Below are 57,671 nucleotides of genomic sequence, written 5' to 3'. Positions count from 1 at the left end.
GCAGGGCCTGGGTCCCCATTTTTGCTACAGGAAACCATAAACATTACAGCAGCAGTCAGTAGCAGCGCATAGGACGCAAAGCGTTTGATTTGTTTCATAATCGAACTTTGTTTTTTTGTTTGTTATTGTTTGGTTGATTAATTTTTTTAGTGAGACTACCACACATTCCGCGGACAGGTATCTCCGTATTTATTACCGAGGAGTATACCGATCATGATTTCATGAGAGCCTTTGCTCACCACATTCAGCGCGGATGCGGAGTAATCATAGGAATAGCCAATATTGATAAGGGAGCTGATATTTACCCCGAACATACCCGCTACACCGTCGTTGATGCGATAGGAAGCTCCCATCCACAGGCGGTCGCGGTACATGAACCGGGCATTTACGTCGAAACTTATAGGGGCGGCAGTGATCATTTTCACCATGACCGATGGCATGACATTCAAATCGTCGTTTAGCCATAACCGATAGCCAGTGGTTAGGAAGAGGTGGGGAATCAACTTACCTTGGTAAGCAGACGCTCCCACCACCTTGCCATTATCAAACCCCAACTTTTGCGGAATAATATTCTGTGCCGATGCACCGGCAAAGAAATTGGCGGAATAGAGCCATAGGCCCAGACTTACATCCGGACGCCAGCGGTTCAGAATACCTGCACTTCCTCCCAGCACGGGATCATTCGGGTCCAGGAATTCCACTTTGCGCGTATCCAACGACACCTGCTGCATACCTAGTCCGATCCCTGCGCTAATACTGGTGCGGGGCGACAGGTTAATATGATGCGCATAAGCACCGGTGATGGAAAAGCGGTTTATAGGTCCTGCTTTATCATTGAGGATGGTCAGTCCTACTCCCGGATGCGCAGGCGGGGTGGTGTACTCCTGCCAGTAGCCGCGCCCACGGGGATTCTCTCCTTCCGGATTAAAGCCTGTCGGCGAAGCCTCCCCTGCAAAATCAGATTTATGCAAGGGACCATGGAGGGTGAAATAGGTAGTCACCGGCGAACCGTTGATGCCTGTCCACTGATGCCGATGGCTCAGTCGCAGATCCCAGTAGTTCTCAATACCCGCGATAGCAGGATTGATGATAAAAGGATTCATGATATACTGGGTATAATGCGGCAACTGTTGTCCGTAACCCAAATGCATGCTGACGATCAGCATACCCATCAACACAATCTTTTTCATGTCACTAGTGTTTTAGGTGAACGGTTATTGCTTCAGCACCGTGAAGGTGGTTCGCCTGTTCAACTGACGACCTTCCGGATTATCGCTGCCATCAGGGTTCGTATTCGGTGCTACTGGTTGCGAAGCTCCAAAGCCTTTCCAGGTGAGGCGCGATTGATCAATTCCTTTGCTGATGAGATATTCCACTACACTCTTAGCACGGGCTTCAGACAGGCGCTGGTTATGCTTATGAGCACCTTTGCTGTCTGTATGGGCACCCAGTTCTATTTCCATAGATGGATGTGCATTCAACATCGCCACAAGCTTGTCCAACGATGTGTAAGAAGCAGGTTGTAAGGTGGCCTGATCGAAATCGTAGTACACGTTATCGATGGTAGTAGCTACTGGCGGCGCTACGATGGGCGTGATGCAGATCGCCGGAGCGTCGTCTGCGTCAGCATCTAGATCTTGTGGCAAACCCAGTTGGGCATCTCCTTTCGTGTATCCGCCAGCGTTAGCTTCCAACTTCAGCGGCATGTATTCAGGAATGGTGAATGCATATTTACCATCCGTACCGGTGGTCAGCGTTTTAATCACTTCATTGCGGCCAGGATCGGTGATCGTTACGATAGCGCCCACTACTGGCGTGCCTCCATCGCAGGAAACGACGGTACCGTTCAGTTGTCTTGGTGCACGATCTTTATGCAGATAGAATAATTCTAGGCAGCAGGCCGCGTCCCTATCGGTGCCGAGTAGCACATCATCTAGCAAGTTGCGGTTGTTACTACGACTGGTGAAGTAGATATCATCTTTCACAGAGTTGACAGGAGCACCCATATTGACTGGCGTCTTCCAATGATCAACAGTACCACGGGCAGCAAAGAAATCATAGCCTCCCATGCCGGTACGGCCATCCGTGGAAAACACCAGCGTGCCGGTAGTGCCATGGTAAAATGGCGCTTGCTCATTACCTGCTGTATTGATGGTTTCTCCCAGATTTGCCACCTGTATGGGTTTACCATTGGCGTCGAGGGTGGCATACCAGAGATCGAAGGCCCCTTGGCCCCCTGGCCTGTCGCTACTGAACAGTAAGTATTTTCCATCAGGCGTAACGAAAGGCTGTTGGGTATTATAGCCTGGCGCATTGAGCACACTATCCAATAAAACTGGCGTACTCCAGGTATTCCCGGACTTGGTGGCCATCCAGATAGCAGCGATTTTACGGCCATGATCCATATGCCAACGAGTGATGTACAACTGATTGCCATCCGGTGAAACCGCTGCACTGCCTTGATGTACATCGGCTGGTTGATCCAATGTCAGCAGGTGAATGTTGGCAGCGTTGCCTGCTTCATAATCTGCGGTATAGAGTCGGTTGATATAACTATGATCTCCGGCAGCTTCATTCGGGCGGGTGGATGTAAACACCAGTGTTCCCGGAGACAGCCACAGGGGCGCATAGCTAGCGCCGGTGGTATTCAAATCCGCCGTGGCTTTGGTGATTTTATAGAGATGCTGATCTTTACGCGCTAATTCACCCGTGATAAACCGGATATTCTGCAGTTCTCTGTTTGCTGATTCGCTGAACTGATCTGTTGTTTTATAACCCTCCAAGAATTGTTGGAATACTTGTCCCGCCAATTCATATTTTCCTTGCGCACGCAATGAAACCCCGTAGTAGTAAGCCGCTAGCGGAAAATTTTCCTTTGCAGACTCCATTACGCTGGCATAATAGGGCGTAGCCTTATCGTAATAATGCAGCAGGCGATAGCTTTCTGCGAGTCGGTAAGTAGCCTCCTCTTCATTGCTAACTTTTGCCTTTGGCTGTTTAGAGGCAGACACGGCCACATAGGGCTTATAGGATTCCTGACGAACCAGTTTACCCTTTGAGCCCAGGTATTTTTCGTAATAAGTAGCGGCGGAATTATAATCGTTCTTTTTGTAGTATTCGTCCGCAGCCCGCAGGTAATTATAGGCCAACTGTGCCTGGGACGACATCGCCATCAACAGTGCAGCAGCGGTGGTGAACATTATTTTTTTCATGAGTTGCTTACAGTTTGGATGATTACAATCTTGGACAAACGAAATCCACTCCCGGAGTTCTTACTTTCTTTCTGCCGATGAACGTCAGCGATACCTCAAAGCTGTTGGAGCCTCTAGCCATTTTGGACAGATCAGAGGTATTGATATCATAGCTGACACCCAGCATCATATTTTTGTAGAGAAAGCCGGCATGCGTCGTAAAAGCATCCTTGTAGCGATAGTTTAGACCTAGCAGTACATCCGTTTCCAGCGCCGCATTGTACTGTCCGTATGCGCCGATCATTTTCTCAGAAGCAGGCCCCTGTTGGAGATAGAGGATATTAGGCGTTACAGAAAAACGGTCGTCTATATTCAATTTGATACCAGCGTGGGCAGTAACGCGCATGGGCATACGTGAATCGCCATAGGCGCTGAACTGGTCTGCTGGCCGGGTCAGGTGCATCACCGAGAAACCGCCATAGATATTGTATTTCTTGCCGGGCGTACCATCATAGTACAGTACACCGGCGCCGGCATCAAAAGAAGCCGCCGAAGTCCGAGAAACCCCATCTGTATAAGGATTCGTAGGATTATAGCCCGTAACAGGATTCCACTGTTCTCCAAAGCTGAATTTAGAAGGATCGAATTTACGCTGGATGAATCCCATCTGCAGCCCGAAGGTAAGCTGATGGTAATGGCTGGCATCCAGTTTCACACCTGTGTAAGCCGCGCTTACGTAGCCCGTAGTGTAGTTATAGCCGGCATCTCCAGCCGCTTGATTCAACACGCTGGCGCCGAAGTTGATACTTTTGGCAGTGGGTATTTCCGCCGCAATACCATACGTTTTAAAAGGGCTGATATTCCCCCATTGGGTACGATAGATGGCCGCAATACGGTAGTCTCCGTCGAATGCGCCGGTCAGTGCCGGGTTTAACCAGGACGGATATACGTAGTACTGGGAGAAGTGAGGGTCTGTCTGCGCCATCAACCGCTTGCCAGCGGTAATGGCTATGAGCATCATGAGCAATGCAGCAAAGTTCTTTCTCATTTACGCAGTATTTAAGTGTTAGTGTTATTTGAGAATTGTCACGTAGCCGGTGAGTGGCGGGAACCCGTTCTTCAGCTTAATCACGTAGTAATAGGTTCCTACCGGTAATATGCCTCCATTGGAACGCCCATCCCACGGTGTGCCATAACCCTGGCTTCTGTATACCCTGGCGCCATAGCGGTTGAATACTTCCACCGTAGCACCTGGATAATCGTCCAGGTTTTTGATCACCCAGGTATCATTGATACCATCTCCATTTGGAGAGAAGGCCGTTGGCGGTTGTACGGGTTTCAATACTTTCACCGTCATCTTATCCGTAGCCGTACAGTTATGTTTTCCGATGGCTGTCATGGTGTACTCGCCATCTTTCATAGCGGTTATTTGAGGCGCAAATACATTCGGGTTCGGGAAGTCGCCCGCTGGTTCCCAGCGGAATTGGAGATGCACAGAGTCATTCGCCGTTGGGCGGAATTGTACCAGCGTACCTTGTGGCACCACAAAGGAAGGACCCGCATCAATCACTGGTTGCAAGTACACCATCACAATACTGTTGAATGGAGCAGATGCACAACCAGAGGCAGACGCCACTTGTAACTGCACCCCATACTCTCCTGGCTGGGTGTATTTCTTCACGGGATTCCTGTCTGTAGAAGTTGTGCCATCGCCGAAGTTCCAGGTCCAGCCCAAGATATTGGCAGTAGGATCTGTACTCTGATCGGTGAAAACATTATCTGTTCCTTGGCAGAGCGTATCCGGAGATACTTTGAAAGCCGCTACCGGCTGGGCAAAGAAGGCGTTGAACGCTTTGGTAGCCGTATTCGCGCAACCAGCGGTAGAAGTAGCCGTCAGGCTGATATTCACAGGTCCGTAACCGTTATAATGATAGGTAGGATCTTTAATGGTAGACGTAGCATTGGCTTCGCCGAAATTCCAATCGTAGGTAAGGGCTTGCGTACCTTTGATAGTGGATTTATTCGTGAAGGTGGCGGTACCTTCCGGCATGCAGACTTTCACCGGCAGGGTGAAATCCGCTACTGGCAATGGATGTACCGTTACCGGTTGTTTTACCGTATCGCTGCTACAGCCTTGTGCGCTGCGGGTAACGAGGGCTATTTTCCACGTGCTATCTTGTGTATAGTTGAACGTAAAGCGATTGCCATTGGTGTATGTCACATTCGTTTTGTTACCGAAATCCCAGTACCAGGAAACCAAGGTGGGATCTGCTTGTGGGAAGATGGTTACTGGTTGACCCAGACAAACATCTGCCACAGTGAATCCGACTGCTGGTTTTGGATGCACTATGATGGTAGTGGAAATAGAGTCTGCACAAGCATCGGTGGTGGTAAATACATACCAGATCGTATGCGTACCAGCACCTGCAGTAGCAGGGTTCATATTACCAGCAGCATCCACTCCAGGGCCGCGATAGTAGCCCGTTCCAGCAACGCCATTCAGTACAGTGCCCTTGTCTACCTTCACTGGTCCTGTTACATTTTCACATACAGGTGTTAAAGCAGCGAAGGCCAATTTAGGTTTGAACTTAAAGACTGTTTTTAGTACTGAATCTTTCGTACAGCCTTTATTGGTAGTCACGGAATATTTGATCGTGTAGTTACCAGCGGTGCCGTAAGTATGCGCAGGACTCTGCACCGCAGCGGTATTTGGATTGGCTGGTGTAGCCGCGGGGTCTCCAAAATCCCATGCATGCGTAGTGAAAGTGCTGTTATCCGTTACGGTGGGTGTACCTGTAAATTGTACGATACCATCTGCAGCAATACAGCCAGCAGGTAAGCTAAAACCAGCAGTAGGATTGGCATTGACAGCTATTGAAATACTTACCGTATCGCTGATACAAACCTCACTTACCTTTACAACATGTTTAACAACGGTGGTACCTGCGGTGGAGAAATTATCTGTTCTAGGAGTGCCAGTGCTATCTTTCAGGACATTGCCATTTCCGAAATCATAATACCATTGCCCTATGGGTTTCGTGCCGCCGAAGGTAGAGTTGTCGGCAAACACTACTTTACCACCCGCACATAATGCCGTCACATCGCTGGTGAAGCTGGCCACAGGTTTAGGCACTACACCGATACCGAAAGTGGTATCCGCCACGCATCCTTCTCCACTAATAGCCGTTAATTTCACGGCATTAGTACCCAGTGTTGCCAAGACTTTCTTCACCGTTTGGCCGCTATCTTTCACATTTCCTGGAAACTCCCAGTACCAGCGGTGTTGCTTGTTCAACACGTTCAGGGTATCCCCTCTCAGATAGATGGTATCCAGTGTACAGCCAGAATAATCCATGGAGAATTTTTTATCCGGCATATCCTTCACACTGATGGTATAACCTACTCTTTCCGTATTGTTACAGTTCTCAATGCTAGGATGGGTGGTTAATACAGGGATATCATATTCTCCTTTTGTATTGAATAGATAAGTTCCAGGAAGGGTATACTTGTAATAAGGAATTCCTTTTACCATGATAGTGCCCGTGCTAACAGGGTTCATCACCGTCACATCTGTAGCAGGTGTGATGAAACCGGCTAGCTCACTCAGTTTCCACACCATTTTAGTTGGCTGGTAAGCCATCAGGATAGAGAGTTCTACCGGCGTATTTGTACAGGTATAATCATTCGTAGTCTTTGTATTATCGTATTCGTTATGGATAGATCCGACGGCATTCAGGTTGTTAACGAGCGTACCGGCGTTATAGGCATAGCTTTCTACAGGACCCATTCCATAAACGGTACCTACAAATGCGGAATCACTGGAGGCTGTTGACTGGCCTACGATAGCTCCCCATCTTTTTACCACGATGGAATAGCCCGCCAGATTAGGATGAGCATAAACATGGTCGAAAGTATTAGCGCCATCAATACGCAGGCTGGTAAGGCCGCCTGTAGGGATAATCAAGGTGAGGTAGTTCACTCGAATATCCTCCTTATTATTCCGATAGAAGCCCACCTTTTTGATCGCTTGTTCAATGGGGCTGATGTATACTTGCTCTGGATCTCCCCACTGCATATTATTGGTGCAGTTGCCGGCGGAGGTCATATACTGCGCTACCAGCACGGGTTTATCTGCCTCAATATAGTCGCCTGTTCTACTTTGATATTCATAGTAGGAAGGACCTGCCTTGACCGTCAGGAGGTTACCATTGACTTTCACCTTCGTATTAGGGTCTTTCACCACTATACGATAAATATTATTCTGTTTTCCAGTAGGGTCATTATCGATGGCATTGGGAGCCGTGAGGTAGCGTTTACCCCAGGTTTCATAACCAAAGATCTGTTGGAGGGCATTATCACCGCTACCGCCCAAACCAGCACAGTTAATGGAAGTACGGCTGCTACCGGAGAATACGGCAACAGGATAACACTCGCCGTTGGAATTGGCAATGGATTTCACTGTCGTTCCCGTCAAATCAAATCCTTTGCTGCTGTTATTATCCGGGTCGAGTTTTCCTACCACTTGGTAGATTTCTCCTTTTTGTAGTGTAGCCGTAAACGGTACTCCTACAGTCCGGCCATTCCTGGTAGGTACAGACGGTGTGATTTCTATCACCGTATTATTTTCCTTGGCGATAACAAACATATAGGAGAAGCAGTTATTGCCGTAGTATTGTTGACTATTGCAGGAGATATAAGAGTAGCCCCAGGTATCTGTGGGCATGAGCATAGTAGCTCCTGAAGAGGCGGAGCCATAGATATGCGCATAGGCCACTATGGGCACATTGCTGACAATATGAATAGCTTTGTTAGTGAAGACGCCTTCCCCTCCTGTTCCTCCGAACCCCGGAGGAGGAGAATAAAGCCTTGCATCATTGGTTCCTGACTTCTGGATCAGATCCGTAGCGATCACCGTATTGGCAGGAATGTTATAGGTTTTGGAATAAGTAGGTCCATAAGATACGGTGACAGTAGCCGCTGTTTCTGCACTGAGGTATAGTACCATTTCCTGGCTATTGGGCTGTCCGGGTTCCATAAATTGGTGAAGTCCGTAGCCAACCCAGAATTCCTTTCCCTTGTTGGAACGGTTCTGGGCTGTGCTTTTAATGGCCACGAACTGCAACACTAACATCGCTGACACCAGGCAGTACCTCCTGATGGAGATACTTGTATGGTTGAATAGGTTGTATATCTGTTTCATGTTAGTAGTGTTGACAGGTTATTGCTTGAGAATTAATTTGCTCACGCAGGTGCCATCATCGAAAGACACGCGGAGCAAATAGGTACCACTGGAGAGGTCTGCGGCTGTCAGTAGCACGCGTTTTCCACCGCCCTGCCAGGTTTTGATCAACTGTCCTGCTATGGAATACAGGGCCAGTTGCTTCATAGACCGAATACCTTCAATGGTACATTGGGCGCCTAACGGGACCGGATATACTTTTAGGATCCTGTTTCTTTCCAGGACGCTGTCTATCCCCTGGCGGCAACTGTGTGCTGCTGCATGGGCCGAAGCCACATGCAGCAATACACCAGCAATTGTGATAAAGAACATCTTCTTCATTACCGTTTATTTTTCGGTTATCGAACCAGGTTTATCACGCCTTTCTTTTCTGTTACAGTGCCATCTACCAGGGTAACGCGGCATACGTAGATGTATACGCCTGAAGGCAACGCCTTACCCTTATAGGTTCCATCCCATCCTTGTTGTTGGCTCAGCGATTCGAATACTTTTTCACCCCATTGGTTGAAGATGGACATATGTATATCGCGGATGATGTATCCATATACAAACAGCACATCGTTCTTTCCATCGTTATTTGGTGTGAAGGTGTTCGGGATATAAATGCCGTCTGGTAATGTTTTGCCAGTTGCAGGGTCAGACACCTGTTCAGCACATCCTAACGCTTTCACGAGGAGGCCATATTCGGTACTTGGCTGCAAGCCTTTCAGTTCATGTATCAGTCCCTCGCTGCCACTGGACGGTGTAATCCAGGTGTTACCACCATCAACAGACACCAAGTATCCTGTAGCATAAGGCACTGCGGCCCATTTGAAGCGCATCGTATGCACGCCCATTGTATCCACTGTCAGTACTGGTTTGATCAGTTTCGGCGTCATTCTCACTACACCTTTCGTTCTGGTACTACCGGCACATCCTTGTGTGGAGCTTTCCACGTATACGTTCACATTCTGGGTCACAGGATTAATCGTATAGTCGTTACCGGAGTGTAGGAGATTACCGCCGCTAGTAGCATCATACCAATTGTACTGGGCGTTAGGTTTCGGATCTTTCACTTGGAGGGTAACGCTGTTGCCTTCGCAAGTCATAATGGAATCCTGTACTAGCACTACTGGCGTTGGATCAAATACATCCACTGTTATGGTCGTATCGCCAATACAACCCTCCTTCGCCACGATGCTCAGTTTCACCTGTTTAGTTCCTGCAGAACGGAAGTATCGGGTAGTATCCTTCGCACTGGAAGTAGTGGTATCGCTGAATTCCCATTTCCATTTCGCGATGCCCACACCGTTGCTGGTAGTGGCATTGCCGACAAACGTTGCCAGGTCATTGATACAGTTGTTGTATGTGGTGGTAATCGTTACTACCGGCGCTGGAATTACCTTCACTGTCAGTACGCTTTCAAAAGTGCTGTTACAGCTTTCGAAGGCAGGATGTGTGATACGAATAGGTATGTAGTAGGTGCCTGGTGCGCTGAAAATGTAGTCAGCATCCAGTACATAACGGTAGTATACCCTTCCGTTTACAGTGATGGAATCTTTTGGAACCGGATTCGTTTGTACCACATCTGCATGCGGAGTGAGATTAGCCACTTCGCTGAGTTTCCATTTGATCTCTACCGGTTTCACTTGAATCAGCATAGAGAAGCGGAACGGTGTCTTAGCACAAGTGTAAGTGTTGGAAGACACGGACGTATCTGGATTATTGACGTTCGTGTAAGAATTGAGGATATTCAGATTCTTCACTAATGTACCGGCGTTGTATCCATAGCTTTCCTGGCTACCCTCTCCATAAACGAAGGCGGTGAAGGCAGAATCACTACTTGCTTTGGAAGCGCCTGGCGTTGATCCCCAACGTTTCACTACGATAGAGTATCCTGGCGCATTGGGATGCGGATACGTATAGTCGAACGTGTTACTACCGTCGATCTGTAGGGAACTGAGGCCATTGGTAGGAATAATCACATTGAGATAGTTCACCCCAATCACTTCCTTATTGGTACGATAGAAACCGACCTTTTTGATACCTTGCTCTACTGGGCTGAGGTAAATCATCTCAGGGTCTCCATCATTGTAGTTGGTACTGGTACAGTTAAACGCGGATGGCATATAGTGTGCTACCATCACTGGTTGATCTGACTCAATCACATCTGGCGTCCTGCTCTCAAATTCATAATAAGCATTACCAATCAGGTTCGTCAACCGCACATTATTTACTTTCACTACGGTGGCAGGATCTTTCACCAGCACGCGGAAAATACCCGTTAGGGTGGCAGTTGCCGAATTATAGGTAGCAAATGGTGAGGTCAGGTATTTCTTACCCCAAGCCTGAGACGGGAAGTTTTGCTGCAGCATATTATCACCACCGCCACTCAGTCCGCCGCCACAATCCAGGGAAGTACGGGAGCTACCGGAGAACACCGCCACTGGCCAACATTCATCTTTATCATTCTTCACAGATCTGATATGGCTACCCGAGAGGTCATATCCTTGTGAGCCAGACATGATGGATCCCATCACTTGGTACACTTCACCTTTTTGGAGAGTAACGGTAAATGGCACGTTCGGCTGGCGTCCCCCTACAGTCGGAACAGTAGGCGTAATCTCTACTTTGGTATTATCATAATGGGCGATTACATAGAGCCAAGAGTAACAGTCGGAACTATAATACTGTTTCGACTGCAACGTCATATAGTCGTACCCGTAAGTACCTACCGGCAATAGCATAGTAGCGCCGGAAGACAGGCTACCGTAGATATGCGCATACGCCACAATAGGCACATCACTTTCAATACTGATACCTCTGTCGGAGATACCTTCATCCATGAGACGCGCATCACTAGCGCCAATTTTCGGGATCAGGTCGGAAACGATGGTTGTATTTGCAGGCACACGGTAGGTTCTTTCCCATGAAGTACCGTTGATGTATACACGTACATTGGCGGAGTCTTCCGCATTGAAGTACAGTACCATTTCCTGGGTATTACTACCTGTGAAGAACTGGTGGTGACCATAAGCCACCCAGAATTTCGTACCCCTATTGGAGCTGTCGGATGGGACAATGATTTGTTTGGTATTGATACCATCTGCTTCCAGACCAGTGAAGTAATCCAGGTAATGGAGACTAGTATCGCTGATGATATTAGCCACTGGATCTACTTTACTGAGGGTATCTGTACTCCAGGCTTTAGTGGTATCCGTCATAGCCAGGCGAATATTTTTCTCGCCATGAACGAAGCCCAGCCAGGAGTCTACATAGAATTGCTTGATATCAAATCCATATTGATTGCTAGATGGATTAGCATCCACATCAACATAGAAATACATGTAAGTAGAATCCTTCGGAACATTAGGTGGTTTCACGCCGGAATACCTGCGCACCGTGAGGTCTGTAGGTATAGACACACCAGGTTTCCAGGTAATTTTGGTAACCGTGTCGGTACCAAACATCCAGGTTTGCGTAATACCTGGAGCTGGAGTAGCCGGTGTTGCTGGGAGTACTGGTGGAATAACCGCTGGATAGAACTCATAAGCCCCCATATCCGGTACACCTTCTGTAAGTACCGTCGGACGTGGATCTCCATTGATGTCCACCGGATTATCTACTGCTTGTACGCCACGGCCATGGATGGCCCATACTGCCGGATTATTGATATCCGGACGCAAATCTGTATTGCTGATAAAGGCCGGTTTATAGACAATAGAGCTCTGCTCTTGTGATTTGGCAGCGCGGTAAGCAGGTAGCGTTGGGTAATCAGTTGCCGGAGCGGCCGTCTGACGCACCAGTACAGTACCGTTTGTATACAGCGTATTGTAATCACTGTTGATATAATCCGGATTGGTCACCAGTAAAGCTCTTCCGCTGCTATCATGTGCGAAGATGTTATTTCTCAACTTCAGATTTGCATCGCTGGAAGAAGTGGAGAAGTAAGCCGCATAGTTATTGGTAGCGCTTCTGGAGCTATTGAGAATTGTATTATTGAAAATATTGGTGGTGCTGGAATAAATGCTGTTCATACCATATGAGTTGGCGCCCAGCGTCTGCACGTTGATAACGTTGTTGATGACACTGCATACACGACCTGCATAGAGGTAGATACCCGTTACATCGCCATAGTTTCCACGCATGGTGATTTTATTCGCAGTGACAGCGGCTTTCTTACCCTGCATACTTGGGTAGTACAGGTAGATACCATTCACCGTTGTTGTAACACCGGTAGCATTTACCAGGTTGCGGGACAGCACCAGGGCAGAATCCGCATAACCACAGTAGATACCATAACCCGTGGTACCCATAGGAGCCGTTAATTCGAGGGTATTTTCCGCAATCACCTGGTTACGTACGTAGTAAGTGTAGATACCATTATCGCGGGAACCTTTGATAATATTCTTTTCTATGCGCAGGTTTTGGCCCAGTACAGAATAAGAGTTATTCCAGTAAATACCCGAAGAACCATTTTTGATGGTGTTACCACTGAGGGTATTGGCATTACCATATACCCCATTCGCGTATATACCTGCCACGTTAGTACTGGTGGTAGTCACCGCAGGCATATCGATCACCATTTTCGTGATGCTGTCGTATCCTGGACCGCGGTCGAATACGATACCACGACCATAAGTAGTGCTGGTAGGTTTTACCGTGATGTTTTTCCAGGTTACATAGCTCACAGAATCCAACATCAACACGTAGTTGAGTGTAGAGGTGCCGGCAGTAGTTAAGATAACATCCGCAGGGTTACCAGTTTTGCTGGTAAAGGTGACGCGATTCGTAGCGGAAGCACCAGGGATATTATGCATGGTTACTTGTTCGTTGTAAGTACCTGCTACTGCTTCGAATGTAACCGGACCAGCGATACCGCATTCCAATTTCAGGGCAGCAGCACTGAAGCTCTGGAAGTTTTGGGTGCTTGCTGGTTGTGCAGGATCGATGGAATAAGTTCCTGCCAACAGTGGATCATTCAGGTTGGCCATTACTACAGTAGAATAGGCTGTATCAGTACCACCGCATACAATTACACAACGGAAATATTTCTTAGCAGTTAATGCAGTACTGAAGGCAGCGGTAAACTGTGGATCACTAGCAACTTCCCAATTGCTTGTACCATCAAGGCTACGTTGCCATTGGTAGGTCTGGTGTCCTCCCCTACTATTACCTGTCAGGTCCAGCTTCACGAAGTTGCCCATACACATCGGCGTATTAGGCGTGATCAGGGAAGTACCTGGTACTGGCGGTTTCACACAATCTGGGATAGTAAATTCCCAAGCGCCAATATCTGGCGTAGTAGTACTACGAACCGCTTTGCGGATATCATCCACAATACCGACTGGTTTACCGGTATTATCTAGTGGAGAGATAGCCGGTTCGAGATTACCGATAGACTGATCCACAAACACTGGCTCAATATCCAATGAATTGCTGTCCAGTTTTGCGCCAGTGCGCCAGTTGGCCAAAGTAGCGTAAGTAGTGGTGGAATACCCTGTGTAAGCAGTATTAGCGCTGCTTTTCACGAAGATATCGTTGTAGTCAGATTTCACCATATTGGCGGTAGACATATACAATCCATACCTGGATCCAGTGCCTGATCTACTTACTTTGAAGATGTTATTATACAGCGATACATCTGTAACAGTTCCACTATGATAGAAACCGTATGATGTTACGCTAGCAGTATTTGTATTATCGTCCAACACAACAGTATTATGCAGGAACTGCGCATAATTGGAGTAATAACTATACAGACCATAAGTAGTACCACCGCGGATATTATAAATCGCGTTGTTAAATACTTTAGAAGGCGCGTTTACATCTCCATCTGAATAGTACAGTCTGAGTGCATACGTAGTAGAAGTGTTGGTTCCCATGGCATCATACAGGTTATGTATCCTGTTGTTGCTAACAGTTACCTTTTGAGAACTTTCCACACTGATGCCATTGGTAGAAGACGCACTAGTACGGCCTGGCCTGGAAAGATCATTGCCGTCGATGGTGATATTGCGGTTATAGTAGACACGGATACCATCGGAATAAAACTCCTTCACGGTATTACCAGCAATGGTAATATTATTGCTATAGTTAGCGCTTTCCGCATAGTTAATGATACCATAGTAACCACCACGGATGGTATTATTGATCAAGCGGATACCATCACACCTATTATAGGTGCTGGTAGTAGCACTAGCGTCAGCGCCGCTGATCACGATACCTGCATAGCTGCTGCTGGTAGCGGTAGAATCGGAGATAATCACACAGCGACTAATTGTATTGCTGTCTGCATCTTTCCACATGTGTACGCCGTATCCATAGTTGGTACCACGGGCATCAATCACCAAACTGTCTATCGTTACGAAATCGGTACCACGTAGTTTGATGGTAGCGCGTTCGTCCGTAGTTTGACCGGTGAAGGCAATCGTGTTGCCGTTACCGTTAAAGGTGATGGTATTTACGACAGAAGTACCTGGGATAGAATCCAAAATCAACTGTTCATTATACGGACCAGTTCCTGGTGCCACATTGAACACTACCGGACCTGCGATACCGCAAGCCATAGCTGCTTTGGCAGCATTGAAGCTAACAAAGTTATTAGAGCTGGCAGGTTGTGTTTTGTTGATAGAATATGTACCAGGCGCTAATGCCGGATTCACTGTAAGCAGTACAGGTACGGAGTAGGCAGTATTGCCACTACAGGTAACCGCTACGCGGTAATACAGTGTAGTCGCCGCCGTTATAATAGTATCTGGGTTTGTTAATGGGTTACCCAGGTTAGTATATGGACCCGCGATATCTGTAGATGACTGCCATTGATAGGTTTGCGCCAAACCGATGGAATTGCCGGAAAGCGACAAGGAGACCTTCATATTTACGCAAACGGGCGTAACGTCCACTTTCGCTGTACCTGGCGTAGGTGGTGAAGTACATGGAGGAGGTGTAAACTCATAAGCGCCGATATCTGGAGTGGTTGTACTACGCACCGCCTTCAGGATATCGATAGGCACAGCAGGCAAGGCCATTCCTTTATTATCGATAGAGGCATTAGTAGGTGTATAATCACCATTTGCTGGATCTGTAAACAGCGGATTGGTCGTATAAGCAGATGCATCTTGGTGAGAGAGCGTCTGCCAGTCGGACAGCTTAGCGGCATTCGCGCCCCAATAGCCTACATAGTTCGTACCAGAGGTCCCTGGGTTATAATAGTTGTTATTATTCGCCAGTACAGTGCTGGTGGCAGTACCGATGTAAATGCCATATTTAGCTCCACCACCTGTTCTGGTGAGGGAGATGAGGTTATTATAAAACTCCACGCCATCCACTTTGGAGGACTGGTAATAACCATAATGGTTATACGAAGTACTAGTAGTAGATGCGCCGTCTATAGAGAGGGTATTATGGTAATAGCGGTTATTGTCGGAACTGCTGTTGTAGATACCATATACGCTACCGTTACCGGTGAGATTATAAATCAGGTTGTTAGAGACTTCATTTTCCAGGCCGGAAAATGCGCCCACACTAGAGAAATAAACCCCATAGAAGGAACTGGTACTAGTGGGCGCACCACCAAACGGATTCGTAATCCGGTTGCGGGTAATTTTCACCCTGGTATTCAGGCTCGTACCGTAGACGCCGTAGAAAGTAGTAACACTACGTCTTATCGGCCTGCTGATGATATTATCCTCTATATTCAGGAGCGAAGCACCACTGAAGTAAATACCATATTGATAAAAATCAGTGATCTTATTATTACGAATGGTTACACCAATATTTGGGATATTGGAACTTCCCATAACAGTAATGCCATAGTAGCCCCCAATGAAGGTATTACCGATGATATTGATACTATCGCAGCTATTATCGCCGGTGCCAGTTGGGGAAGATGTAGAGGTGCTGATAACAATACCTGCATAGTTGGAAGCGGTGTTGACCGTATCCAATACGAAAGTACAGTTAGTGATATTGTTCTTATCCGCATCATTCAGTATATGCACTCCCCATCCGTAGGTAGTACCTGTACCGATGACCGTTTTTAATACTAAACCATTGAAAGTAAAATAGGATGCATTATCAAGTTTTATGATGGCTTTGTTGGCGGAAGTACAGGCAAATGCCAATGTATCGCCATGGCCGTTAAAGGTAATAGTATTCGTAGCGGAAGCACCGGGAACCGCATTAATGACCAGTTGTTCATTATAGGTACCGCTGCCTGCCACTACATCGAAGACAACCGCGTTATTAATCCCACATTTCAGGAAATTATAAGCGTCGTTGAAAGAGGCAAAATTAGTACCGCCAGTAGCAACATTCTTGTTGATTGTGTACATACCGCCCACCAAAGCCGGGCTGGTTACCTGTACCCCATTGGAAGTACCGGAAAGCCCTGTGGCAGCGCAGGTTACCACACATCTGTAATAAGAAGTGGTGGTCTGGCTTTCTGTCACCATCGCGGTGGTATCATTCAAGATATCTGTCCAACTAACGTTATCGGCTGAACGTTGCCACTGGTATTTCAATCCAGAAGCCACCGTACCGCCAGTAACGCTGAGATTAAATTTTTGGTTCAGACAAACGGTATTCGTATTCACAGTAGCCGTACCTGCTGTAGGAGTGCCGGTACAAGCCACTGCGGGCGTCCAGATAAAAGTGATATTGGGCCTAGTGGTCATATCACCTGTATTGGAAGTACTCGTAGTGCCGCATACATCGGAGGTATTATCTACCCGATAAGTATGGGAAGCATTGAATGAAAGCCCAGTAGTGAAGGGTACTTCCGGGTTATGGGTATACCAGTCCCCATCTGGGATGGGATTCTGTCCGTTACAGACTTCCAGTACGATATTATCTGTACCGTTCCAGAAGAACCCTGTAGGGAATGTGAAGGTGTTCCAGCCGCTGACAGGCTGGTAATCGGCTGCAATTCTGCCGATATAGGTGGTCGTTAGCCAACTGTTGGCATCCAGCGTCGTCACGGAAGTGGTACCCATTTTAATGGCATACCCTTCCACAACACCAGTAGCGTTGAGGTTCTTTACAAAGAACTTAACGCCGCCGATCATACCTGGTCCCATTCCGGCAGCTTGTAGCTCCGATGCTCGAATCAGGTACTGTGCTCTCGACCCCTCATAATAATCCTGCATCGGGCACGGATAACCGGTACTGGAATTACCGGTAGAATCGTTCCCGATACGGATATCTGTTTGTGCTGATAGCCGGAAAGCTATCAGCAACAACAGACTGGTAAGGAGAGTTACTGTTAATTTTTTCATTTCAGTTTATTTGGGAATTCTCAATACAATTAGCGATACCAAAAAATCCAGGACTTGCCGTCTGTTGCACTTACCATTGCAAAAATTCTGTCCGTCAGTTGCACCATATAGAAGCCATCTGCATCTCCCATCCTGCGCACGGTATTCAGTGGAGCAGTAGTTGGAGATGGAGCAGTTCCTAACTGGCCATAGATATTGAAATGAATAAAGCCGCTGGCATCCACCGTTGGTGGACCATCGAAGCCAACGCCGTAGTTGAAGGTGAGACCCGTTCCAGCAGAATTGACAACAATCCAAGGCAAGAGGTCTACATCTTCCTGGTATTGCGGCCAGTAACCGATAGAATAAAATCTGGAGGTAGCATGTACATTATAGGCGTCTTCTACCCCATTGACATGAAAGCCATTGTAGCTCTGCCAATAGGAACCATCCGCTAGTGCTAGGTTGTACCAACGCATCGGCGCACCTTTATCGACTTGCAGGGGCAATGCGGTTTCTGTAATCGTAGCTTGCTTGCCATCTACATTACAAGTCATCGAACCATTGTTCCATACCACATTGTCTAGTTTAGAGAAAGGTAGATTTAAGGTGTCATATGGATTCTTCAATACCACGCCTGTCAGTGTGTAATAGAACCTGCTCGATACTAGTTTATATTTCCCGTTCTCCATGAAACCCACCAGCATGTTATGTGAATCTGGGTCCATTCGCAGATCGTACTTGGATTCCGCGGTAGACAAACGTTGGAAGAAGGTCAACATAGACTGCACCTTATTGATAGTACGCGTCACTTTACCTTGATTATAGGCATCCTGTTCTTCCTGTTTGGCTTTCACGAGGTAGGCATAGGTATGATTGAAGCGTCCGCGGAGGCGAATGGTGTCGCCGGATTTTCCATCGAAGGCAAATTCAAAATCTGATTGGAGTCCTACCCCATTAGGGCCACCATTTACATTACCATCTGGATCACTGAGCTCATGCAAGTAGGAATAAGTATCAAAGAGGATACTCGGCTGTTGCAGTGCTTTCAAGCGCCAACTGCTCTCCTTCATGGTAGTGGTGGTAGCGGTGCTCATATCGGAGTACATCTGTACCCGGTTAGAGTCCGTGAACTTCAGGTAAAAACTGAAAGCTCCATTTAATTTGGGGAATACCACCAGATCCCAGCCATAAGGAGCTCCCATGAGTTCTCGCTGGTACATTTGCAGGGTGTCTTTCAGGCGTTGATCGGGCGACTCCGAGAATACAGGATCAATATCTTTTCTGCAAGCCCCCAGTGCCACCATACCGATCAATAAACCGTATATAATTTTTTTCATTCTCAGTCAGTTTAGTAGAGTAATTTTTCAATTTCAGTCCGCGTGCGGTTCTGGAGACTATAGAAATCGATATGCCATACCTTATTGAAATAGTTCACCACAATGGCTTCTTTCGCTCTCAGGCTAGCTTTGGCCGTTGCCTGCGGAGTACCATTGATACTATTGCCGGCTGGAATGGTGTTTACTATTTTGTCGAAGCCTGCTTTACCTTCCACCAGCATGATGGATATCATCTCCACAAAATCATCGTCAAAACCCGACATCGCATAAGCAGTAATAAACCCATCTCTATGGGCATCCGCATCAGAAATGTTATTCCAGTTACCTGTATAGAGACCTGCTGTTACCCGCTTGAAATCCACTGGGTACATGGTATTCTGGTGCAGGATATGTCCGAACTCATGTTCAATGACATGGAACATCTGTTTCACATTGGCAGAATCAGATAGCTTATAGCCAGGCATTGTTTTAGTACGGAATTCATTGATGAGATAGAGCACTACTTTTCTGCCGCCTTCCGCAGTACCAAGGGTTATAGTACCGTTAGCGTTCCAACTGGCGCTGCCAGATAGGATCAGGAATTTGGGACAGTATTTTTTGAAGAAGAGGGAATCTGCTTCCGCGATATAGGTACTGATCCACACTTTACGGATCGCCTCTACCACCGGGATAATTTTATCTTCTTTTGGAGGTACCAGGGTTTTGTTGACTTCAAATTCAAACTGGTCCCATTTGTATTTCACCGCCACATTGAACGGAGCGGTGAGGGAGTCGTACAGGTACTTATCGATCGTACCTGGTTTCCAGGTATCTCCTCCCAGCCCTGGGATATCCTCCACGATGTCCATGGTATCACGCTTACTGCACGAGAACAAGCAGCAGCAAGCGATTAAAAGCAGGAGTGATTTCAGTTTCAACATAGTATTAGATTGTGGTTGATATAGAATTTATTTCCTGGGGTTCATTTCCAGGCCACTATTGACGGCCGTCTGCGGTAGCTGAAATACCCGCATATCATCTCCTGGTTTCAGTTGCAATACTTTGCCATCATACGTGTTGTGGGTAACGACCGCATCATAGCGCAACAGGTCGAACCAGCGCATGCCCTCCTGCACATATTCTGCGCGTTTGAAATCCAGGATCGTTTTGAGATACGCTTGACGTACATCTGTGATGCCGTAAAAATTCTGGATTTTAGCCAGGGTAACAGCATGGGTACTCGCGTTGTAATTGGTAATACGTTTGCTGGCGAAGAGATTGAGATCCTTCAGCACAGCATCGTAATTACCAAGCCATGCATTGGCTTCTGCGCGATTGAACAATACTTCTTCTGTCGTGAAGAGCACGTTCATCGTATAGGGCTGTCCGATAGTGGCGTTGACTGAATTCTTCACGAAATACTCTGTGGCCTTTGGTACGAAATAATCCTGGTTGCCATAGTAGTATACCGGATAGGCGAATTTTCCGCCGGTTACATTACTACCGATAATCTCCATTTCTTTAGCAAAAGATAGATCGTAGCGGTAACGGCCCATATAGCGGCCCATCAAGGATTTCGTTTCTACAATGAGCAGATTGGCATCTTCTGCTACATTGGAATAGAGATCCCAGATCTGAGCGGGCGACATCGTATTATAACGGGTATTCCACAAGCGCATATGCAGTCCCAACTGATCGGCAGGAAATGCCTGGTTGGCATAGTAGAGTACTTTCTGATAATCTTTTTTAAACAGGTAGAAGCGGCTGGCGAAAGCATTTGCTGCTACTCTGTTGAAGTGATAGCGCGTTACCGTATATGCATCGTCTTTCAATAATGGTAATCCTGCCAACAGATCTTTTTCGATCATGTCATACACGTAGGCCACTGTTTTACGCTGGTATTGTTTATTCACTACCGTTTCAGGTTCCGTCACGTAAGGGATACCCATACTAGTGCCAGCAGTGGCGGTACTATAGGTTTGAGAGAAAAGATTTACCAGCATAAAATGCGCATAAGCCCTCGCTACCAATGCCTCTCCTTTCTGAGCGGTATAAGCGGCCGAGTCAGGGGTTTCCGCACAGGCTTTCAGGGCCTGATTGGCAGCAGCGATGGCCGCATAGGCCGCTGCCCAGTAGGCTTCTGGAGAATCCTCCTCTATCGATTCTACATCGCGGAATAGGTAGCTGTCGCTGTTCGGTTTTTCTGACTGTCCCACCGCTTTATCCTCCACATTGTCCGATTTCGCTTCGCACATCACGATGTAGCTAGACTGCGGGTAAGCTGTACCCAGGAGTTTGGATACCTTCAAAGGCGTATCCATGGAGGTCCAGGAACTGTCTGGCTGCTGTTCCAGGAATTTCTTACAGGCAGCGGTGAGCATCAAACCAGCGGCCAGGACAATCAATACCTGCGGCCTTCTGGGACGATTGAAGTTATATTTCGTAGTAGGATTTCGTTTCATGGTGCATATTTTTAAAGACCAGCTTTAATAGAAAGCGTGAACTGTTTCTGAATAGGTTGTGCCACCCCACCGGAGTTGAAGAACTCAGGATCTTGACCTTGCAGTTTTTTATCCGCGTAGATCAGCCATGGATTGATAGCTGCGCCGGTTACGGAAAGACTGTTAAAGCCGATCCATTTCTTCGCTTTATCTGACGGCAAGGTGTAGGTGAGCGACACCGTTTTCAGGCGCAGGAAATCTCCCTTCGCCACTCTTTCTGTTGAATAGTTGTAATTGTTATATGGATAGCTGCCCCAGATCAGGCTTTGCTCAAATACATCGAGGATAGAGGGAACAGAAGTTTTCTTTTCTTCTCCTGGCATTTCCCATCTGTCATAGAATTCCCTTGGCATAGCATCCAGGTCGGAATAAGCGGTCTTAAATGCAGGATATAATCTAATCTTATTGCCTTGCTGATAAGTCAAGAATACATTCAGCGAAAGGTTTTTATAACGAAATGTGTTAGAGAGACCGCCAGTAATCGGAGGATCTACCGGCCCTTCATACACGAGGTGACCTGTTCTCAGATCCTGGAGGTTCACGTTATTGTTCAGGTCTCCTTTTTCATTGATAAATTCAGGCACACCGTTGTAATGCGACAGGTCTTCATATTTGAGGGAAAAGAGACTGCGTACAGGATATCCCTGGATATTACCGCCTTCCGCCACTACGAGGTCGAAGATGGCCGGGATATTCTTGGCATTGGTGATTTTATTGGTATTGTAGCCGAAGGTGACATTCGCTCTCCAGCTAAAATTCTTTTTCCTCACAGGCTCGCCGCCGATCATGATTTCCAACCCCCTGGATTCCATATCGGCGTAGTTGGCGGCCTTGTAGAGTTCACCTCCAACACCGGAGGTTTTGATTTTGCTTATCAGATCGAAACTTTTACGCGTATATGCATCGATGGCCCAGTTGATTCGACCATTGTACAATCCTCCATCCAGCCCGAGATTGGTAGTATAGAGTTTTTCCCAAGTCAAGTCATCGTTTTGCAGGTGTGCCAACTGAATAACAGATTCTACTTCTGTGAGATGCGGCCTTTTCGTATTGACCGTCTGAAACACAATATTGGAATTGGTGGCAGGGCCCATACTGGCCGTGAGGCCGTAGCTGGCTCTCAGCGTGAGATAGTCCAGATTACGGAACGACTGCATGAATTTCTCCTGTTCAATATTCCAGGAAGCGGCACCACTGTAAGTTGGCAGCCAGCGCGCTTTGCTAGAGCTACCTAGGCGGTTGGAGCCATCATAACGGCCCGTTACGGTTACGTTGTACTTATGATTATAGGCATAAGTAGCGGTAGCATAGAAGGCTGCAAAGCGGTCATAGTCGCGCCCCATAGCGTAGTAAGGAAAATTGCTCTCGATAGTTTGCTTCAGGATCTTGTAATCCACGAAAGGAACACCTCCGTTATCATACTGATAGCCATAACCGGTGCTGCTAGCAGTTTGTCTGTCTGCCGCCTTCACCTGTTGTCCTACCAGTACGTTCAACTGATGTTTGGTATTAAAAGTATCGGCGTAGTTCAGGCCGTTTCTGAAATCATAGTTTACGAGCAGGTCTTCTGTACGGTTATAGAAGCCGCCGTAAGGCAATACCACCACTGGTTGTGCATCCGGATCGTCCGGGTTGCGGTACAGGAAGCGGTTATTCTCCGCGATGGTCGCATTATCTGCCGCGCGGTAAGCGTTTGCCATATTGGATTTCTCCGTGATCTGGTGTTCACGGGAAGATTTCACATAGCGCATAGCACCGGTGAATTCATAACGCACTTTACTCGACAGTTTCCACTGCAAATCGCCCTGGAGGCGCAAGTCCATCAAGTTCAGATTGATGTAATTATTTTTCAGTTCATTGATGATATTGAACGGTGCATAGTTTCTTCTGAAATATTCCAGGTTACCGTTTTCATCGTATGCCGTCAGGGTACGACTTGTATTGAGAGAATAACTAAAAGGGTTGATATCAAAATCGCGGTCATACTTCCCTTCCACTGGGTTACTGCTGCGGGTCAGGGCGCCGGGCGCTTTCTGCTGGCGCACAGAAGCTAGGGTAGAGAAATTCGTCGTAAGGCGGTCGGAAAGTTTATAGGTATTGCGGTAGTTGAGCGTGTACCTACTTACTTTATCAGCCAGCGTCCAGCCGTTATCGCTGAAATAACTGGTAGAGAAATAAGACTGGGAACGATCCGTACCAGAAGAGACACTGAGGGAATGTTCCTGTACGAAGTTATTGCGAAAGAGCAGTCCAAACCAGTCCGTATTCGCATTCGCATAGCGCATCAGGAAAGCCTTTCTGGCAGCCGGAGTATTCGGTACTGGAAAGTTGCCATTTTTATCGGCATTCAGTTTTTCGTATAATTTCCCGAACACACCATTATCAGCTCTGGAAAGGATATCAGAGGTAAGGATTCCTTTTCTTTCCAATTCTGCCAATACCGACATTTGTTGTGCAGAGTTCATGATATTAAAATCACTGTAGCGAGGTTTCAATTGCGTGCTGAAATTGCCGCTATAAGCGATGATAGGTCTACCGGCTTTACCTTTTTTAGTGGTGATTACCACTACCCCATTCATGGCGCGGGCGCCGTACAAAGCCGTAGCTGCCGCATCTTTCAGGATATCGAAACTTTCGATATCGTTAGAGTTCAGTCCTGCTACCGCAGAACCCAACAACGTAGTTGGGTCTCCGCTGGAGAGTTGATCGTTGCTGATGTTTACCACATCTTCCAATACCACCCCGTCTACCACCCATAATGGTTTGTTATCACCATTGATAGAAGTAGCACCGCGTACACGTACTTTAGGAGCAGTACCAAAGGTGCCGGAAACGTTTTGGATGGCCACACCTGCCACGCGCCCTTCCAGCATGCGACTCACATCCGTCATCCCGTCAATCTTCACATCTTCTGCTTTTAGGCGAGTAGCTGCACCGGAGAATTTACTTTTATCGATGCTCTGAAAGCCCGTCACCACTACTTCTTGTAGGTGCGTAGGTTTTTCTTTCAGGATGATAAATTGTGTACCGTTCGCAAATTGCGCAGCATGCATTTCTTCCGATTTGTAACCGGTGAAGTTTAGTAACAATACCGCATTGGAAGGGATCTTTTTCAGTTCGAATTCTCCTTTCGCATCGGTGGTAGTACCGCGGGAAGTGCCTTTCACGATGATGGTTACGCCGGGTAGCGGTTCTTTTTTGGCATCTGTTACTACCCCTTTAACATCTGTTGTTCTGGGTTGTATCTGCCAGAGAGAGCCGGATAATTTAGAAGGGATAGCGCTGGAATTGTCCTTCCGTATCACAATGCGATCATACATGACGAAAAAGGAAAGGGAATAAGGAGACAGGAGTTTATGCAACAGCACACCTACTTTCTCATTGTTGGCACTCAGTGTTACTTTGTTAGCATTCAGCGCATCACTGCTACTATAGACAAAGGATACTTCAGCAATGGAGCTTATTTTCTCCAATGCATCTTTGAGCAACACATCACGTAGTTGGATGGAGATTTTTTTATCCAGTAAATCCTGCTTGGAAGCCTGCACCGACAAGGCCGGCAGCAGCAGCAACAAGCAGTAAAAGACGTGTCGGAATTTCTTCAACATAATTCGGTTTTGAATAGACATTTAAGGGTAATAGGTTCCCGTTCCGGCTCCTTGTGAGAACCGGGCAATAGCGGGTCTTCTGCTATGCAGTTAACTTTTAGTCAGATAAAACAGGTAGTCTTATCCGGTGGCGGAAGTGTAAATGTTCATCGTTTTCATAATCAGTCCTTGTTTATAATACTGGTTGATAAATTCTCAAATAAGCTACTAAACAACAATACAGCCAAACAACATATACATCCTTGTGGTGGATGAGAATTGGTTTAAGACCTGTTGTAAGGGGCAAAGATTGCCCACCCTGCAGAATCTTGGTGATTTTACAGGTAATATTTTTCAGCGTTAAAAATGAATGTCTACTGCTATTCAAATATGATTTGAATACATGGCATGGTTAACGCGATTAGACTTTGGTTTTATCAGTGGCTATTTCCACTTTCTAACATATATCCTTTCCCATCAGCTAGTGCTACCAATCGGGCCTGATACACAGCAGCCAAATACTCCAGCGGAATCCTTACACTTTGATCGATTTTAACATCCAGTTTGATCCGTTGTTGCAAGATATCGGGACTTGCTTTCAGTGACAGATTATACAGGCGTTCTAGATCATTCAAGATGTTGGCTACAGTTTCTTCTTCATAAAGGAAGACACCTACTTTCTTTTGTTGATAGAATCGCGCATCGGCCGTACCGTCTGTAACATAGATTTCATTGGCAACAGTATTCAACACCAGTTTTTTGTTGGCTGTCAGCACAGTGCCTGGCTGTTTCGTATCATTTGGATTTCCGGCCACTACTTGTACACTTCCTGATACTACTACCACACTGGCGAGGGAATCATTGTCTACATCCATATTAAATGCAGTACCCAGCACGGTAGTTTTCATTATTTTTGAATTGATGATAAAAGGATGCGCCGCATCATTTTTCACATCAAAAAAAGCTTCTCCTTGTAACGCCAGTTCTCTACTGGTTTTTCCGAAGTCTTTCGCATATCGGAGTACAGCGCCACGTTCCAGTTGTACCACAGAACTATCTGGTAAGGTCAGCATTTTACGTTCCTCTCCAGCACTGATGGCCAGCATATTGGAGCCCATAGGTTTTATCCAAAAGTAAGTAGCTACGCAGACAACCAGTAATGCTGCCGCTGCGGCCACTCTCTGGGGATACATCCGGAATATACCTTGGAATGAACTATCCTTAATGCCCGCCCGACGATGAATATTCTTCAACATTTGCTTGGAGAGTTTCCTATCCAAAGTAGATTTCATCTCCTGTAAATCCATCCGAAAATCTTCTTCGGCTACTGCCTGCAATTCAGAAAGATCGGCACCTTCCAGGTATTCCCTGATCCAGTTCCATTGTGCTATTGACCATTTTTCTGAATGCAGTAGTTGCTGCAAATAAGCTTTTCTGTTATCCACTATCGTGACGGTTTATAATCTAAATACGCATGGCTTGAAAAAATGGCGGGGTGGTTTCCGGGATTTTTTTCAAAAAAGTTTACATATTTTATTTACTAATACGATAAACATCAGTTCCCATCAGGGAAATTGAGGAAAAACAGTAACAACAGAATATATTTTTGTTCACCATTTCGCTGCATGTATTCATTTAATAGGGACATAGCAATAGACAGATGTTCTTTTACGGTATGGCGGGAGATATTCAGTTCAGCAGCAGCTTCCGCATAGGTTTTACCTTCCAGTTTACACAAGGTCACGATATCGCGTTTCCTGGGAGATAACTGCGCAATACCCTCCATTAGCAATTTAAACTGTTCTTCTTGTACCTGCAGGTTCTCCACTCCTTCCATTCCTTCTTCGGACATGGACAGTAGATCTTTGTGCAGTGCGTGCTCCCGCACCTTTTTTCGTATGTGCGATACAGATAGATGGAAACTGATCACAAACAACCATCCGCTTACCGGTTGATCCGTTTTGAGATCAAACCGCTTCTCCCACAATCGGCTAAACACCTCCTGTAAGATATCCTGGGCAACAGTTTCTTCTTTTACGAACTTGAAAATATTGCGGTATACCGGCTCGTGATATTTCCAATACAGCTCATCAAACGCGGCAACTTGACTATCCTGTAATTGTTCGATTAATTCGGCATCATTAATGTTCATATCTCCTCTTTTATATGAATCATAGCGCGGAATAATTGTGGCATGTAAAAATAAGGCTCTTCAAATAACATCATAAGTTTTCATGGACCGTACTTACGTGTATAAAATAATAACAAAATATTGTTATTTAATAAATATAATTATATTATCTATATTCATAACTTATTACATTTTGTTAATAAATAGAATATCTGCTAAATAATTTTGCAGATTTTAGCAAAAAGTTAAAAAGTGTTATCAAAAATTAGGTAGTTGGTTTTTGGAGATATATAAACAAAAAACATCCGCACATTCGTATTATGTTCCATTAATTTTTTTAGTGAGACAGCCATTCCTCCGAAAAATTGGCCTTAATCAGGGATAAAGGTGGTACCTTGCCATTTCCAAATTTCAACGGATGAAGAAAGGTTTTGTGTTCGGAAAATTTCTCCCTTTTCATAAAGGGCATGAGGCGATGATACGGTTTGCCCTCACCCAATGTGATTTCCTCACGGTATTGATTTGTGTCAGCGACCAGGAACAGTTGCCCGGAAAGATGCGTAAATCCTGGATGGATGAAACCTTTGCCGGTATAACGAACCTGGATATACGAATTTTCGATTACGAGGAAGCCTTGCTACCCAATAGCTCCGTGTCTTCCGAAACAATATCTGAAATCTGGGCAACAGCTTTTAGTCGCCTCCTACCAGACCATACCTTACTCATTACTTCCGAACCTTATGGAGCATACGTCGCCCGCTTCATGGGGATCCAACATATCCCATTTGATCCGCAACGTATACAGGTGCCCGTTAGCGCGACCGCCATTCGCAAAGATCCTGCGGCATGGTGGAAATTTCTCCCAAGCAGCGTGAAGCCGGACCTGAATGTAAAAGTGGTGATCCTTGGTACTGAATCTACAGGTAAAACTACCCTCACGGCACAACTGGCCGATCACTTCCACGCTACCGCCGTACTGGAAGCCGGGCGCGATCTGATTGATGATTCCAATGAATTCTCCATAGATGATCTTTACCTCGTTGCCAACGCACATGCCACCATTATTGATGACGCGTCCCGGGGTAACAGTCCCCTACTCATCATCGATACAGACGTACATATCACTATCTCCTACGGCAGATACGCCTTTGCAACAGCACTGGATCTCAGTCCGGAAATATTCCGAAAGAACCGGGCCGACATCTATCTGTATCTCAATAATGATGTACCTTTTGTACAAGACGGCACCCGCCTGAGCCAGGAAGAAAGGGATAAACTGGATGCCTTCCATCGCCAAACATTACAGGATTACCATATCCCATTCGAAGAAATTACCGGCAACTGGGAGGAGAGATTTGCGAAAGCAGTGGCATTGACGAAAGCGGCGATGGAGCGGAAAATAGATTGGATAGCCGGACTCGCGTCTCCCCATACCTGAAAATACTACACAAAAAAGTAGACGTATCAAAAGTAAATTAAGCCCCTGAGAACCGTTTATATGCTCGTATATAGTATACCGTTTGCCTGGCATTATGCCGTCTTCCAATGTTAAATCAAAAATAAGTCACTGCCGTTTGATTGCAGGATGGAAAAAGATACTTACCTTAATTGATATTTTTTTATCATTAAAATCAAAGTTCGATTATGAAACTCAGACACCTGCTCACTTCCACCATGGTTATGGGGCTATTTTTTATGGTTGCTTGTAAAAGCAAACCGAAAGACTCCGATATTATGAATACTGTAAGCACAGCCGTTCATGCAAATCCGGGAGTTACGGCTGAAGTAAAAGACGGAGTAGTAACATTGTCTGGAACTGTTAACTCTGCAGAAGAAAAGGCTTCTGCTGAAAATGCGGCTAAGGCAGTAAAAGATGTTAAGAGTGTTGTAAACAATATAATGGTTGCTCCGCCTCCACCTCCTGCTCCTGCAGCGCCGGTAGTAACAGCAGGCGATTCACTGAAATTGGCAGTAGCTGCTATAGTGAAAGATTTCCCTGGAGTAAAAGTAGAAGAAAACGATGGCGTATTAACCGTTACCGGAGAAGCGAAAGCGGATCGTTGGAAAACTTTGAAAATGGCATTGGATGCATTACATCCTAAAAAAGTGGATGCAAAAGGTTTAAAAATAAAATAAGTTCATTCATTTTAAATTAAAACTTTTATGGCATTACAGGATAAATACAAAGAGCTGATAGATACCGCAAATACATCTGGCGTATCGGATCTGCAAGTTGCAGAACAGGATGGCGTATTGCACATTAATGGTACAGCTCCAAGCGGGGAAGTTAAAGATAACCTTTGGAACATTTATGGAAAGATTGATCCTAATTTTCTTTCCGGCGATGTTGTAATGGATATCCAGGTAGCTACTGCGGTTGAAGGGGCTAAGTTGACAGTAGTCACTGACTCAACTAATCTCAATGTTCGTAAAGGACCAGGAACTGATCAACCAATTGTTGGGAAAGCAGCTCATGGTGAAGTTGTTTCACTGGTAAGTAAAATGAATGACCAATGGTGGCTGATTCGTACCGACGATGGTGTTGAAGGCTATGCATATGCTCAATATTTACAACCAAGTTGATCACTATTCAATAAATAAAAAGGGCGTCTCATTTAATTTTGAGACGCCCTTTTTTATAACGTATTATCTGTTACAATTTCATAGAAAGCAAGAAGCCAATGGTGAAGTTCGCATCCCAGTCGAATACAAACGTATCACAGTTGGTAACATCCTTGATAGCCTTGTAGATATTCAGACCACTTTTGATTTTTACCTTGTCCGTTTTATACTGACCCGGCTCATTCAACACGGTATAGCGCTCTTCGCCATCACGCACTTCTTTCGCCAGTTCGAAAGGTACACCACCAATGATGAAGCAGATTTCACGTTTGCTAGCAGGGATTTTCTCTGCCAATGCTTTGATAGAAGCATACACGGCATCATCCTTCATGTCTTTCTCGTAATATTTAGCGCCAGGGCCTTCCAGGGATTTAATGGTATTACCTTCCATCCAAGAAATTTTCGTATTGCCGGAACCGATATCCACTACAAATGAATTTTCATTGTAAGTTGGAGGCAGTACAGCCTTCAGGGCGTATTTACCCTCCTGCTCTGCAGTTACCAAGTTTACGATATAACCCATTTTCTTCAGCTCAGCAACAATAGTAGCTGTTTTAGGTTCTTTCTGTGCACCAGAACTGATCACAAAGTGAACGTTGCGGGATTTCACACCTTTATCAAACATAGCGCCGATATAGTCTTTCAGACCTTGGCGGATATCTGCGGTGGTGGCCATTCCTTCATATACGAAGGATTTACCGAAATCTTTGGAAACAATCTCCCAACGTTTTTCTTTGTCGTAGTTGATCACGAAAGAGTTGAAACCGGAAGCACCCACTTCCACCACACCTTTCATTTCACCATCTACTGGTTTCTCAGGGGTATAGTTAAAAGTGCGCTTTTCAGCAGTTTTGCCAGCAGGAGATTTCGTTTTTTTACTTTCTTTACCGGCTACAGGCGCAGTTTGTTGTTCTTCCGTTTTAGGTTCGTCAGACTTACTACCGCTACCGCCCAGCTTTCCGGATTCAGATGCCCAGTAACCAATACCGATGATAGGTATAGCAATGATGAACACTTTAATCGGCCAACGCAATTTGGCCCAGGTTGATTTTTCTTCCATTTGTGTATTGTGCTTTTGGGTTGTTTACGAATTAATCAAGGATAGAGAAGCCTTTATCTACTTTCTCTTCTGGTTTCAGGTCATAATAGGAGTCGGCCATTTTGCTGACGTTCAGCATTTTCAGGTTACGATCATCCACTTTGCGGATAAACTCTTCCAGTTCGCTTTGAGAAGGAGCGCCACCCACCGTGATATTATTGTTCTGATCCAGGAAATCGAGGTTGGATCTGATTGAGGCAATATTCTGGCTGATAGCGCCAGTAGCGGCATTCATCGCTTCTTGGAATACCCAGCCATCTTTGATGTTGAATACTTCCGCCAGGCCATCCGTTGCATTTTTCATTTTCTGGGTAGCTTCCAGTTTTTTCGCAATGATGGAAATACTGCTATCCAGTGTACTCACATAAATGCGTGCAGCGCTTTCGTTATCTTTCAATACTTCCAGGACTTTCGCAAACTGGTTCGCATATTGGGCATAGCTTCTGGCATTCTGCTCTTCCGCCTCTCCTTCTTTACCTAGCAGGAAAGCTTTGGTACGGGTTTCTTTCGCATCACGGGCCAGGGCATTGGATTTCTCGATGTTGTTATTAGCGGATTCCGCTTTGCTTTTCTCTTCCAGACTAGCAGCTTCCTGCGTGAAACGTTTCGCTAAACCGTATTTCTCCTCTGCTGTTTTCTGTGAAGATTCACCACTCTGGATCATGTCTATACGAACACCATCCACATTGGCAATTTTATCTTTTACCCTTTTGAGCGTATCTCTTGCATCTTTTGACAGCAACTGCAAGGATTCAATAGGATTATTACGGATAATCGCTTTTTCGCTTTTAAACAATAATACCGTTCCCAGTCGGTGTAACACCGCGATAATCCTAGGAGCCAGCATCAACAATACGATCAGGATAATACTAAAGATGACTAGCAGAATACTTTTCTGTGCATACTCCAATAATACCGGCAGGTATTTGAAGAATGCAAATGCACCTCCCAGAATCAATGCCCAAAAGAAAATATTAGACATTGTTTTCTTTGCTTCAGGCGTCTGCATTTGAGCGGGCAAATGATCTCCCAGTACTTGGAAGATGGGGAGTTGACTTTTTAACTCGGCAGGAATGTTTACCTGCTGCTGTTGTTGTACCATAGGGACTATTAAATTATGTTGCTATCAATAAGGTCGAGGGCCTTCCGGATATCGGCTATTACTTCCGCTACAGCGCTATTGCCAATAGCGATTTTATTGTCGATATCACGAAGCTGTGGTTCATACTTACTGTTAATTTCTCGTAGGTCTTTTTGTTTACTATCTAACTGTTGGCGCAGTTCATTCAATTTTCGTTCCAATTCCTGAATTTCCGCTGCCAGGCTTTCTTTTTCCTTTACCTGCTGCTGTTCTACGGATTGCTTTTGCTGTTGCTTTGCCGCAGTTTCGCGAGCAATTGTTTCCTGCAATGCATCTGCATAGCGTTTACCCGTTGCCGTTAATTTCTCCTTCGTGAGGGTTTTATCTACGTATTTCAGGGAAGTAAAAGCGGCTTTGAGGGTATTGGCATCTACAGTTCCCATTTCAGCAGCAGCATTCCAGACTTCGAAGAAATCCACTCCAGGCTCGTTCAACTTTTCTAGCATCTCCAAAACCTTGATTTTCATCTGTTTTACATCCGTAGCCGGGGATGCTGTGATGGGCAGCGGCGGAGGTGTCTGCGGATATGCAGCAGGCACTTTTACCTCAGGGGCGGCAGGCGCAACAGGGGCAGCGTTTGGAGCCGGATCTGCTGCTGCAGGTTCATCTTCAAAAATCAGTTTCTTCAGACTTTTGAGAATGCCGAATGAGTTTTTTTCTTTCTCCTCGTTCATGAATACAGTTTATAGGATGCTAAAAATAGCAAATTTATTTGTCTGGTAGGTTGCAGTATTGTTATTTATCTTGATAAGTTTAACTATCCTTGGCGGATATACGAAGTAATTGAAAATGAAGTGAGGGAATTGACGTCTGCGACGTCAATTCCCTCACTTCATTTTTTCGTCGTCCCTGCCCGTTGGGCAGGGACGAATGGCTGGAAATGATATTGCCTTCTGCTTTATTTTGTCTTCTCTGACCACTGCGCAGAGACGATAGCCTGGAAACAATACTGTCTCTTGCTTTATTTTTTCTTCCCTGATTGCTGCGCAGGGGAATTATAATATTAGTTTTCCGAAGATGCGTTGTAATAAATTCAATTTTTCTGTTTCGATTTCCGCACTGCCATCCAATTGCGCTACTGCAGGAATGGACTTGCCAGCAGTCGTTTGCAGGGCATGATCCAGTTGAATATGCACTAGAAAACCTGTATCTGCCTTTGGCTGCTCTGTGGTGATTACATGCCCTTGTAACAGCCCAAACTGTTCATAGGGGTAGGCATCCAAACGAATGAGCACAGGTTGTCCGGGATGTATTTTCCAGATGGCGGTAGCTGGAATAGTAACAGTAGCTGCCGATAGCCCGCTCTCGGTGCTTATCCGCACTCTCCCCATCACCAAATCGGGATAACTAAAAGACCAAGCACCGATAAACAATCCGGCCACTAGGATAGCCATCATAAAAATACCCCGCCGTACGATCCAGGAGGGCATTTTCCCCATAATTTCCTGCACTGGTTCACTACGCAGCTCTTCCAGCGATGGATGTATACCATTACTTTTTACTGCGATGCTATGTTGTTGTAAGTCGGCCATAATTTATCCTCCTAGCTCCAGTTGATTTTTAACCAATGAAAAGTAATTCCCTTTCTTCGCGCTCAATTCCGCATGTGTGCCCACTTCTACTATACGGCCTTTCTCCAATACCACAATCTGGTCGGCATGCTTCACGGTACTCAGGCGATGTGCCACCACCACTACGGTTCTGCCTTGAAAAAAGCGTTCTAGGTTTTCCATTATAATCCGTTCATTACTAGAATCCAATGCACTGGTGGCTTCATCAAAAAACAAGTAAGCAGGATTCTTGTAAACGGCGCGGGCAATTTGTATGCGCTGCTTCTGGCCAGCGCTGATACCATTGCCAGTATTACCCAGTTTCGTCTGGTAACCTAATGGTAGCTCTTCAATGAACTCCCGGATATTCGCAGTGGACACGGCTTCTATCAGTTTATCATTATCCGGATGTTCATCGCTGATGGAAATATTTTTGGCAATGGTACCGGAAAAAATAAAACCGTCTTGCATAACGCTACCACATTGATGTCGCCACCACTTTGGCGAGAGCTCCTGCATATCTGTATCCCCTACCATCACGGTGCCTGTTCCCGGCGGATAAAATTGCAACAACATTTTCATCAAAGTGGTTTTACCACTTCCACTGGCGCCAACAATAGCAGTCACTTTACCTTCTGGGATGACTAGATTAATATCTTGTAAGATATAGGGAGACTGCCTGCCCCCGTACTGAAACGACACTCCTTCCAACCGAATATCGCCAAAACCTTTCCCTGTAGGCGCTAGTACACGATGCCCTTCCTGCTCCTCCTCCGGTCGATTGTGAATTTCCCCTAGGCGGTCCAAACTGATTTTAGCATCCTGCGCCGATTGCACAAAAGTGAGTAATTGGTCTAGCGGACTATTCATCTGCCCAATGATATAACTGACAGACAACATCATACCCAAGGTCAAATGGCCATTCATCACCTCTCTGGCAGTAATAAAAGAAATCAAGATATTTTTTAACTGATGAAAGAATACTGAACCCACCTGTTGATACTGCCCCAACGCCAAATTCTGGACATTGAGTTTGAACAGTCCCGCCTGCACTCGCTCCCATTCCCATCTGCGAGAAGTTTCACAGTTGTTCAGTTTTATCTCCTGCATGCCTGTAATCATTTCAATCAACACATTCTCATTCTCACTCATTCCCTGGAACTTTTTATAATCCAGCGCTTTTCTACGTTTGAGAAAGAAAAAAATCCAAAAAATAGCGGCGGCACTGAAGAGTACAAATACCGCCAGAATTTTCAGACTGTATACGGCCAGCACAGCCGTGAATACAATCAAGTTGAGAAAAGAAAATAAGGTAGACAAGGTAGTCCCTGTCAGGAAGTTTTGAATACGGGTATGATCTCCGATGCGCTGATGAATATCTCCGATCATTTTGGTATCAAAATAACGGATGGGGAGTTTCATCAATTTCACCAAGAAATCGGAGATAATATTGATATTAACCCTGGAATTCATGTGCAGCAAAATCCAGCTACGAATCATTTCTATGGCCGTAGATCCGGCAAACAACAGCAACTGGGATAACAGTACTAGGTATACGAAACTGGTATCTTGCCGGTTAATACCGTAATCCACCAGGCTTTGTGTTAGGAAAGGCAGGGTCAACGACAGCACACTTGCCAAGAGTATACTCAGAAATAACTGCGCAATATATTTCCTGTAAGGCCGTAAATAGCTTGCCAGGAAACGAAACCCTGTCTTCACCTTCTCTTGCTTTTCCCGGGTGTAAAAGGCATCCGTAGGTTCCAACATTAGCACCACACCGGTATTGCTCTTCCCCTGCCAGCAATTCAGGAAAGTTTCCTTATCTACTTTCACCATGCCATGACCCGGATCTGCAATTAGGATCTGTTGATGCTTGGCATGCCGGTTGTAGTTCTGCGGGGGTAAAACTACAAAGTGCTGCTGGTTCCAATGTAGGATACAAGGTAGATCTACCTGTTCATCCAACTGTTCAAAGCTGATACGCACGGCATTGGTATGCAAACCAATTTTCTCTGCGGCTTCACTAATGCCCAACAAGCTAACCCCTTCACGGGTAATACTGGCCTGTTGGCGCAGGTATTCTAGCGAATAACTCCGTCCATAGTGCTTGGCCACCATCCGTAGGCAGGTAGGGCCACAATCCATGGCATCCAATTGCTTATAAAATGCGAATCCCATTATTTTGAGGCCGCCTCCATCGCCAGTTGAGAGATATAATATTTTTCCAAGAAATGATACAATATCAATTCATGCTTACGTTGCTTGCCCACAAACAACCGATTGATGAACATATGAATATGACTAGCTATTACACTGCCATATTTTTCTGTGCCATTCCAGCGCTCCCGTATCTGCGCAACGGCATCTACAGTACCTATACTACGGGCGGTATAACAAGCAATGGCTTCCACGATATCATTTTGTTCATCATCCGCAGGATTCATAAATGACATGATTTCCTGTTGGTGCTTGCGGTATTTATCATTCAAGGGTTTATTCAGCAGATTACCACCGCCAAACTCCTCAATAAATTGCGCACGCATTACCCCTAGCAATTTTCGTTTATTGCCAAGATCAAACCCGAAATCATTCAACAGCATGTCCATGCCTCTCAGGGCGAGTTTCCAGCGATATACCTCTCCTTCCGCGCCTTCTAGCATACTGATGATTTCCAGTACAGCCAGACTGTCGCGGTGAAAAATTGCTTCACTGGCCAAGATCGTGTCTCCATATCTTTCTATCTCCCGGATATAGGTATCGCAAACTATCTTCTGCACCTGGCCAGCAGCGATATACGGCTGTAAAGCCTGTTCTATTTGATGCAGGAGATAATCGTTGGCTGCAGGATGCGCTTTATTGAGAAAACGTATACGTATATGCGGCTGCGGATCTGCATAGCGCAGGAAAAAGCATTGTTCAAAAAGGCCATCCTCCTGCCATTGAGGGATATGCTCCGCAAAGTAACCAGAGAGCAATTCTTCTGCAATGCGGTATCCACAATATATTTTCAGGTACAGCCACTCTCCTCCCGGTGCAAAATTACGTTCTAATGGTATTTCAGTAGGAGCTTGCACCATGGCCGCTTGCGGCGCTTTTGCAGGAGTGAATACAACTGGTACCAACATCTCATGGGCATATACGTTACCGTTAGTATCACGCAACATACCAGCGTTGGCATCATGGATGAATTCCTTCAGGCGCACATGGCCTGCTTTCTTGATTTGGTCGAATAGCATATCTACTACCATTGCCTGACGCAAGTCCAGCAGCAGTTCATTATCTGCTTCTACCATTAACACCTGTTCAGGCAGTTGATGCTGCTGCATATAGGTACTAATAAATTGCTGCCTATCTGCCACGGTATCTGGTACCTGTTCTATTTCCTTTTTCAAGATCATCCAGGCTTCCCGGCATACAATCAATTGTTTGTAGGTTACTCTTGGCAGGTGCGGGCGATTAGCCAGGATGCCCCAATCCCAGGAGATGTGGGATACTTGCGACTGATGTTGCAGATCGCAGAGGAATTTATATATAGGAAGACTGTTATTACTGTAGTTGTGGGCAGAGCTGAGTCGCGGTATAATGCGTTTATTCAGCCGTTTGCTGCGCAGGATCACTTCATTTCCTTTTACGGCTACCATCAGGTCCGATACTGGGATCTGTTGCGCTTCCGGCACGCCGGATATCCCGATGTAAGGGATTTCGTAATCCCGCAATACGGGACGTATCAATACATTGGCGGCTCTTGCTTCCGGAAAATGGATCACCTCCGCGAAAATAGCATCTGGAATGGTGGCAGCCTCCTGGTCCAGGATGGCTTTCATTTTAATTCCCAGTTCGGGATCACCGCTACAGAAGCGCCCGACCAGGTTGGCCGCAGAAGGGCCTCCTACAGACTGCAATGCAAAGCGGTAATCGCCATTATCCGCAGCCGCTCCAGATGCGGCGTACAGCATGCCAAACATATAGCAACTGGCAGCCATATTGACTTGGGCGGGGTCTCCCATACTCTTTAGATCAGCGCCTGTAACCTCTACGCTACCGCCCGTACGCAGGAACTGTTCATACTTCTCCAAGCAGAGTTGTTGCATGGCAGACCAAATAACGGTTGTCTGCATGGCACTACCTGCCGTGTCTATATCTTCCACAAACGGCGTATGTACGTTACCGGTAGCAATACCGTAACCAATACCGGCTTCACTGTCCAGTACTAGGTTTAAGGGCACTTCAGCAGCCTCGTACCTTTCCCGGAAGCGGTCCATAAAACCATTCAGGTCGGAAGACGGGCTTTTACCATATCCCAGGCAAAGGGCGCTCAGCTCTTGCACCTGGGTAAGGATATTGTTCATTAATTGTTCACTGATGGTACAGTTACCATTTCTGAAAAGATCCACCTGTAGCAGATCTTTCGGCATTTCCAGCGGAAAATTGGTGGTACAGGTTTCTTCTATTTGTCGCAGTCGATTCCTGTCAAAGTCTTGCTGCTGGAAGAGATTACTCAGCAGCATTAAGGTTTCTCTTAAAGTATGGAGGTCTTCAATGGATAAAAGGCGCGCGGTCAGTTTACGGAGGTTATCGGTTTCCGTGATTCTGGGCTCAGTTTCGGCGATCAGCAATTGTGATTGAATTAATTCTGACACAAAATCTTGGGCATCGTTTGGATCAATGCTGGGATCAATAGCGCGGATTACATCCACTAGTTGAGCAATGGTACTACCAGTGGCGGATTGCACTAGGATTTGGTCTAGAAATGCAGATGTTGTTACAGCAGTCAGCAAATATTTACGGCGGTTATGTACAATGGAATACTCCGCATAGCGGTATTTCTGGCCACTTTTATAGATACTGTTATTGGGGAAATATCGCAGTTGCTGTTTTACGGTGGGCAACTCCTGGATATGATGGGTAATTTTGGTGAAATAGTCCATATCCAATCGTACATGTTGGCGACTCCCCTGCTGATCGATGGTCCAGGAGGTACTATCTGCCACCGTTCCAGTGGTACAGCCCGCGAAAAGGCCATAGGGCGTACTGCGAGTGCAGGCTCTCACCCAATATTTGTACATGGCTTTACGAAGTTTCTCCAGTTTTTTCTCCTGGAATGCAGTTGGTTCTGCAAGGTAACGGTCCAGTTCTTTCAGGAGCTCTCCAGAAGCGATGTGCAACGCATATAGAAATTCAGGGTATTCAGTTGCTAGTTCAGGCAGTGTTTTTTCCAACACTGCTGTATAAAAATTCAGCGGATAGAGTGGACTTCTTAAAAGAAACAATCCTGTATGCGTCAATGCCATGGCCATTCCTTTGAAAATGTTTACGAATAAAAATCAGGACAACAAAAAACATTCATCCCAATGTAAGGGTGTATTGTGTTTAAGAGAAAGCACTGCCAGTCCAACGCCAGCGCCGCCATCCAGCAGGTCCCAGCAATAGTCCCACTGTTTATCTTTTCCCAGCCACACCTTAATACCATGTTGCGCTTTCTGCTCATCGAAAGAAATATTCTCCACTGCTTTGCGATACCAGTGGTTCGCGGTATCGAGGAACAGTTGTTCTTTTGTTTCAAACCAGAACTTGCGATAGAAGGCTGCAATTCCGCTGGTACCGTGGCATAGACAGTTATCTACTACACCGGCAGTTTCATTGGTATCTCGTCGAACGCTGTAGCGCATAATATTCAGGGCTTCATTTTTCCAGTGTTCTTGGCCAAATGTTTTCCCGCAATACCAGAGCATCCAGGCCACATTCAGGTCTCCGTAACACCAGGCTAGTCGACTATTATAACTGGAATATTTACCATCGAGTATAGATGGATACATACCGGTCATGGAAGTATCTGTTACCGGCAGTTTATGTTGAAGAACAAAATCGATAGTAGCATGTACCAATTTCTCACATGCTTCTTTTGCAATGCCCGCTTGGTAAATTTTAGCGACAACGATCATAGCGGCACAGCTACCATGGGCCAAACTGAAAGCATCTTGATATTCGGCATCTGTTTTCTCATAGGAAAAGAAAATAGGCAGACTCCTTCCCTTCGGTGTTTCCCGACCTATTTCCCAAAGGGCATTCACAAAGTATTCCAGGTGCTCCTGGACATCTAATCTGTTAGCCCATGATATCAGGAAATGACAGATACCGATACTACCATGCAGGAAATCATAATTTTTCCAATCGAGATGATATTTGCTTTGCAGAATAGTTTCCCCGATAAAATCATTGATGATGTAGTCGATATCCATATCCAGGAACTCGTGTCTGTTCAGGTGATCTAACAGCCAGAATGGGCCGGTATGGCCATTACAGAAGGAGAAATTTGTATCTTCTTCCGGAGTGTAGCGCTGATAAACTTTCTCCAGCAAAGCCGCTGCTTTATCTTCTTCCGGTGCTTCAAACTGTTCATAGTAGAACAGGAATAACAATGCGCCCCATGGACCCTTAAAAAGACTATTGGCATGTGCAGGTTTATAATCCTCCTTTTCCAGGAGTTCAACCAGGTCGTCGTAGATATTGCGCAGATGTGTATCAATCATATTCATAAGTTGGCGTCTGATGAAACAATTGGGAAAGCGGTGCTTTCCCAATTGGAATAGTACGGGGCAGCCCTATCACTGCCCCGTGATGACAGGTATCAGTGCTATCAAGGGATTTGGCAGCAAGGACGACCTGGAGCAGGGCTTGAAGCTACGCAGGAAGAAATCTGCAGGGTATCATCAGTACAGCGTACGGAAACCATACCTCCCATCAGTTGATGCTGTTGGTCAGCATTTAACTGTGCAATTGTTTCTTTGCTCAGCACTAATTTTTTACTGAGTTCAATTTTTTTCTTTTTCATAATTGTAAAATTTACAGGTGTTAGAAATTCCTGCTAATGTGATTTACAGGATGTTCAGATTTGGTAATTGCTGTAACCAATGGATTAACACTTGGTATTATCTACGCAGGTAACTTCAATGGTTTCTACACAGCAAGTGCTAAACCAGGTGAGAGGTTGACCACCAGCCAGTTTAGACTGTTGTTGAGGGTTCAACACAACTACTGCTTCTTTTTTCAGCAACAGTTTTTTGCTCAGATTTACATGTTTCTTTTTCATAATTGATGTGGGTTATGGACATACACGCCGTAATGGTGAGCTGTCCGATGAGGAAAAAAAGGGTTTTATCAGATTAGCAGTAATTGCTGCTATACAATGAATTACCAGCTTAGCACAAGATGCACATATCTTCTGTATAACGAAAGGTTTCGCAGGTAGCATCGCGGGTAACATCGCAGGTTGCAGTTACTCTTGTTATGATTGCACCACCAGCGATAACGTGCTGCTGTGCACCATTTAATACGGCTACTGCTTCTTTGTTAAGCATAAGCTTTTTCTCCAGAGATATTTTTTTCTTTTTCATGATTGAGATGTATAATGGACATAAAATCCTGTAACTACGACGCACACGCAGTTATGACGCTCTATCCGGTGAGAAAAACAAAGAATTACCAGATTAGCATATCACGCAATCCATCTCTCCAGGAGGGATTGTTTGACAAGTCTCCTGGTAGGTAACCGTACAAGTGAATTGTCTTGTATAGAAAGCATTACCACCAGCGATTACGTCCTGCTGTGCTGCATTCAATGATGCTATCGCCTCCTTATTAAGTGTAAGCTTTTTCTCCAGAGATACTTTTTTCTTCTTCATGATTGAGGTACATTATGGACATAAAAATCCTGTAACTGCGACGCACTCACAGTTATGGCTCTCTGTCCGAGGGAATAATAATTAAACGATTAGCAGTATATGCATTCCGGTTGCATTGGAGGGACCGTCTCACAGGTATCCTGAGAAGTAATACAAGTAATCTTGAATGTCAGTGGAGGAATACCACCGGCAACGGCTTCCTTCTGAGAAGCATTCAGAAAAGCTACAGCTTCTTTATTGAGCGTGAGCTTTTTGTCGAGGGACAGTTTTTTCTTCTTCATAGCAAAACGAAATGATGGGTTAATGAATTAACAAAGTACACAACTGGCGCCACCTACAGGGATAGTTTCACAGGTATCCTGCCAGGTAACGCAATTCAGCCTGGACATTACAGTAGTGGTAGGAAGACCACCAGCAATACCTTGTTGTTGCGATACCGTCAGTAATGCCACGGCTTCTTTGTTAAGCGTGAGCTTTTTCTCCAGAGAGAGTGTTTTCTTTTTCATAGCTAAACTGAATATTTGATGATCAGATTAAATATTAGCAAGCGATGCAGAGCATTTGGCCTGGAGGAATGGTTGAGCAAGTATCCACCAAGGTGCCACAAAGTCTGGTAGGCAACACGGTAGTAGTAGGCAAACCACCTGCAAGTGAATTTTTCTGAGAATCATTCAGGAAAGCAACTGTTTCTTTGTTGAGGGTGAGTTTTTTCTCCAGGGAGATTGTTTTCTTTTTCATAACTAAACGGAGTTAAAGGGTTATCGGGTTAAATTTTTAGGGATCTTGCTGTCAAAGGACGGGTTAACGGCCTTTAAAAGGCAGCGGCAATGCTTAGTAGCAAACGTATCCCGGTCTTGGGTGGGATTCACAAGTTACTTGTGGATCATAGGTGTTGCAATAATCGGTGTTGATACCACCGGCCAATGCATGTTGTTGTGGTTTGCTGAGGGATGCCACTGTCAATTTGTTCAGCGACAGCTTTTTCTCCAGAGAGATTTTTTTCTTTTTCATTAGTAGAAAATTAAATCAATAATCCTCCCCTGTCTTCAATGAAGCCATTACGCCCTGGGGCGGTTGTTCAGCGTTAAAAAATTATAAGAGAAGAGAAATGTTTTTCATACACGTTGACATATCGAAAAGCCAGGTTATTTTGAGCTTATATATCCTGAAGATATGAAAAATGATGTTGAAAAAAAATTTCTTGTGGATTTTTTTTAGGGAGACAAAAGTCTATCTGCTAAATACCTACAAACTGTTTAGCGACAGTCGAATAGACACGATGGACTTGTTTAGTTCTTTAATAAATTTCTTATACTTAAACACAGAAGGGGTTGTACCTTCCACATCTAAGATGACGGTATCCAAATCGGTAAGACCCGTATAAGAAGCTACACCATGCATACTATGGCAGATTACTTTCAGGCGTTGAATATCTGCTGAGAGGTCGTTGGTTTGTAATTCCTGATATACCTTCTCACATTCATCCAAGAGCAACTCTAAGGTTTCTTTCAGCAGCTTAGTATTATCTGTATTTCCCAGGAAGGAGCGCAATGTAGTTAAATCCAAAGCTTCTGGCCCATCTGTCGTTTCGGCTGTTTCAGTGGTATTGTCACCCAGCCATTTATCCAACATGGCCAACAACTGATCCTCCACAAACGGTTTTGCGAGGAAGTCATTCATACCAGAAGCAAGACATCTCTCCTTTTCTCCTTTTACATTCCCGGCCGTGAGTGCAATAATAGGAACAGCATGTCCGGATAGCTCTTCCCGGATAGCTTCTGTAGCTTCATAACCATTCAGTTCCGGCATTTGTACGTCCATCAGGATCACATCTGGATGTTCCTTCAAATACACTTCATATGCTTCCTTACCTGTTTTCGCTTCTAGAATTTTGGCATTAGGTAATGCCCTGCCAATAATGGTTTTAGCCAATAACATATTGACACTGTTATCTTCTGCTATCAGCAACGAAATACCATCTGCGAAAGGTTTTCGTACCTGTTGTTTTTTAGTATCTTTTTCAAGGGATGAATCCCCAGTATCTGTAAGTCTGGATAGTGCCTTATAGAGTACTTTCATCGTTACTGGCTTCACCAGGCGCTGGGATATATTTAATTCATCGCATGCTTTCAATATCATTTCATCATCTGATGAACTATATAGTAATATGACCGGAATACCAGCTACCAGTGGATGCTGCATCCCTCGTATCTTTCGCACAGTCTCCAGGCCATCCAGTATTGGCATATGATAATCCATGATCACCACATCATACGTATTTTTGCGATCCAGCAGCAACTGCAGGGCTTCCAGTCCATTATTGACAGTTGTCGTTTTAATATTTCTCAGCTCCAGCATTCTGCGAAGTATCTCCTGGTTATGTTCATTATCATCTGTCACCAATACATTATGAATACTGTTGAAATTAATATATTCCGGTTCTGACGAATTTACTGCCTGTACATGCAATTCAAAATAGAAGGTGGTTCCTTTGCCCAGTTCACTAGTCAATTGTAACTGACTATCCATGATCTTTAACAGTCTATTGGAGATCGTCAGTCCCAATCCCGTACCACCATATTTTTTCGTTACACTGATATCTTCCTGGGTAAAGGCTTCGAATATGCGATCTCGGCCTTCTTCTTTAATACCGATTCCTGTATCAGATACTTCAAAGCGAATAGACATGTTGGCTATTCCTTGTTGTTTCTCTGCTACATATACTTTCAGGCCTACTTCACCACGTTCGGTAAACTTCACGGCATTACTTAACAGATTGATTAAAATCTGTTTTAAACGTAGTTGGTCCGCCCATATATATTTAGGCAAATCAGGGCTTATATCCAGGATAAATTCCAGTCCTTTTCGCTGCACCAAAAATTTCACCAGGTCTCCCACTTCTGTACACAGTTCAATCAGATCTGATTGCTGTACATCCAGATCCAGTTTACCAGCTTCTATTTTGGAGAAATCAAGGATATCATTGATGATGTTCAGTAAAGTATTGGCGCTCTGGTTAACAATGGAAATATACTGGTATTGCAATGCACCCAATTCTGACTTCAATACCAGGTCGGTAAATCCGATAATGCCGTTTAGTGGCGTTCTGATTTCATGGCTCATATTGGCCAGGAATTCTGATTTGGCCACACTGGCTTCTTCTGCCATTTTCTTAGCCTGTTGCAGTTCTTCCTGCTGGAGCGATTTAGCGGTAATATCTTGGGTAAGGATCATGATACCACCTATTTCACCATCATGCTGAAACCATGGTCGGTACTCTATGCGCATGTGCTGGTCATGATCCCATCCTGGAGGGCGCCAGGTATAGTCTTCATACTTTTCAATCTTTCCCTGCAATGAACTACGGTGCATTTCCTTGAACTCGTCCGGAATATCAGGAAATACATCATATACATTTTTTCCCAGTATATCTTTTCCTTTTAGATTATAATCCTCCATCCAGACTTCACTATGCGCGACAAATCGAAGCGCATTATCCAACATTGCAACCGCTACTGGTATTTCTTTCACGAAGGCCGCCAGTTTGGCTTTTTCGTCTTGTAGCATTTTCTCTGCTACCTTCCTAAGAGAAATGTCTTGTGCTATATGGAGATAGCCAGTTATCTGACCATCCATGTCTCTAATTTCAGAAATCATTTGGGTTACATCCAGCAGTGTTCCATCACTACGATGATAAATCCATTCCCGCTGGTGCTGCCGATCTTCCGATTTGGCTTCTGCTGGAAACACATCTTTTGCAGCTACGCCTAGTTCCATTCCCACCTGTTTCAACTGATCCAGATCATGGATGGCTCCTATCCGCTGCTTGCCTACCATTTCAGTTGCTTTGAACAAGAGCATTTTTTCCGCGCCCGAATTAAAATGCGTAATGATACCATCCGGCCTCGTGGCGATGATACTCACATCCACCGCAGAATCCAGTATATCCGCTAGGAACTTATGTGCCTCCTTTATTTCGACCTCCATACGTTTATGCTGATCGATATCCTGGAAAGTCCCATACACTCTTTTGCACTCCCCATCTTTCATTTCCGCTCTGCCGATAGACCTCACCCATATATCTTTTCCACTCACCGTGGTGATCACCATTTCTTCATCCCAGGACTCTCCCGTTTGGATGGCACGTAACAACACTTCTTGTAAACGCTGCCGACTAACATTGTCCCTATAAAAGTTCAAGGCTTCCTCTACATTGGGTTGATAAGTTTCCGGTACCCCATGAATACTACATGTTACCGGCGACCAATAAGATATTTCCCCATCCAGATCATACTGCCAGAAGCCAATTCTGGCTACCTCGTTGGTTTGTTCGAGCATTTCCTTCGTCCATTTCAGGTCATTTTCCAGTGCATGCCTTTCCGTTATATCCAATGCATTCCCTATTACGTAACTTTTATTGCTTTCCTCGGAAGATTCCAGTACGTTATTGAACAACCAAATACGGGTGGAGCCATCTCTATGTTGCGTACGCATGATCCCTGTGAGCTGCTTTTCTTTCGCAATCTGTTCCAGATAAGGCTTTAACCCTGGTTTATACTTATCCGGTATAATATCATACAGCGTTTTTCCTTCCATCTCCGCTGAGGTATACCCTAAACTTTCTGCACTCGCATCATTCACAATTATTAATTTCCCCTCCAGGTCATGCAAACACATCATCCCTTTGGAGTTTTTAAAGAATATCCTGAATCGTTGTTCACTCTCCTCTAATAGTTGCTCTTTATGTCTAAAAGCAGTAACATCTCTCCCAATGGCGAAAATATCGCCACCAGGCCCCTCTGGAGTAGCCATCCATTGAACCCATGCATGCCCCCCTTGGCTACATTTCCACCTTGTTTCAAAATTAACCGTAGTGATACCCTGATTTAATCGCTTCATCTCATCTGTAGCCCGGACAAGATCATCCTCCAGCAAAAATCTATATATAGACTGCCCTTCCATCTCCTCCTGACTCCATCCCAAAACTTTTTGAAATGCCGGGTTCACCCTGCTGAAAGTTCCTTCAGCACTAACAAGGCATACCAAGTCATTGGAAAGCTCGAAAAACTTTCGATAGTAATCAAACTCATCGTTATGCAAGGTATCTGTCATGGGGTGTATTTGGTTCTTCATATTGAATAGTAGTTACCGTAGCTTGAAATTACAAAATCTAAACAAAATACAGGCAGGATACCTTATTGTTTTTAACAATTGAAATCTATGATTTTAGTATATTTGTGTTGTCTATTTTCCCTCTACAATTTCTCAAAGCGGTATTTAATCCAACAACAATTGTAAGCTCCAATCACATGAAAATCCCCAGTGCTAACGCCCAATCCTTCATACAACATGCCGTAGCTCATCAGTTATTACTACTCGGCTATGAAGTATTTTCCGCGAATAACAAAACGGTAGCGCTTTCTTTATATGATGCCGAACAATCTAAGAATGGCAGCAAAACGGAGGCAATGCGGCAGAGTATCCTTTTTCACCAACCTTCTCAAGCACCTACGCTATGATTGACACTAAATGCGGGAAAAAATATGCTGTAACCAAACCCCTTACAGCCTTGTATGCAGAAGAATTGTTGGATGAACTGGAGTATCCAGCATCCAAGGAAAACCAGGAACTCACACTGGACCTTTCTGCTATTGAGGAAGCAGATATCGCAGGAATCAATTTGCTGGTAAAGATTAATCTGCTTACTTTAAGACATCATTCAAAGCTGCTTATCCTACTAACTAAGGATTCCCCATTGGATGAACTGCTATATTTGACAAAATTCAATGAAAGGATAATGCTGGTATATACCGGAAGAAGATAAGTAGTGCGCACAAACATTTACGCATATACAGCACTGATTATCGACAGGTCTAATTAATCTAGATAAGTTATAAAAATGGTACATTTCGAGCTAACACATACGCAGGAACAATTGGAGCTTCCGGAATCAGTGATTATAGAAGTGCTGGAAGCCAGCATGCGGGAATTAAGTAAAGCGGTTTCGGTTTTCGAAACAGGCATTGCCGCAAATGATACTGCTGCCATAAAAGCCATTGCGCATAAGATTCATGGCATGTCGATGACGATCCGACTGGAAGAGCTCTCCGAATTGACAAGCTCCATCCAACAAATGGAGCCGGAAGAAATCATTTCATCTACCATTGTAAAACAAACAATAGAAGAGATCCTGTATACGCAATCACTTATCGCGAAGCACCTACCTTGATTGTTTTCATGATCTTGGTCACATGGTCCAACAGTTGCACCTTATCTACCGGTTTCTGGAGGTAGGCTGCAGCCCCCAGATCCAAACCCCTCTCCTTGTCGGTTAGATCCACGGAGCCTGTCAGCAAGATGACCGGAATTCTGGAAGCATTCATGGAAAGGTAGGCCAATAGCTGATAACCATCAAAGTTAGGCATCGCGATATCGGAGATAATGAGGTCAAATTTTATCTTGTCAATTTTCATCAATGCCACAATGCCATCGGGCGCCATATCCACTTCATAGCCTTCTTGTTTGAGGTAATGTGCCAGTATTTCTAGGCTGACCGTTTCATCATCCACCAGGAGGATATGCCCTTTGGACTGACGTTTCCCTCGAGCAGGCACATGTACCGGCAGTAATAGGTGCATCAGTTCCGCCAAATTAACGGTAGCATAAGAAGAACAAGTATCGGACATCGCATAAGGTATCACTAGCTCCTCGCCATTGATAAGGGCGCCGCAAGAGTAGACCACATTGGGGACATATCCTTCCCGCTCTTGTTCACTGGGTACCATCAACGGTTCACTCAGCGCACCAATGACTTTTTCCGGATGGTCTAGGTCTAGCAGCATGGCACCGAGGCAATACCGTCTCATAGTACCCACGCCATGTGTAATCACCAGCCAGCCTTGCGGAGTGGCAATCGGCGAACCACAGTTCCCTACTTGTATAAATTCCCAAGGATAGGTAGGCTCCTGTATCAAGTGCTTATCTTCGCCCCATACATTCATATCCTCCGAATACATCACGTAATTATTCACGCCATCCATCCTGGCCAGCATTGCATATTTTCCTCTTATTTTATGCGGAAACAAGGCAATCCCTTTGTTATGGACGTTCTTTCCGTGAATAGGGATGATATTGAATTTGTAGAAGTCGCGTGTCTGTATCAATCGCGGCATGATATCCTTGCCGTTATAGGCGGTGTAAGTTGCGTAGTAACTCACTAGTCCATCATCGCCCGTAAAACGTACAAAACGGGCATCTTCAATGCCGTTTCGCTCATCTGGCGTAATGGGAAAGATCACTCTATCAGAGATACCGGTATCCAAAGAGAAAGTAATCTCATAAGAGGTATCAGAGAGGCTTCTCACTTTTCCAAGAATGCGTTTTTCATCTTCCGGCAAGGGAGCATGGCGTAATTCTTTATCAATGGCCTCGTGTAATTCGTAGTAGTCAAATTCCCGATTCAGTTTACTGATAACATTCCTGGTAGCTGCTATATCCAATTGTTTTTGCTGCACTTCCAATACTAACGCTTCGAGGTTGTATTTGCGATCCACCACCATATCTGCCTCTTCTACGAGTCGCGCAGTGGGAATCACTTCTAGGTTATTGAATTCATCCAGTATGCCGCCTCTGAAAACAATAGAAGACACATGGCCTTCGCCTGTGGCGCGAAAGCTGAAGACAACCCGTTTTTGTCCGGCTCTTAAGCCCGATTGATCAGGATCTTCCACGACAGAAGGATTGAAGAAAGCGGCAGATTCTATGGAATATTCAGAGGTGAAATAGGCGCCCAGTAACAATTGTTTTGCTTCTGGAAGCTGGAGCATATCGAAGCCAGGGTTACGGAGGAGGAGGCGTGCTCGTTCAAAATGTTTACGAAATATACGGGAGACATTTCTATGGCGACCTGAAAAATCCCTCAGGGTTTGGTTCAGTACCAGTGTGGCGGCATGTACTGGCATGTCCTTCACTTTCTTTAAGATACTGACGATCCTGGATTCGGGAGATGGCATGAAAAAACGAGTAATCACGCGCCTGGGGTCTCCATTGAAGACAATTTGCTTTCTTGTTACTTTTATACTCATAACTTATAGCGGCTATATTAAAGTAACAACTGGTGCAGGAAATAGTTTGCTTATTCTTCTGACAATGCTTTCACTTTTGCCAACGCTTGCGGCCAGGTTTTCTGAAAGAAATCGCGGAATTCAGGAATGATATCCATACTTACTTCCAGTCGAGTGTCGCCGTCCTCATCAGTAAGCGTATAGTTTTCCATGGCTCCAGCCCACTGTTTCGCATCTTTACCTAGGCTATCTTCCGACCCATCCGCAATGACGCCTAGATGTCGGAAAGACATGAATTTTTCTGGGATATTATCCGCTATTTCAGAGAGCATCCCATCATTGTCTTTGTTTAGGAAGCGTACTTGACTGCCTTTTTTCCAGTCCGTTTCTACTCGGCAACCTTCGCTGAAGACTTCCGTCCATAATGGGTAGGAATCTTCATCCCAGAGTACATCCCAAACAATATGTGGTTTTGCATGGATGTGTGTGGTGAAATTGAGTCTTTCCATAATGCAGTGATTATATTTTAAAGTTACTGTATTTTATGGCACTACCAGCGGGTTCTGGCGTGCGGCGTATTTGGGGAAATAAAATACCCTGCCCGCTGGCGGACAGGGTAATATTTGCATTTAAATGGGTTGATTATTTTTCGTTCAATTTACTTTTCAACTGTTCATTTTCTTTTTTAAGTTCATCGATGGCGGTACGATATTCCTTTCTTGATTCAATCAGGTACAGTGTCAGTTCTTCAATTTTTTGCAGGAGTTTTTTGTTCATCTCACCTACATCAATACCCTCTGTCAGTACTTCTTTTTCGGCTGGAATATCAGGAAGATGACGATTCACCTTGATGAATTTTTCCACGGAATCCAGGCTGGCGAGTTTATATTCCGGATGGAATACATAATCCGCCCAACTGGTTTGTGTTACCTTGATTTTTCTGGCGCCGAGGACGCCTTCTACGGCAAGTTTGTAATTGCCTGGGGAACCAGTGCCTATCCCTACACTACCATTCTCACAAATACGCATTACTTCCATATCAGTGGCAGGTGCTCCTGGTGTGCCATTGGAAGGGGATACATAAAAGATAAAATCACTTCTTTTGCTGACAGGTGTCCCCATTCTTAATAAATTGGCTGGGCCATTTGCCAGATATTTCCATCCATCTTGCCAGATAAGATTATTGGTAATATCCACATAATTTTCTTTAATCCCGGAAGCTCGGAAGCCAGCGCTTTGGAAAGTACCTGCCTTGACTACACCAGACCATTGTGCATCATCCTGATAAGATATTCCGTGAATACCAACATTGTCATCAAGGGAAGTTTTGAATGTATGTGGAATGAAGCTGGTGGTACCAACAGGCTCTTGGTAGGGAAGCTGATTTTGCACACCATCATACACAACAGGTGTAACAGGATAGTTGGAGGTATAATGATAGGTCATGCCTCCTCCTTTTAACCATACAATCACCCTCCTGGTAAGATTATTAACAGATGCATCTTTCCAACCCGCAATGAGTGGCCTGGGATCATATTGATAAATGTCTGCGTTGATAAAGCTTGAAGCATTTCCATAATTATGCGAATGAAATCTAATTGTGGCAATCACTGAACCAGGCCATCCTCCATTTAGATTTGGCATTCCCGTTTCATTTTCATGCACCTCTGATCTTCCTATTTGCAGGATGGTAGCTTGATGTACATCATATCCACCATCATAAAATGTAACAGGGTAAAATTTATCCAGATCTCCATTTACTGTTATAATCTCAGGAGTTTGTCCGAATGAAGGGAAACAAACAAAGAGCAGTAGTATCACTGCCAACAAATTTTTTTTCAGCATAATGTATAGGTATTAATTTCTCTTGGGTACTGTAAAATATAGGTATTAACTATCCTTACGATTGAAAGGGCAAAATAAGTATTTTTAAAATGTCTCGCAAGTTAGCATGAATATTCCCAATAGATTATCTACGTTAGCAGATAGCTGTTTACATAGCCTTCACCGCGATAAAAATTTCGGTTACCTTGAGCATCAGCTTATCGAGCAGTACCTGAATGGAGATCATGAACTGAAAAACCTAAGCGCCATTGTGTAACCGGGTCTCACTAAAACTAAAAAAGAAAACGTAATTTCAATGTTGTAAAATGAATCAGCTAGTTATTTTTGTTTTAAATGCTGTAGTAAACGTGATTGAAAAAATAAAAACATGCTTTCGCTGGCAAACGATAATACCCTTTCTGTTACTCGTGTGTAGCAGCGTATGTGCTTATGCACAGGAGGATGTCAGTAAATTTATTCCAAGTGGCTATACGATTTTAGATAGTATCAGCGGAGATCTGAATGGTGATAAACGGCCGGATCTTATTTTGGTTTTACAACATGAGGGAGAATCTGACCGACCATTTCTGTTACTCATCAGGGACCAGCATCAACAGCTACACTTGGCTGCACGTAATAATTACCTGATCTTCCCTGCAGACCTTGGCGGCACGATGGGAGATCCGTACATAAAAACCACTATTAATGGCTCCTGTTTTACAGTGGAACATTATTACGGTAGTCGCGACAGGGTGCGGCAACAGTTGACTTTCTGCTATCAGCCTTCGATACAGGATTGGGTACTGCAACAGGAAGTAACCACCAGAGAGGATGCCATCAATCCGGATGCCACGAAAACGGTGGTAAAAAAGGGGAAGCGGCTGGGGTATACTACTATCAAGACATACCAGGGAGGTGAGTAATACACCCAACTCCCTGGAAGAAAAATTATTTCAGGCTGTCAAATTCTACGAAATGATATTCCGGAGAAGATTCCAGCAATTGTCTTAAAATGGCTGCATGCCCGTTACCAAACAGCATCAGGATGCGGTCGTTCGGGCCACTGGTGATGCGTTGCAGATTTCTAAAGATTCGAAGGTTACGGTCATACCAATCGAGCGCAATGATATCTGCTCCTCTGTACTCACCTAGTTTAAAATCGCCCACCAGGTAAGCGCCATAGTCAACGCGATGAGATTCCTTTGAATTGATGTATTTGAAGTACTGCAACAGGTTGGTTTTAGCCGCCAGTTTATCTTTATAATCATACAATTTGTGATATTTGACAGTCATGCTGTCATTACTCTGGTAGTCAAAATCTTCCAGCAAATTCTTGAAATAGGTAGTATCCATTTTTGTCAGTTCCTCCAAAGTTCCATCCGCATCAATGGAATACAGCGTATCCAATTTCAATTCACTGGCCAATCTGATGGCTATCTGAAAACGTTCATCTCGCTTATCACGGTACTCACCTTGGTTGTATTTGCGTAATTTCTCTGTGGCGTTCCATTGAGGCCAGGCTTCAATAGCGATTTTTGTTGGTTTAAATTTTTTGATATAGTTCACTAATTCTGTTACTTCCGACTTTTTAGGTTCTTTCAGTACATCCACCTTATCTTGATCAGCGGTTTTATGGGCATCCAGGCCGGGATAGTCCATATGAAAACTCCCCACTACCAGTACTTGGGCTTTTTTGTCGGGAAAAAATGAGGAGGAACTCTTGATTTTACTTTGCTGTTGGGCATTTGCGCCAATGGCTACAGCTAGTAGGATGATTGAGAATAAGCTGTTTCTAAGCATAATGGATCATTTTTATTTCGATTGAAAGTTGGTGATGTAGGGAGACACGGTTACTGTACCGTGCACGGATACACGAAAATCAATACAGCAGGAATACCAGCAGTCGAATAATCCTTGGGATAATTCCTTGCCTAATGTGGTATAGCGTCTGTGGGCTAATGCTCCTTTGTATGCGGCATGCATGGGTTAAAAACTTAAAATACAAAAATTCCTGTAGACAGCATACCATGTTAGCTATAAGCCAGGCAAACTACTGCTTTTTTCATGGATGGACAGTAAAACAAACTGATATCATCCGGAGGTGTGTACTGGAAATCATATCCCTCCAGCGCACCAATAAAATCAAACGGTTGGCCATCTTCCCGCAACGGTATGCGGCTTTCCTCCAGGTCCGGGGTCATTCCTGGGGCCAGCTTTGTGAATATGCCCGCTGTTTTTTCAAGCCTGGTTTCTTCTATGTATGCGTCCACATCATCGGCATGTAGATCCGCAGTGGTCAAGGCTCTCAGTCGTTCTAATTTTCTGATATCCTTCACCAATAAACCTGGGCGATCAAATGCACCATTATATAACTGCCCGAATTCCTGATAATAAGCCTTTTTTAGTTGATACATGGCCTCATTCATATTCCATGCTATTTCGGCATCTGTATGATCCGGGTGATAGCTGTTTGGCGTAATGTATCGATGTTCCTTAAAATATTGCCAATCGGCATCAAATCGGTATTTCCCATCGATGACATCAAACCCAAGAGTATCCGGGAGGGTATATCGGGTATGGTATGCCGTTGTATTTTCTCCTACGCTACCATCATAGACCTCCTTAACAGATACGAAGTGAAGCCATTCGTTCCGGCCGGGGTATAATACCTGGAGGTTAACAGAAGCCAGGGGCAGAAAGTATTGGCGATATATATCTACATCATCATAAAACACGTCACTGTATTCGGGGAAAAGCCGGATATAGTCGTTCTGTTGGGTCATAAATTTGCGGATGGCTCCACCCAAAATAAAGCTTTATTGATTAGTCTTTTTGGTAGAATCTTTATCAACGGCAATTCTATAATCATCACTGGTAATTCCTCTTACGCCTTTGGGTTTCTTCGGCGGAGGAGGTAATACCATGGTATCCTGCTGTGGATGGGGCTTTGCTGGATGTGTAACCGGTAAAGCAGCGGAATCCATCGTCATCAATGGTAAATATCTGGCAGGTACCGTATCTGTTACCGGGTTGATGATCGTTTCCGAAGGCAGTTCCTCCGTATCTTTCTTGTGTACGGGTAGGTCCTGTAGTGGCTTCAAGATAACTTTATGACTATCTGGCGCCGGTTGCTCAATGACCGGCAATGTATGTTCTGTAGGTGTAGATATAGGAGATACAGGAGCAGCCTGTTTTGTAGGCTGACTATACCACCAGATTATAGAGGCGATGATGGCCATTCCGGCAAAGCCGTACCAGACCTTCCCTTTCCAATTGAAAGTGGAAGGCGTGTCGGCAGGTGTATCTAAAGGTGCATCCGGAGGTGTTGTATCCGGAGACGTATCCGGAGACGTATCCGGAGGTGAATCCACCACCGCATCCAACTGTGCTGCAATACCAGCCCAGATGCTGTCCGCCATATCCGGGACAGGCACCTGATCCAGCTTTTCAGCTATTAATTGTTCATATTGGGTGGTAGAGTGCACTAATTAATTGTTGTTATTTTTTGTTGTAGTATTTTCCTAGCTTCACTTAAATGCCATTTACTGGTACCTTCACTGATATGTAACTGTGCGGCGATTTCCTTGTGCGTATAGCCGTCAATTGCATATAGGACAAAGACCGCATGTGTAGCTGGCGGTAGTTGCCTCACCAATCGCAAGATGGCTGCCGCATTTGTTTTTTCGATAATACTATTGTTGACAAACGGTTCTTCTGCTGCTTCTAGTTCCAGGTTAGAAAACCTACTCCGTTGCTTGATGTGGTCTAATGCTTCATTAATTACAATGCGTTTCAGCCAGCCATGAAAATTTCCTTTTGAAGCATCGAATGATTGAATACTCCGAAACATTTTGACGAATGCCTGTCCGAGGATATCTCCCGCTTCATGCTCATCCATCGCATAGCGCATGGCAATAGCCATGGCAAAGCCATAACACGCTCGGTATAGCTGCTCCTGTGCTTTTCTATTGTTGTTACAACAGGCTTGGATAATATGGGTTAAATCCTGTTCCAGATTTTGATCAATCGTTTCTAATTATTCACATGGTTTGTTGCTACATTATCACCTACTTTATGCGTGGTGTGTTTCCTCCAGCGGCGGGCGATGCTCATCTCCCTACATTTTACCATTTTACATCATGTACTTTTCTCGCAAATAGTGCGGTGGCGATAGCAGTAACATGCAGTTTTTCCGTATTGTCTAGTTCATTATAGAACCATACGTTCCGATCGATCATATCTACAATACCAATGACGCCTCCACTGGTACTTAGCTCATATCCCGACATTAGCTTAATCGGTAGCCTACCTGGTTTGCCATTCGACGTTTCTGTATTCCTGATACTAAGCGGTTTGACGAAAATTGTATCCTGCCCATTAGTAGCCAGGCCCTTATCTTCCTGGCTGATAAAGGTAAACGGATTATTATCATGCTGGGCTTTACGGTCATATAAGTTCGTCATTACCAGCTCCCAATCCTGGCTTTGACGAGATGAATCCGAACTGATCACCGCAGAAAAAACATAGTCATATTGTTCCAGTTTTTCGAAGCTGCTGAAAATACCGGAATAATTCACGGTACTATATTCATGTTTGCGGGTCACCTGTTTTTCCTTCGCATAGATATCCACGGTGTTTTTACCATCCGACAGGCTGTATCGGAATCTGGCTTTTTCGTTTTCTACTGTTTCTAATTTATCGATCCCAATCCGGTGCAGTACCAGGTTTTCCAGGAAAAAACCACGCCCCCAGCCCGGATAGCTTACATGGACGCCTCTTTTTATTTTGGACGTCGTAAAATTGGCAAACGACATTTTATTTCCCCTGGCACCGTTGACATGATGCATAGTAGCTTGTTGCTTAAATGCATCTGGTACCGCCAGTTTCATGGATGTACAGCTACTTATTAAAAAGACCGCCCCTACTAATAATATCCAATACTTCATTTTATAATTTTTCTCCCTGAATATAAGCGCCGGGAAAGTTTAAAATATACCGGCTCAATAGTAGTACCCTGAATTTTTCACAATGGTTGGGTACTCCCCAAAAAAAATATTTTTTCCTTTTTCCCCAACCATTCCCATTTGATGGCGGGTACTACTACTAAACAAAAGTAATATCCATGCAACTGAAATTTATGAAAACATCTGCAATGAAATGGGCCCTGATCGCCCTGGTATCTGGCAGCATCCTGTATTCCTGTAAGAAAGAAGATAGTAAACCCAACAATAATAGTTGCGAAGTTAGTGTGACCAACCTCACCGGCAATTATAAAATGACGGCGCTACAATACAAATCCAGCGCCAATGCCACTCCCATTGATTACCTAGCGCCAATGGAAGATTGTGAAAAGGATGATATCCTGACGTTAAAAAAAGATGGCACCTATATTTTCACAGACGCAGGGATCGTATGCAAACCTGACGGTAATCAACAGGGCACCTGGAAACTGGAAGGTAAAACCCTTATCAGCGATGGCATCCTGCATGGTACCGTTAGTAGCTTTGATTGTAAAACACTGGTGTACTATGTAGAAAACTCCCTGATCAGTGGCGATAGAATGACATTTACCCTAACCAAGCAATAGTTTTCTGTTTTAGGGCTGAGGGGCCCTTTAGATATCGACACCATGCAGTCTTCGTTACTGCATGGTGTAGGTAATCTTTAAGAATTGGGGGGAACAAAGGCCATTAGTCTTGGTGTATATGGTAGCCAGCTTTCCCGTGAAAGTAGGCGGTACTGAATGACGGCTTATGGGCAAGGGGTGTTGGAGCTGGATTAGCAGTAGCGGGTAAAAAATACTGGACAAGGGTTATAGAAAGAGGTACTGGAGGAGCGTTACTGTATGAAGATTGCAAGAAGAGGGTTACTGGAGGAGGACCACTGGATGACATGTACTGAACGAGAGTTAGCGGATGAAGATTACTGGATGACAGGCACTGAACGAGAGTTTTACAGAATGAAGATTACTGAAAGACAGGTACTGGACGAGAGTTTTACAGCATGAAGATTACTGAAAGACAGGTACTGGACGAGAGTTTTACAGAATGAAGATTACTGAAAGACAGGCACTGAACGAGAGTTTTACAGAATGAAGATTACTGAAAGACAGGTACTGGACGAGAGTTTTACAGAATGAAGATTACTGAAAGACAGGTACTGGACGAGAGTTTTACAGAATGAAGATTACTGGATGACTGGCACTGAACGAGAGTTTTACAGAATGAAGATTACTGAAAGACAGGCACTGGACGAGAGTTTTACAGAATGAAGATCACTGAAAGACAGGTACTGGACGAGAGTTTTACAGAATGAAGATTACTGAAAGACAGGTACTGGACGAGAGTTTTACAGAATGAAGATTACTGAAAGACAGGCACTGGACGAGAGTTTTACAGAATGAAGATTACTGAAAGACAGGTACTGGACGAGAGTTTTACAGAATGAAGATTACTGAAAGACAGGTACTGGACGAGAGTTTTA

Annotated in this window: 46 protein-coding genes (1 of these 46 running past the window's edge); 8 read left to right on the top strand and 38 right to left on the bottom strand. The window is 44.9% G+C overall.

Translation table 11 applies throughout. The features are described from left to right. The 13 genes from JO154_RS10510 to JO154_RS10450 form a co-directional block, all read right to left on the bottom strand. Positions 1 to 98: the 5' portion of a hypothetical protein gene (locus JO154_RS10510; protein ID WP_291944866.1), read on the bottom strand. 496 nt of this gene lie to the left of the window's left edge; the window shows 98 of its 594 coding nt (coding positions 1-98); its start codon is at positions 96 to 98; the stop codon falls past the left edge of the window. Between the two features lie 57 nt (positions 99 to 155). Further along, the gene (locus JO154_RS10505; RefSeq protein WP_291944863.1) at positions 156 to 1,190 is read right to left on the bottom strand and encodes a type IX secretion system membrane protein PorP/SprF; all 1,035 of its coding nucleotides are present in this window, start codon (positions 1,188 to 1,190) and stop codon (positions 156 to 158) included. A gap of 24 nt (positions 1,191 to 1,214) precedes the next feature. Continuing rightward, on the bottom strand, positions 1,215 to 3,212 hold the full coding sequence (locus JO154_RS10500) for an OmpA family protein (protein WP_291944860.1): 1,998 nt from the start codon (positions 3,210 to 3,212) through the stop codon (positions 1,215 to 1,217). A gap of 22 nt (positions 3,213 to 3,234) precedes the next feature. After that, a complete protein-coding gene (locus JO154_RS10495) occupies positions 3,235 to 4,239 on the bottom strand; it encodes a PorP/SprF family type IX secretion system membrane protein (protein ID WP_291944857.1) in 1,005 nt (334 codons plus the stop codon). Between the two features lie 24 nt (positions 4,240 to 4,263). After that, the gene (locus JO154_RS10490; RefSeq protein WP_291944855.1) at positions 4,264 to 8,391 is read right to left on the bottom strand and encodes a PKD domain-containing protein; all 4,128 of its coding nucleotides are present in this window, start codon (positions 8,389 to 8,391) and stop codon (positions 4,264 to 4,266) included. A gap of 18 nt (positions 8,392 to 8,409) precedes the next feature. After that, the gene (locus tag JO154_RS10485) at positions 8,410 to 8,751 is read right to left on the bottom strand and encodes a T9SS type A sorting domain-containing protein (protein ID WP_291944853.1); all 342 of its coding nucleotides are present in this window, start codon (positions 8,749 to 8,751) and stop codon (positions 8,410 to 8,412) included. A gap of 17 nt (positions 8,752 to 8,768) precedes the next feature. Next, positions 8,769 to 17,687 carry a gliding motility-associated C-terminal domain-containing protein gene (locus JO154_RS10480; protein WP_291944849.1) on the bottom strand — a complete coding sequence of 2,973 codons (8,919 nt, stop codon included), beginning with the start codon at positions 17,685 to 17,687 and terminating at the stop codon, positions 8,769 to 8,771. A gap of 29 nt (positions 17,688 to 17,716) precedes the next feature. After that, positions 17,717 to 19,006, bottom strand: coding sequence for a DUF4302 domain-containing protein (locus JO154_RS10475; protein ID WP_291944848.1), 1,290 nt, complete (start codon positions 19,004 to 19,006; stop codon positions 17,717 to 17,719). An 11-nt stretch (positions 19,007 to 19,017) separates the two neighbouring features. Further along, complete coding sequence (locus tag JO154_RS10470) at positions 19,018 to 19,926, bottom strand: putative zinc-binding metallopeptidase (protein ID WP_291944844.1); 909 nt, start codon at positions 19,924 to 19,926, stop codon at positions 19,018 to 19,020. Positions 19,927 to 19,953: 27 nt separating this feature from the next. After that, entirely contained in the window at positions 19,954 to 21,447 is a 1,494-nt protein-coding gene (locus tag JO154_RS10465) for a RagB/SusD family nutrient uptake outer membrane protein (RefSeq protein WP_291944841.1), read from the bottom strand. 11 nt (positions 21,448 to 21,458) lie between these two features. Beyond that, on the bottom strand, positions 21,459 to 25,094 hold the full coding sequence (locus JO154_RS10460) for a SusC/RagA family TonB-linked outer membrane protein (RefSeq protein ID WP_291944838.1): 3,636 nt from the start codon (positions 25,092 to 25,094) through the stop codon (positions 21,459 to 21,461). Between the two features lie 416 nt (positions 25,095 to 25,510). Beyond that, positions 25,511 to 26,518, bottom strand: a complete 1,008-nt coding sequence (locus JO154_RS10455; protein WP_291944835.1) for a FecR family protein — start codon at positions 26,516 to 26,518, stop codon at positions 25,511 to 25,513. A 110-nt stretch (positions 26,519 to 26,628) separates the two neighbouring features. Next, positions 26,629 to 27,225 carry an RNA polymerase sigma factor gene (locus tag JO154_RS10450; protein WP_291944832.1) on the bottom strand — a complete coding sequence of 199 codons (597 nt, stop codon included), beginning with the start codon at positions 27,223 to 27,225 and terminating at the stop codon, positions 26,629 to 26,631. A gap of 397 nt (positions 27,226 to 27,622) precedes the next feature. Here JO154_RS10450 and JO154_RS10445 point away from each other — a divergent pair, with 397 nt between their 5' ends. The 3 genes from JO154_RS10445 (at position 27,623) to JO154_RS10435 (ending at position 29,787) form a co-directional block, all read left to right on the top strand. After that, positions 27,623 to 28,642: an AAA family ATPase gene (locus tag JO154_RS10445; protein ID WP_291944828.1), complete on the top strand. Its 1,020-nt coding sequence runs from the start codon at positions 27,623 to 27,625 to the stop codon at positions 28,640 to 28,642. A gap of 206 nt (positions 28,643 to 28,848) precedes the next feature. After that, positions 28,849 to 29,340: a BON domain-containing protein gene (locus JO154_RS10440; RefSeq protein WP_291944825.1), complete on the top strand. Its 492-nt coding sequence runs from the start codon at positions 28,849 to 28,851 to the stop codon at positions 29,338 to 29,340. 27 nt (positions 29,341 to 29,367) lie between these two features. After that, positions 29,368 to 29,787, top strand: coding sequence for an SH3 domain-containing protein (locus JO154_RS10435; RefSeq protein WP_291944822.1), 420 nt, complete (start codon positions 29,368 to 29,370; stop codon positions 29,785 to 29,787). 70 nt (positions 29,788 to 29,857) lie between these two features. On the opposite strand, the gene JO154_RS10430 is transcribed toward JO154_RS10435, so the two are convergent. The 16 genes from JO154_RS10430 to JO154_RS10355 all read right to left on the bottom strand — a co-directional run bounded on the left by JO154_RS10430 (position 29,858) and on the right by JO154_RS10355 (position 46,434). After that, positions 29,858 to 30,886 carry a hypothetical protein gene (locus JO154_RS10430; protein ID WP_291944819.1) on the bottom strand — a complete coding sequence of 343 codons (1,029 nt, stop codon included), beginning with the start codon at positions 30,884 to 30,886 and terminating at the stop codon, positions 29,858 to 29,860. 31 nt (positions 30,887 to 30,917) lie between these two features. Next, on the bottom strand, positions 30,918 to 32,027 hold the full coding sequence (locus JO154_RS10425; protein ID WP_291944816.1) for a hypothetical protein: 1,110 nt from the start codon (positions 32,025 to 32,027) through the stop codon (positions 30,918 to 30,920). Between the two features lie 8 nt (positions 32,028 to 32,035). Beyond that, on the bottom strand, positions 32,036 to 32,740 hold the full coding sequence (locus JO154_RS10420; protein WP_291944813.1) for a hypothetical protein: 705 nt from the start codon (positions 32,738 to 32,740) through the stop codon (positions 32,036 to 32,038). A gap of 321 nt (positions 32,741 to 33,061) precedes the next feature. Then, positions 33,062 to 33,598 carry a hypothetical protein gene (locus JO154_RS10415; protein WP_291944811.1) on the bottom strand — a complete coding sequence of 179 codons (537 nt, stop codon included), beginning with the start codon at positions 33,596 to 33,598 and terminating at the stop codon, positions 33,062 to 33,064. A gap of 3 nt (positions 33,599 to 33,601) precedes the next feature. Next, complete coding sequence (locus JO154_RS10410) at positions 33,602 to 35,797, bottom strand: peptidase domain-containing ABC transporter (RefSeq protein ID WP_291944809.1); 2,196 nt, start codon at positions 35,795 to 35,797, stop codon at positions 33,602 to 33,604. Then, the gene (locus JO154_RS10405) at positions 35,797 to 38,910 is read right to left on the bottom strand and encodes a lantibiotic dehydratase (RefSeq protein ID WP_291944806.1); all 3,114 of its coding nucleotides are present in this window, start codon (positions 38,908 to 38,910) and stop codon (positions 35,797 to 35,799) included. Before JO154_RS10405 ends, JO154_RS10410 begins: the two co-directional genes overlap by 1 nt. A 33-nt stretch (positions 38,911 to 38,943) precedes the next feature. Beyond that, the gene (locus JO154_RS10400; protein ID WP_291944803.1) at positions 38,944 to 40,149 is read right to left on the bottom strand and encodes a lanthionine synthetase LanC family protein; all 1,206 of its coding nucleotides are present in this window, start codon (positions 40,147 to 40,149) and stop codon (positions 38,944 to 38,946) included. Between the two features lie 107 nt (positions 40,150 to 40,256). Continuing rightward, on the bottom strand, positions 40,257 to 40,451 hold the full coding sequence (locus JO154_RS10395) for a class I lanthipeptide (RefSeq protein WP_291944800.1): 195 nt from the start codon (positions 40,449 to 40,451) through the stop codon (positions 40,257 to 40,259). An 84-nt stretch (positions 40,452 to 40,535) separates the two neighbouring features. Then, positions 40,536 to 40,709 carry a class I lanthipeptide gene (locus JO154_RS10390; RefSeq protein WP_291944797.1) on the bottom strand — a complete coding sequence of 58 codons (174 nt, stop codon included), beginning with the start codon at positions 40,707 to 40,709 and terminating at the stop codon, positions 40,536 to 40,538. Positions 40,710 to 40,818: 109 nt separating this feature from the next. Further along, positions 40,819 to 41,013: a class I lanthipeptide gene (locus JO154_RS10385; protein WP_291944795.1), complete on the bottom strand. Its 195-nt coding sequence runs from the start codon at positions 41,011 to 41,013 to the stop codon at positions 40,819 to 40,821. A 93-nt stretch (positions 41,014 to 41,106) separates the two neighbouring features. Beyond that, on the bottom strand, positions 41,107 to 41,301 hold the full coding sequence (locus JO154_RS10380; RefSeq protein ID WP_291944794.1) for a class I lanthipeptide: 195 nt from the start codon (positions 41,299 to 41,301) through the stop codon (positions 41,107 to 41,109). An 89-nt stretch (positions 41,302 to 41,390) separates the two neighbouring features. Further along, positions 41,391 to 41,582, bottom strand: coding sequence for a class I lanthipeptide (locus JO154_RS10375; protein ID WP_291944793.1), 192 nt, complete (start codon positions 41,580 to 41,582; stop codon positions 41,391 to 41,393). 27 nt (positions 41,583 to 41,609) lie between these two features. Then, positions 41,610 to 41,807, bottom strand: a complete 198-nt coding sequence (locus JO154_RS10370) for a class I lanthipeptide (RefSeq protein WP_291944791.1) — start codon at positions 41,805 to 41,807, stop codon at positions 41,610 to 41,612. 34 nt (positions 41,808 to 41,841) lie between these two features. Next, positions 41,842 to 42,039 (bottom strand): class I lanthipeptide, encoded by a 198-nt coding sequence (locus JO154_RS10365; protein ID WP_291944789.1) that lies wholly within the window; start codon positions 42,037 to 42,039, stop codon positions 41,842 to 41,844. Between the two features lie 93 nt (positions 42,040 to 42,132). Then, a complete protein-coding gene (locus JO154_RS10360) occupies positions 42,133 to 42,312 on the bottom strand; it encodes a class I lanthipeptide (RefSeq protein ID WP_291944786.1) in 180 nt (59 codons plus the stop codon). A gap of 234 nt (positions 42,313 to 42,546) precedes the next feature. Then, positions 42,547 to 46,434, bottom strand: a complete 3,888-nt coding sequence (locus tag JO154_RS10355; protein WP_291944784.1) for a PAS domain S-box protein — start codon at positions 46,432 to 46,434, stop codon at positions 42,547 to 42,549. 176 nt (positions 46,435 to 46,610) lie between these two features. On the opposite strand from JO154_RS10355, the gene JO154_RS10350 reads away from it, so the two are divergent. The 3 genes from JO154_RS10350 to JO154_RS10340 all read left to right on the top strand — a co-directional run bounded on the left by JO154_RS10350 (position 46,611) and on the right by JO154_RS10340 (position 47,530). Next, complete coding sequence (locus tag JO154_RS10350; RefSeq protein ID WP_291944782.1) at positions 46,611 to 46,820, top strand: hypothetical protein; 210 nt, start codon at positions 46,611 to 46,613, stop codon at positions 46,818 to 46,820. Next, positions 46,817 to 47,125, top strand: a complete 309-nt coding sequence (locus JO154_RS10345; protein WP_291944779.1) for a hypothetical protein — start codon at positions 46,817 to 46,819, stop codon at positions 47,123 to 47,125. Before JO154_RS10350 ends, JO154_RS10345 begins: the two co-directional genes overlap by 4 nt. A gap of 75 nt (positions 47,126 to 47,200) precedes the next feature. Beyond that, positions 47,201 to 47,530: an Hpt domain-containing protein gene (locus JO154_RS10340; protein ID WP_291944776.1), complete on the top strand. Its 330-nt coding sequence runs from the start codon at positions 47,201 to 47,203 to the stop codon at positions 47,528 to 47,530. On the opposite strand, the gene JO154_RS10335 is transcribed toward JO154_RS10340, so the two are convergent. From JO154_RS10335 to JO154_RS10325, 3 genes are all read right to left on the bottom strand, one after another. Further along, positions 47,508 to 49,385 carry a response regulator gene (locus JO154_RS10335; protein ID WP_291944773.1) on the bottom strand — a complete coding sequence of 626 codons (1,878 nt, stop codon included), beginning with the start codon at positions 49,383 to 49,385 and terminating at the stop codon, positions 47,508 to 47,510. The genes JO154_RS10340 and JO154_RS10335 overlap by 23 nt on opposite strands. Positions 49,386 to 49,435: 50 nt before the next feature. Next, complete coding sequence (locus JO154_RS10330) at positions 49,436 to 49,873, bottom strand: SRPBCC domain-containing protein (protein WP_291944770.1); 438 nt, start codon at positions 49,871 to 49,873, stop codon at positions 49,436 to 49,438. Between the two features lie 133 nt (positions 49,874 to 50,006). Next, a complete protein-coding gene (locus JO154_RS10325) occupies positions 50,007 to 51,209 on the bottom strand; it encodes a hypothetical protein (RefSeq protein WP_291944767.1) in 1,203 nt (400 codons plus the stop codon). A gap of 305 nt (positions 51,210 to 51,514) precedes the next feature. On the opposite strand from JO154_RS10325, the gene JO154_RS10320 reads away from it, so the two are divergent. Continuing rightward, the gene (locus tag JO154_RS10320) at positions 51,515 to 52,111 is read left to right on the top strand and encodes a hypothetical protein (RefSeq protein ID WP_291944764.1); all 597 of its coding nucleotides are present in this window, start codon (positions 51,515 to 51,517) and stop codon (positions 52,109 to 52,111) included. Between the two features lie 25 nt (positions 52,112 to 52,136). Here the strand turns inward: JO154_RS10320 and JO154_RS10315 are convergent, their stop codons facing one another. The 6 genes from JO154_RS10315 to JO154_RS10290 form a co-directional block, all read right to left on the bottom strand. Next, on the bottom strand, positions 52,137 to 52,988 hold the full coding sequence (locus tag JO154_RS10315) for a DUF5694 domain-containing protein (protein WP_291944761.1): 852 nt from the start codon (positions 52,986 to 52,988) through the stop codon (positions 52,137 to 52,139). Positions 52,989 to 53,000: 12 nt separating this feature from the next. Beyond that, positions 53,001 to 53,171 carry a hypothetical protein gene (locus tag JO154_RS10310; RefSeq protein ID WP_291944758.1) on the bottom strand — a complete coding sequence of 57 codons (171 nt, stop codon included), beginning with the start codon at positions 53,169 to 53,171 and terminating at the stop codon, positions 53,001 to 53,003. Positions 53,172 to 53,218: 47 nt separating this feature from the next. After that, positions 53,219 to 53,971 carry a hypothetical protein gene (locus tag JO154_RS10305; RefSeq protein ID WP_291944756.1) on the bottom strand — a complete coding sequence of 251 codons (753 nt, stop codon included), beginning with the start codon at positions 53,969 to 53,971 and terminating at the stop codon, positions 53,219 to 53,221. Between the two features lie 33 nt (positions 53,972 to 54,004). Continuing rightward, positions 54,005 to 54,673 (bottom strand): hypothetical protein, encoded by a 669-nt coding sequence (locus JO154_RS10300; RefSeq protein WP_291944754.1) that lies wholly within the window; start codon positions 54,671 to 54,673, stop codon positions 54,005 to 54,007. Continuing rightward, positions 54,673 to 55,203 (bottom strand): sigma-70 family RNA polymerase sigma factor, encoded by a 531-nt coding sequence (locus JO154_RS10295; protein ID WP_291945262.1) that lies wholly within the window; start codon positions 55,201 to 55,203, stop codon positions 54,673 to 54,675. The genes JO154_RS10300 and JO154_RS10295 overlap by 1 nt, the downstream gene beginning before the upstream one ends. A gap of 109 nt (positions 55,204 to 55,312) precedes the next feature. Then, positions 55,313 to 56,134, bottom strand: a complete 822-nt coding sequence (locus tag JO154_RS10290; RefSeq protein WP_291944752.1) for a hypothetical protein — start codon at positions 56,132 to 56,134, stop codon at positions 55,313 to 55,315. A 191-nt stretch (positions 56,135 to 56,325) separates the two neighbouring features. Here JO154_RS10290 and JO154_RS10285 point away from each other — a divergent pair, with 191 nt between their 5' ends. Beyond that, a complete protein-coding gene (locus tag JO154_RS10285) occupies positions 56,326 to 56,775 on the top strand; it encodes a lipocalin family protein (protein ID WP_291944750.1) in 450 nt (149 codons plus the stop codon). Positions 56,776 to 57,671 lie beyond the last annotated feature (896 nt).

The sequence above is a fragment of the Chitinophaga sp. genome, assembly GCF_019236475.1.
In the GTDB taxonomy this organism is placed as follows: Bacteria; Bacteroidota; Bacteroidia; order Chitinophagales; family Chitinophagaceae; genus Chitinophaga.
Note: the sequence above shows the minus strand (reverse complement) of the source record. Positions and strands in the feature narration are given on the sequence as shown.

Bases quoted from the DNA above. Each gene is read 5' to 3' on its own strand.
- JO154_RS10305 (WP_291944756.1), bottom strand. From the start codon at position 53,971: ATGACCCAACAGAACGACTATATCCGGCTTTTCCCCGAATACAGTGAC.
- JO154_RS10340 (WP_291944776.1), top strand. From the start codon at position 47,201: ATGGTACATTTCGAGCTAACACATACGCAGGAACAATTGGAGCTTCCG.
- JO154_RS10475 (WP_291944848.1), bottom strand. From the start codon at position 19,006: ATGAAAAAAATTATATACGGTTTATTGATCGGTATGGTGGCACTGGGG.
- JO154_RS10405 (WP_291944806.1), bottom strand. From the start codon at position 38,910: ATGGCATTGACGCATACAGGATTGTTTCTTTTAAGAAGTCCACTCTAT.
- JO154_RS10385 (WP_291944795.1), bottom strand. From the start codon at position 41,013: ATGAAAAAGAAAAAAATATCTCTGGAGAAAAAGCTTATGCTTAACAAA.
- JO154_RS10335 (WP_291944773.1), bottom strand. From the start codon at position 49,385: ATGAGTATAAAAGTAACAAGAAAGCAAATTGTCTTCAATGGAGACCCC.
- JO154_RS10500 (WP_291944860.1), bottom strand. From the start codon at position 3,212: ATGAAAAAAATAATGTTCACCACCGCTGCTGCACTGTTGATGGCGATG.
- JO154_RS10395 (WP_291944800.1), bottom strand. From the start codon at position 40,451: ATGAAAAAGAAAAAAATTGAACTCAGTAAAAAATTAGTGCTGAGCAAA.
- JO154_RS10325 (WP_291944767.1), bottom strand. From the start codon at position 51,209: ATGCTGAAAAAAAATTTGTTGGCAGTGATACTACTGCTCTTTGTTTGT.
- JO154_RS10400 (WP_291944803.1), bottom strand. From the start codon at position 40,149: ATGATTGATACACATCTGCGCAATATCTACGACGACCTGGTTGAACTC.
- JO154_RS10320 (WP_291944764.1), top strand. From the start codon at position 51,515: ATGAATCAGCTAGTTATTTTTGTTTTAAATGCTGTAGTAAACGTGATT.
- JO154_RS10360 (WP_291944786.1), bottom strand. From the start codon at position 42,312: ATGAAAAAGAAAAAAATCTCTCTGGAGAAAAAGCTGTCGCTGAACAAA.
- JO154_RS10505 (WP_291944863.1), bottom strand. From the start codon at position 1,190: ATGAAAAAGATTGTGTTGATGGGTATGCTGATCGTCAGCATGCATTTG.
- JO154_RS10485 (WP_291944853.1), bottom strand. From the start codon at position 8,751: ATGAAGAAGATGTTCTTTATCACAATTGCTGGTGTATTGCTGCATGTG.
- JO154_RS10435 (WP_291944822.1), top strand. From the start codon at position 29,368: ATGGCATTACAGGATAAATACAAAGAGCTGATAGATACCGCAAATACA.
- JO154_RS10365 (WP_291944789.1), bottom strand. From the start codon at position 42,039: ATGAAAAAGAAAACAATCTCCCTGGAGAAAAAACTCACCCTCAACAAA.
- JO154_RS10310 (WP_291944758.1), bottom strand. From the start codon at position 53,171: ATGCATGCCGCATACAAAGGAGCATTAGCCCACAGACGCTATACCACA.
- JO154_RS10490 (WP_291944855.1), bottom strand. From the start codon at position 8,391: ATGAAACAGATATACAACCTATTCAACCATACAAGTATCTCCATCAGG.
- JO154_RS10380 (WP_291944794.1), bottom strand. From the start codon at position 41,301: ATGAAGAAGAAAAAAGTATCTCTGGAGAAAAAGCTTACACTTAATAAG.
- JO154_RS10370 (WP_291944791.1), bottom strand. From the start codon at position 41,807: ATGAAAAAGAAAACACTCTCTCTGGAGAAAAAGCTCACGCTTAACAAA.
- JO154_RS10440 (WP_291944825.1), top strand. From the start codon at position 28,849: ATGAAACTCAGACACCTGCTCACTTCCACCATGGTTATGGGGCTATTT.
- JO154_RS10480 (WP_291944849.1), bottom strand. From the start codon at position 17,687: ATGAAAAAATTAACAGTAACTCTCCTTACCAGTCTGTTGTTGCTGATA.
- JO154_RS10410 (WP_291944809.1), bottom strand. From the start codon at position 35,797: ATGGGATTCGCATTTTATAAGCAATTGGATGCCATGGATTGTGGCCCT.
- JO154_RS10450 (WP_291944832.1), bottom strand. From the start codon at position 27,225: ATGAACATTAATGATGCCGAATTAATCGAACAATTACAGGATAGTCAA.
- JO154_RS10470 (WP_291944844.1), bottom strand. From the start codon at position 19,926: ATGTTGAAACTGAAATCACTCCTGCTTTTAATCGCTTGCTGCTGCTTG.
- JO154_RS10285 (WP_291944750.1), top strand. From the start codon at position 56,326: ATGAAAACATCTGCAATGAAATGGGCCCTGATCGCCCTGGTATCTGGC.
- JO154_RS10390 (WP_291944797.1), bottom strand. From the start codon at position 40,709: ATGAAAAAGAAACATGTAAATCTGAGCAAAAAACTGTTGCTGAAAAAA.
- JO154_RS10375 (WP_291944793.1), bottom strand. From the start codon at position 41,582: ATGAAGAAGAAAAAACTGTCCCTCGACAAAAAGCTCACGCTCAATAAA.
- JO154_RS10355 (WP_291944784.1), bottom strand. From the start codon at position 46,434: ATGAAGAACCAAATACACCCCATGACAGATACCTTGCATAACGATGAG.
- JO154_RS10345 (WP_291944779.1), top strand. From the start codon at position 46,817: ATGATTGACACTAAATGCGGGAAAAAATATGCTGTAACCAAACCCCTT.
- JO154_RS10460 (WP_291944838.1), bottom strand. From the start codon at position 25,094: ATGTTGAAGAAATTCCGACACGTCTTTTACTGCTTGTTGCTGCTGCTG.
- JO154_RS10415 (WP_291944811.1), bottom strand. From the start codon at position 33,598: ATGGCCGACTTACAACAACATAGCATCGCAGTAAAAAGTAATGGTATA.
- JO154_RS10315 (WP_291944761.1), bottom strand. From the start codon at position 52,988: ATGCTTAGAAACAGCTTATTCTCAATCATCCTACTAGCTGTAGCCATT.
- JO154_RS10495 (WP_291944857.1), bottom strand. From the start codon at position 4,239: ATGAGAAAGAACTTTGCTGCATTGCTCATGATGCTCATAGCCATTACC.
- JO154_RS10290 (WP_291944752.1), bottom strand. From the start codon at position 56,134: ATGAAGTATTGGATATTATTAGTAGGGGCGGTCTTTTTAATAAGTAGC.
- JO154_RS10425 (WP_291944816.1), bottom strand. From the start codon at position 32,027: ATGGTACAACAACAGCAGCAGGTAAACATTCCTGCCGAGTTAAAAAGT.
- JO154_RS10430 (WP_291944819.1), bottom strand. From the start codon at position 30,886: ATGGAAGAAAAATCAACCTGGGCCAAATTGCGTTGGCCGATTAAAGTG.
- JO154_RS10445 (WP_291944828.1), top strand. From the start codon at position 27,623: ATGAAGAAAGGTTTTGTGTTCGGAAAATTTCTCCCTTTTCATAAAGGG.
- JO154_RS10330 (WP_291944770.1), bottom strand. From the start codon at position 49,873: ATGGAAAGACTCAATTTCACCACACACATCCATGCAAAACCACATATT.
- JO154_RS10465 (WP_291944841.1), bottom strand. From the start codon at position 21,447: ATGAAACGAAATCCTACTACGAAATATAACTTCAATCGTCCCAGAAGG.
- JO154_RS10420 (WP_291944813.1), bottom strand. From the start codon at position 32,740: ATGAACGAGGAGAAAGAAAAAAACTCATTCGGCATTCTCAAAAGTCTG.
- JO154_RS10350 (WP_291944782.1), top strand. From the start codon at position 46,611: ATGAAAATCCCCAGTGCTAACGCCCAATCCTTCATACAACATGCCGTA.